Origin of the sequence: Streptomyces mangrovi, from assembly GCF_900114215.1 — a bacterium.
GTDB classification, from domain to species: Bacteria; Actinomycetota; Actinomycetes; order Streptomycetales; family Streptomycetaceae; genus Streptomyces; species Streptomyces barkulensis.
In genome coordinates, this window is record NZ_FOSG01000002.1 from 340,089 (window position 1) to 397,759 (window position 57,671).

The window sequence follows — 57,671 nt, forward strand, 5'->3', positions numbered from 1 at the left end:
GGCGGCGCAGGATGGTCAGCCAGGACAGCCCGGACTGGAACGCCTCCAGGGACAGCCGCTCGAACAGCGCGTCGTCGCCGTGCACCGGGCGGCCCCACTCGGTGTCGTGGTAGGCGGTGTAGTCCTCGGTGGACAGGCCCCACGGGCAGCGCAGCCGCCCGTCCGGCCCGGGGAGCGCCGTGCCCTCGGCGGTCACCGCGCCTCCCCCGGGCCGCCGGGCTCTTCGCCGAAAGCCGTGCCGGTGCCGGGACGGTCCCCGGGGCCGCCGCCGGGCTCGCCGAACATGTCGGGCCCGCCCAGCGCGGTCGCCTGCGCGCCCGCCAGCGACGCCTCCAGCTCGGCGATCCGGGCGTCGCGCTCGGCCAGTTCGGCGCCGAGCCGGTCCAGCACGTCGTCGACCTCCTCCATCCGGTAGCCCCGTACGGCCTGCGGCAGCCGCAGCGCGTCCAGGTCGGAGCGGTTCAGGGGACGGTCGGGCGGCAGCCAGGCCTCCGTCCGGTCCGGCAGGGCGTCGGCGAGTCCGCCCGTCGCGGTGCGGCCCGGCCCGTCGCCGCCCCCCGCCACGGCCAGCGCGACCGCGGCGACCACCACGACCAACGCGATCAGCAGAAACCAGAACACGCCATCTCCCCGGGTCCGACACGCCAAACGGCAGGTACAGGTCTGCCGTGATCGTGCCACGACGGGGCGGCTAGTGTCGGCTGCGGGGCACTGTGCGGTGCCGGGGACCGCGGGAGGAGAGGACAGCGGATGCTGCGGCTGGGACGGCGTGAGTTCGGCGAGCACGAGACGGTGGTCATGGCCATCGTGAACCGGACTCCGGACTCCTTCTACGACCGGGGCGCCACCTTCCGCGACGAACCGGCCCTGGACCGGGTCGAGCAGGCGGTCGCCGAGGGCGCCGCCATCATCGACATAGGGGGTGTGAAGGCCGGCCCCGGCGAGGAGGTCTCCGCCGAGGAGGAGGTGCGGCGCACCGCGGGTTTCGTCGCCGAGGTGCGGCGGCGCTGGCCGGACGTGGTGATCAGCGTGGACACCTGGCGGCACGAGGTGGGCGAGGCGGTCTGCGAGGCGGGCGCGGACCTGCTCAACGACGCCTGGGGCGGCGTGGATCCGAAGCTGGCCGAAGTGGCGGCGCGGTACGGCGCCGGGCTGGTGTGCACCCACACCGGCGGCGCCGCGCCGCGCACCCGCCCGCACCGGGTGGCGTACGACGACGTCATGGCCGACGTGCTGCGCCGCACGGTCGCGCTCGCCGAACGCGCGGTCGCGGCCGGAGTGCGGCGGGACGCGGTGCTGATCGACCCCGGCCACGACTTCGGCAAGAACACCCGCCACTCGCTGGAGGTGACCCGGCGGCTGGAGGAGATGGTGGCCACCGGGTGGCCGGTGCTGGTGTCGCTGTCCAACAAGGACTTCGTCGGGGAGACCCTGGACCGGCCCGTCAAGGAGCGGCTGACCGGGACCCTGGCCACGACCGCGGTCTCCGCCTGGCTGGGAGCGCGGGTCTACCGCGTCCACGAGGTGGCCGAGACCCGGCAGGTGCTCGACATGGTGGCCTCCATCGCGGGTCTGCGCCCTCCGGCCGTGGCCCGCCGCGGCCTGGCCTGAGCCCTTCTCCGGGCGGGGCGGGCCCGGGCGGGCGGACCGGTCAGTCCGGGTCCTCCGCCCTGAACCCCTCCCCCGGCGCGCCCTTGCCGGAGGTCTCCTTGGTGACCAGCGCGATCGCCTCGTCCACGTCGTCGGTGAGGTGGAAGAGCTCCATGTCGTGCGCGCCGATCTTCCCGCTGGGCACGACGGTGGCACGCAGCCAGTCCACCAGCCCCCGCCAGTAGTCCGTGCCGAACAGCACGATCGGGAAGCGGGTGACCTTCCGCGTCTGGACCAGGGTGATCGCCTCGAACAGCTCGTCCATCGTGCCCATGCCGCCCGGCAGGACGACGAAGCCGCTGGCGTACTTCACGAACATCGTCTTGCGCACGAAGAAGTAGCGGAAGTTGACGCCGATGTCGACGTACCGGTTCATCCCCTGCTCGAAGGGCAGCTCGATGCCCAGGCCGACCGAGGTGCCGCCCGCCTCCCTGGCGCCCTTGTTGGCCGCCTCCATCGCGCCCGGGCCGCCGCCGGTGATCACCGCGAAGCCGGCTTCCACCAGCGCCCGTCCGATCCGCACCCCGGCCTCGTACTCGGGCGATCCCCCGGGCGTGCGCGCCGAGCCGAAGACGCTGATGGCGGGGCCGATCTCGGTCAGGGTGCCGAAGCCCTCGACGAACTCCGACTGGATGCGCATGACCCGCCACGGGTCCTGGTGCAGCCAGTCCGAGGGGCCGGCGGTGTCCAGCAGACGCTGGTCGGTGGTGCTGTGCTGCATCTGGCCGTGGCGGCGCAACACCGGTCCGAAACGCTGCTCCCGCGGCGCGTCCCCCTGCTCGAACTCCTCCGCACTGGCCATGCCGTACTCCCTATGTCTACGCCGACGTACAGGCCGCCAGGGTACGCAGGCCCGGATCACGTGGAGCGGAACTTCCCCGGACGCACCGGCGGCCACCGGATGTCGCGGGGCCCGCACCGGCGTGCGGGCCCCGCGGATCAGCCGATACCCGGCGGGTCAGGCGGTAAGCCAGGCGCGCAGCCGCTCCTCGCAGTGGCCGATCAGGTCCGTGTCGACCCTCTCGTCCCGCTTGTGCGCCAGATTCGGGTCCCCGGGGCCGTAGTTGACGGCGGGCACGCCCAGCGCGCTGAACCGGGAGACGTCGGTCCAGCCGTACTTCGGCCGCGCCTCGCCGCCGACCGCCTCGACGAAGGCCGCCGCGGCGGGGTGCGTCAGACCGGGCCGCGCCGGGCCGGAACTGTCCTCCACCTCGAACCGCGCCACACCGCAGTCGGCGAACACCTCCCGCACATGGGCGAGCGCCTCCTGTTCGGTGAGGTCGGGCGCGTAGCGGTAGTTGACGGTCACGGTGCACTCGTCGGGGATGACGTTGCCCGCGACGCCGCCGGTGATCCCCACGGCGTTGAGGCCCTCGCGGAACTCCAGCCCGTCGACCACCGGCCGCCTGGGCTCGTACGCGGCCAGCCGGGCCAGGACCGGCGCGGCGGCGTGGATGGCGTTGGCGCCCTTCCAGCTCCGCGCCGAGTGGGCGCGCTGACCGGCCATGCGCAGCCCGACCCGCAGCGTGCCCTGGCAGCCGCCCTCGACCTGCCCCTCGGAGGGCTCCAGCAGCACCGCGAAGTCCCCGGCCAGCCAGTCGGGACGGTCGTCGGCCAGGTGGCCCAGACCGTTGAGGTGGGCCGCGACCTCCTCGTTGTCGTAGAAGACGAAGGTCAGGTCGCGGTTGGGCTCGGGCACGGTGGCGGCGATCCTGAGCTGAACGGCGACCCCGGCCTTCATGTCGGAGGTGCCGCAGCCCCACAGCACGCCGTCCTCCAGCCGCGAGGGCACGTTGTCCGCGATCGGCACGGTGTCGATGTGCCCGGCGAGGACGACCCGTTCGGCCCGGCCGAGTGCGGTACGGGCGACGACGTTGTTGCCGTACCGGTCCACGCGCAGGTGCGGCAGGGCGCGCAGCGCGGTCTCGATCGCGTCCGCGAGCGGTTTCTCGTCTCCGCTGACCGAGGGGATGTCGACCAGGCGCGCGGTCAGCGACGCCCCGTCCAGGCTCAGGTCCAGGACCGGGACCGGGTCCGGGTCCGGGTCCGGGACCGGGTCCTCCCGGGGGGCGGTTCCTGGGATTTCGGGAGCACTCTCCATGCGGCCGACCCTACCTGGCGTCCTTCCGTGGGATCCGCGTCACGTCCGGGTCCCGGACCCGGCGGGGCCGGTACCTTTGTCGCGTGTCCGAGCGAGCTTCAACTCCGCGCCGCGGCAGGCTGCTGCGCCTGGCCGCCGCGTGCGTCGTACTGCTCGGACTCGCCGGGTACCTCCTCGTGCGCCACGACCCCGGCGGGTCCGGACCGGCACGCTGCACCGTGACCGCGGCCGGCGGCGAGCCGTACGTCATCGAACCGCAGCAGGCCGCCAACGCCTCGACCATCCAGGCCGTCGCCTCCGCCCGCGGGCTGCCCGAGCGGGCCGTCACCATCGCCCTGGCCACGGCCATGCAGGAGTCGGCGCTGCGCAACATCGACTACGGCGACCGCGACTCCGTCGGCCTCTTCCAGCAGCGGCCCTCCCAGGGCTGGGGGACCGCGGAGCAGATCATGGACCCGGTGTACTCGGCCGGGAAGTTCTACGAGCACCTGGTGGAGATCCCGGGCTACTCCCGGCTGCCCCTGACCGTCGCCGCCCAGCGGGTGCAGCGCAGCGGCTTCCCCGACGCCTACGCCAAGCACGAGCCCCGGGCGGCGCTTCTGGCGGCCGCGCTGACCGGCCGCCGGGCCGCGGCCCTGAGCTGCGTGCCCGCGAAGGCCGCTCCGAAGGAGACGGCCGCCGGCGACCCGGTGCGGGTGCGCGAGCGGCTGGTCCGCGAGTTCGGCGCGGACGTCCTGCCGGACGCCCCCGGCATCGACGGCGGCGGCGCCGGGCGCAGCGCGCCCGGCCCGGTGGTCTCCGTCCCCGTCCACACCCCGGCGCGCACCGGCGAGGCGGACGCCGACCGCCGCGGCTGGGAACTGGCGCACTGGGCCGTGGCCCACTCCCAGGAGCTCGGGATCGAGCGCGTCTCCTACGGGAAGCGGGTCTGGGAGGCCGGCCGGGCCGCCGAGGGCTGGCGCACGGCCGGGGACGGCACGGGCACCGAGGTCGTCATAGCCACCTCGCGCTGACCTCCGTCTCCGTCCCGGCGTCGCGTCACCGCACGGCGCCGGGGCGGGGCCGGGGGCGTCCGCCGCGTCACCGCACTGCGTCTCGCCCCATCACCCGAACGGGGGATCGTGCGCCACGGCGGCCAAGCCCTCGGAAGCCATCGGCGCGGCCGCCGGCCCGGCCCGGCGAGATCACGGAAAACCCATGGCCGCACCGGGGTCCGGTGCTCCCCCGGAGCTCCTCGGAGCGGCCCCGCCCTCCGCCTCACCCACCGCCGGAGCGACCCGCTCATTGCCAATCCTTTACCCGGACGGCCGCAACCTCCGGGCCCCCCGGCCCGATAGGCACAGCGTCCGGGGGGCGCCGCCCCGGCCGGATGCGCAACGACGCCCTCCGGGCCCGACGGCCCGCGGGAAACCTCAGCAAGCCTCTTCTCCGTCGAAGGAGCAACATGTCCCTCCCCCTCTCGCGCCGGATCGCACGGACCGCGCTGCTGGTCGCAGCGGGTGCCGCCTCCGCAGTCGGTGCGGCCGGTTCCGCGAACGCCGCCGAACTCCTGCCGTCCGCCAAGAACCTGGGCGGAGTGAGCAACCTGGACGGCGCGAACCTGGGCGACACCATCGACGACACCTCGCGCAAGGCGGGCAGCCAGGTGGCCGACACCGGCAGCAAGGCCGTGCAGAAGACCGTGCCGGCCGCGGGCAGGACCGTCGGAGCCGCGGGCAAGGCCGCCGTCCCCGCCGTGCGGAAGACCGCCGACGACACGGTGGAGACCGCCGGCTCCCTCCTCGGTGAGGCCACCGGGCCCGCCACCGGCGGCAAGGGGAAGGCCACCGGGGCGGGCAAGGCCGTCAAGTCCGCCAAGGGCAAGGTGCCCGCCGTCGGCAAGCAGGTGAAGGCCGACTCGCTGACCGACGGCCTGCCGGCGGTCGGCAAGCTGCCGCCGGTCGGCAAGAACCTGCCGCTGCTCTGACACCGCTCCGGCGTCGGCGCCGGACGGCGCAGGCGCCGCGGACGGGTGGGGCCCGGGGATCGAGCGATCCCCGGGCCCCACCCGCTCCTCCCCGCGCACCTCACGCGGTCAGGCGCCGCACCGCCTCCCCGACACGCTCGTCGGTGGCGGTGAAGGCGACCCGTACGAACCGCTCGCCCGCGGAGCCGTAGAAGTCGCCGGGCGCCACCAGCACACCGCGCCGGGCCAGTTCCCCGACCGTGTCCCAGCAGGGCTCGTCGCGCGTCGCCCACAGGTACAGAGACGCCTCGCTGTGCTCGATCCGGAAACCGCTCGCCCGAAGCGCCGTGCGCAGCGCCGCGCGCCGTGCCGCGTAGCGCTCGCGCTGTTCGGCCACGTGCGCGTCGTCGCCGAGCGCCGCCACCGTGGCGGCCTGCACCGGGGCGGGCACCATCATCCCGCCGTGCTTGCGCACCCGCAGCAGCTCCTCCAGGATCGCCTCGTCCCCGACCAGGAACGCCGCCCGGTAGCCGGCCAGGTTGGAGCGCTTGGACAGCGAGTGGACGGCGACGATGCCCTCGTGGCTGCCGCCGCAGACGTCCGGGTGGAGGACGGAGACCGGTTCGGCCTCCCAGCCCAGCTCCAGGTAGCACTCGTCGCTGAAGACCAGCACCCCGTGCTCGCGCGCCCAGGCGACGGTGGCCCTCAGCTCCTCCTTGGGCAGCACCCGGCCGGTGGGGTTGGAGGGGGAGTTCAGCCACAGCAGCCGCAGGCCCTCGGGGTCCAGCTCGCGCGGCGATTCGTCGTAGGCGACCGGCTCGGCGCCCGCCAGCCGCGCCCCCACCTCGTACGTCGGGTACGCCAGCCGCGGGTACGCCACCCTGTCCCCGCCCGCTTCCCCGCCGGCGCCGCCCTTGAGGCCGAGCTGGACCGGCAGCCAGGCCACCAGTTCCTTGGAACCGACGACCGGCAGGACGTGGGTGTGCGCCAGCCCCCGGGCGCCCAGCCGCCGCTCGCTCCAGCCGACGATCGCGTCCCGCAGCTCGGCCGTGCCCCAGACCGTCGGGTAGCCGGGGCTGTCGGCGGCCCCGGCCAGCGCCCGGCGGACCACTCCGGGCACCGGGTCGACGGGGGTGCCCACGGACAGGTCCACGATGCCGTCGGGGTGTTCGGCCGCGGTCTTCTTGTACGGCTCCAGCCGGTCCCACGGGAAGACCGGCAGGCGTGAGGACAGGGGTGGCACTTGACTTCGCTCTCTTTCCTGGAAAAGCCCCGGTCCCGCACGGCTGCGGGGCCGTACGGGACCGGGGTCAGTGCTGCGGGTGGCGCGGGGTCACTCGTCGTGGCTCTGCGGCGGCAGCGCGGCGACGAAGGGGTGGTCGCGCTCGATCAGCCCGAGCTTGCTGGCGCCGCCGGGCGAGCCCAGCTCGTCGAAGAACTCGACGTTGGCCTTGTAGTAGTCCTTCCACTCCTCCGGGACGTCGTCCTCGTAGAAGATCGCCTCCACCGGGCAGACCGGCTCACAGGCCCCGCAGTCGACGCATTCGTCCGGGTGGATGTACAAGGACCGCTGGCCCTCGTAGATGCAGTCGACGGGGCACTCCTCGATGCATGCCTTGTCCTTCAGGTCCACACAAGGCTCCGCGATGACGTAGGTCACGCTGTCGTTCCTCCTCGGTAGGGCGCGGGCAGCCGGTCCGGTTGTGGCTGAGCCGCGTGGCGCGCGGGAGCGCGGCGTCGTCGATGCCCGCCTCTAGTATCTCCGTTCCCGGGCAGGAGACGAACAGGAGGGGTGACAACGATCGTGGAGTTCACCGTGGGCGGACGACTCGAGCTTCGCATCAGCGCCGATGACGTGGGGAAACGTGTCTCGGTGCGCAGTCTGACCGGTTCCGCGGACACCGGTGCCGCCTTCACCGACACGGTCGGCGTTCTCACATCCTGGAAAGACGGTGTGCTCTCCGTCACACGGCGTGGCGGGCAGAGCGTGGTGATCGAGGAGTCGGCCCTGGTCGCGGGGAAGACCGTGCCCGCCGAGCCCGCCCGCCGCCGCGGCCCGGCGGCGGGGGTGCGGGAGCTGGCGAAGGCGGCGGCACGCGGCTGGCCCGCGGTGGAGACCGCCCGCCTGGGCGAGTGGCTGCTGCGGGCCTCCGGCGGCTTCACCGGCCGTGCCAACTCCGTCCTCCCCCTGGGCGACCCCGGCACGGACCTGGACGCCGCCCTGGCCGAGGCCGTGCGCTGGTACGGCGAGCGCGGGCTGCCCGCGCTGATCCAGGTCGCCACGGGCGCCGCCGGGGCCGACGAACTGCTGGCCGCCGAGCTGGAGCGGCGCGGCTGGACGGCCGAACGGTTCGCGGTCTTCTGCACCGGGGCGCTCGCGCCGCTGGCCGACCGCGAGCCGGACGGCCGGGTGAGGCTGTCGCGGCAGCCGGACGCGGCCTGGCTGTCCGCCTACGGCCGCGGCGCCCGGGCAGCGGCCCGCGACGCGCTGAAGGTGCTGGCCGGCGGCCCGTCGGTGTGGTTCGCCACCGTGCCGGGAGACGGTCCGCGGGACGCCCCGGCGGCCATCGGGCGGTGCGTGGTGGACGGCCGGTGGGCGGGGTTCGCCGCCGTCGAGACCGCCCCGGAGCGGCGGCGCGAGGGGCTGGCCACGGCGGTGATGGCCGAGCTGGCCCGCACGGCGCTGGCGGAGGGCGCCTCGGCCGCGTACCTCCAGGTTGAGCCGGACAACACCATCGCACGGGCGATGTACGCCAGGATGGGCTTCACCGACCATCACTCCTACCACTACCGCCGGGCGCCGCGCGGCTGAGCCGGGCAGGGAGGGCCTGTGGACAGTCCGGACATCGCGGGAGCCGACTCGGTGCGGGAGCGCTTCGCACGGGCGGCGCGGGCCGAGCGGCCCGATCTGGCGCTGCTGTGCCTGCTGATCGGCGCCGAGGCCGATCCCGCCGTACGTGCGGAGGGCGGCAAGGGCGTGGACGGCCTCGTCGACGCCGCCCAGATCGAACTGGACCGGCTGACGGGCCTGCTGCCGTACGCGCCCTCGCACACCCCCGCGCAGTGGGCGCACGCCCTGGCCGAACTGCTCGGCGGGCGCCACGGCTTCCACGGCACGCCCGCCGACTACCGCCGGCTGGAGTCCTCGCTCCTGAACGAGGTCCTCAGGCGGCGGCGCGGACTGCCGATCCTGCTGTCGGTGGTGTGGCTGGAGGTCGCGCGCCGGGCGGGCGCGCCGGTGTACGGGGTCGCCCTGCCCGGGCACTTCGTGGTCGGCTTCGGCGATCCCCGCGGCGAGCACGTCCTCGCCGACCCCTTCGCGGGCGGTCTGCCGCTGACCGGGCAGGACGTCGAACTGCTGGTGGCGGGCACGGCGGGAACGCCGCTGTCGGAGGCGATGCTCCAGCCGGCCGGCCCCGTGGAGATCGTGCTGCGGGTGCTGAACAACATCCGCGCGTGGGCGGCGGCCCGCCCCGAGCACACCGACGTCCAGCTGTGGGCGGTGGAGCTGTCCCTGCTGCTGCCGCACCACCCGGCCCGGCTGCGCTACGAGCGGGCACGACTGCTGGTGGAGCGGGGCGACTTCACCGGCGGCGCGCGGGAGCTGGAGGAGTACGCCGACATGGTCGCCGCGATGGAGCCCAACGCCGCGACCGTCGTGCGCCGCGAGGCGCGGGCGGCCCGTTCCCGGCTCAACTAGTGCCACGCCGACCGGGATCCGCCCCGGCCGGCGCGACTGTGGCGCCGGCCGGGGCGGGCCCGCCCGCTACCGCGGGTCGAGCTCGATGACGCCGACCCGCTTGGCCGGGTCCGTCTGGCGGAGCGCCTCGCGCAGCGCGCCGGCGACGTCCTGGGGGGTGACCGGCGTCTTGGTCCCGTTGCCGCGGGTGATCAGGATGCCGTCGAAGGTGCTGCCGTACAGCTCCTTGAGCACCTTGAGGTCGTAGGTGTCCACGAGCTTGCCGTTCACCGGCTTCATCGACAGGAACTTCGGCAGCGACCCGGTGGGGCTGAACGGGATCGACCTGTCGCCCGCCCTCACCGTGACCAGCCCGGACATCGCCGGATCGCCGAACTCCCGGATCGCCCTGTCGATCTCCTCCTGGTCGACCGAGGGCTGTGCGAGGGCGACCGGCAGCTCGACCGCCTCGCTCCTCCCGGTGGCCACCTGCGTCCGGTAGGCGTCCTCCAGCACACCGGCGCCCTTGTCGGCGTCGACCTGCTTGGACGGCTTGCCGGGGACGCCGACGGCCTTGCCTCCGGCGAACTTCACCATTCCGTCCCGCGGCGCGCCGCCGGACGATCCGGCGAGGTCCTTCAGCGCCGCCGTGAGCTTCTCCTCGTCGACCTTGAAGACCGGCTCGGCCTGCCGGGCGCCGCCGAGGAGGGATCCGATCACGGAGACGGGGTTGTAGTCCCGCCCCGAGGCGCCCCGCACGGTGTTCTCGGTGTCCAGCGACAGGCCCGCGACGCTCGGCTTGAGCGTCTTCTGCTCGCCCTCCACCTCCAGGACCAGGGGCATACGGGCCCGCTCGCCGAGAACGGCGTCGAGCTTGTTCATCGCCTCGTCCTTGGCCGTGCCGCCGATGTCCACACCGAGCACGGTGGTGCCGTTGGGGACGTCGGCGTGGTCCAGCAGCAGGCCCGCGCCGTAGGCGACGCCGAGCACGCCGAAGGTGGCGACGCCGAGCAGGACCAGCTTGGAGCGGCCCCGCTTGGCGGGGGCCGGCGCGGGCGGCCGGGAGTCGTGGTCGTCCGCCGAGGGGGCGGGCCGGCCGTCGTCGTCGGCCGCGGGCACCCGCGGGATGCCGCTGACCAGGGTGTCGCCGAAGGCCCTGTCGCCGGCGGGGCCGGGGCCCGGGGCCGCGGAGGGGCCGGGGGCCGCCGCCGGGTCCGCCGGGAAGCCGGGCCCGTCGGCGGGGCCGCCGAGGTCGAGCGCCGGTCCGCCGGTGCGCGGCGGCTCGGGCGCGGTGGCGGGGCCGGGGGCCGGAGCCATGTCGGGACCGGGGGCCGCGGACACGGTGGGCTGCGGCCCGGTGTCGCCCGGACCGGGCGGCGGCACGGCGCCGCCCTGCTGCCGGAATCCCGGCGGCAGCAACGGCATTCCGCCGGTGGCCGGTCCGGTGGTCGGCCCGCTGGGGCCCTCGCCCCGGGCCGGCGGCGGCGCGGCGGGGAAGCCGTGCGGCCCGGTGCCCTCCGGTCCGGACGGCGGTGTGCCGACCGGGCGGACGCCGATCGGTCCGGTGTCCGCCAGGTCGGCCGAGAAGCCGTGGGGCGGGGTGTCGGTGCGCTGCCGCGGCGGTCCCGCGGGGGCCGCGGCCCCCGGGGCGGGCGCGCCGCCGGGTCCGCCGGCGGGGTCGCCCTGCGCGCCGCCGGACGGGGACTTGCGCGGGGCGAACCACGAACTGGTCGGCTTTCCGCCGCCGTTGGCCGAGGGGCCCCCCGGTCCGGGCGAACCCGGCCTTCCGGGCGCCCCGTTCGGCCCCGGCGTACCCGCCGTGAACGGCGCCCCACCGCCCGGGGCGCCCGACGGACCGCCCGGCCCCGCCGTGCTCCCGTCGGCGCCGGACGTCTCACCGCCGGTCTCCTCGCCGCTCTCACCACCGGCCTCGCCGACGGGCTTGCGCACGACGACGGGCGGGATGGGGCGGGAACCCGGGATGTTGATCCGGATACGGGTGGTCAGCGTGGTCTCGGTCTTCGGCTCGCCCGGCTGCGCGGTGGGCTCGCCCGCCGGTGCGGGGTACGGCTCGCTCCCCGGCGGGTGGGCGGCACCGCCCCGCGCCTGGGGCCCGGAGGACGAACTGTCAGTTTCACGGCTCAATGCAGGATCTCCCGGTTGGATTCGCCGCCCGTCATGGTTCCGATCGGCTCGCACGAGCGGCTCGCCGGCGCGCACCACCTTACTGGGAGGCCGCCGCCCGGGGCCCCGGGAGTGCCGAATCACCGCCCCGGCGGACCGTGTGTGCGGATGCCGCGCCGGTGTGTCGCCGCGCGGATTCCCCTCCGAGCGGGGGCCGGTTGTCGACCGGAGGCCGGTCGACAACCGGCCGTTTCACCGTCCTTTCACGAGATCCGCGGGGCCCGTGGTCCCCGCGGGCGGAAACTGCCCGGAGGGCGTGACCGTGGCGCAGATCACGGCGGCGAGCATCCCGCCCAGCAGGAAGAAGTAGGTGCCTGTCCCGGTGCCGAACAGGAAGTCGCCCTCGGGGCGCGACGCGGTCAGCAGCAGCACCACCAGCGTCCAGCCGGCCGCCGGAGCCGCCGCTCCGACCCTCGTGCCCGTCAGCCGCGCGCCGCCGTGGAACAGCGCGACGGACCCGCCGAGCGCCAGCAGCAGCCCCAGCGGGAACCAGCCGGCCTGGACGAGGGAGCCCGCGACGGCCACCGCGCCGCCCAGCACGGCCAGTACGGCGTACGCGGCGATCCGCGCCCCGCGTGCCCTCACCGCGCCCCCTCCGCGCCCCCGGCCGTCCCCACCAGCCCTTCGAAGAGGTCGCGCAGCGGCCCGCCGGGAGTCTCCGCGCCGTCGGCCAGCCTGAAGTGCTCGGTGTGCAGCAGCGGCTGGCCGAGCCGGTTGGACAGGGCGAAGGACTCGGGCGGCCCGGACGGGGAGTCGGCCACCACGATCTGGGTGGCGTGGGCTCGCATCGCCGCGGCCTTGGCAGCGGCCTCGGCCGCACCGCCCTCGACGACGGCGTCCACCTCGGCGTCGTCCACCACGCCGGGGACGTCCCCGGCCGAGGCGAGTTCGGGGAAGGGGCCGCCGCCCGCGGCGCGCAGACGGGCGAAGCCCTCCTCGACCACCGAGCGTGCCGCGCAGCTCCAGTAGACGCGCCCGACCCGGTGCGGTGTCCCGTCCCGCTCCGTGCGGTACGCGGGGTCGGCCGCCAGCTCCACCGCGCGCGTCGCGACCCGGTGGGCCTGGATGTGGTCGGGGTGGCCGTATCCGCCGTTCGGGTCGTAGGTGACCAGCACCTGGGGGCGCACCTGGCGGATCTCCTCGACGAGGTGGGAGGCCGCCTCGTCGACGTCCGCCCGCCAGAAGCAGTCGGGGCGCTCGTTGGCCGGGGTGCCGAACATCCCCGAGTCCCGGTAGCGGCCGGGGCCGCCCAGGAAGCGGTGGTCGGCCACACCCAGCTCCCGCATGGCGTGCCGCAGCTCGCCGATCCGGTGCGGCCCCAGCCCGTCCTCGCGGTCGGCCGCGAGATGTGCCAGGGCGGGCGGGATGACCTCGCCCTCCTCCCCCAGCGTGCAGGTCACCAGGGTGACCAGCGCACCCTCGGCGGCGTATCGGGCCATGGTGACGCCGTTGGTGATCGACTCGTCGTCGGGGTGCGCGTGGACCAGCATCAGGCGGCGCGCGGGAAGCTCGGTCATGAGGGCGAGCCTACGCCGCCGGTGTCAGAACTTGATGCTGCCGATCATGCCCGCGACGTTCGAGGTCAGTTCGCTGATGGTGGGAGCGATCGACGAGCTGGCCATGTAGAAGCCCAGGAGCATGCAGACCAGTGCGTGTCCGGTCTTCAGCCCTGATTTCTTGATCAGCAGGAAGACGATGATCGCCAGCAGCACCACCGCCGAAATCGAGAGTGCCACGGCGGTTCACCTCCAAGAGCGCGCGGTCGACACAGAATCAGGATGCTTGTACGACAGGGCAGTCCTGAAGCTACATACCCCGCCGCGAACCATGCGCAACGGATCATAACTTTCCGTGAGTCGGCACGGATCGGTGCACGGGTGCAGAAGAGGGGCGCACACCTGTGTGACCTTGGACACGTCCCCTTCTCCCAACCGGCCGCAGGGCCCCTCGAAAGGATTCCGAAGGGGCCCCGAAGAGGGCTCCGAAGAGGGCCCGAAGAGGGCTCCGAAGGCCCTCGGAGGACGCGTGGAGGATGCACGGGGACCGGCGGCGGGCGCACCGCGGGCGCACCCCGGGAGCACGGCCCCGCGACGCCGTACGCTCACCCCATGGTCATGTCGTTTCCACGCCAGTACGCCAGAACGCAGCGCTTCACCCTGGGGGCGCCGCGCGCCTTCACCGTGGCCCCGGACGGCTCCCGGATCGTCTTCCTCCGCTCCCGCGGCGGCACCGACCGGGCGAACCTGCTGTGGGTGAGGGATCTCGGCGGCCCCGGCCCGGACGGCAACGGGGAGGGGGACGGGGAGCGCGCGGTGGCCGATCCGGCGGAGCTGCTCGGCGGGGCGGACGAGGAGCTGTCGCCCGAGGAGCGCGCCCGGCGCGAGCGGAGCCGCGAGGGGTCGGCCGGGGTGGTCGGCTACGCGACCGACTCCGCGGTGGAGACGGCGGCCTTCGCCCTGTCCGGGCGGCTGTTCACCGCCGACCTGCGCACGGCCGCCGTACGCGAGCTGCCCACCCCGACCCCGGTGGTGGACCCCCGCCCCTGTCCGGACGGCCGGCGCGTCGCCTATGTGGCGGACGGCGCCCTGCGCGTGGCGGACCGCGACGGCGGGAGCGACCGGGCGGTGGCCGGGCCGGAGGAGACCCGCGGCGGCGGCCGTACGACCTGGGGTCTGGCGGAGTTCGCCGCGGCCGAGGAGATGGACCGCTCCCGGGGCTTTTGGTGGTCCCCGGACGGCACCCGGATGCTGGCCGCCCGGGTGGACGACTCGCCCGTGCGCCGCTGGTGGATCGCCGATCCGGCCAATCCCGAGAGCGAGCCGGCCGAGGTGGCCTACCCGGCCGCCGGCACGGACAACGCCGAGGTGACGCTCCACCTGCTCGACGTCGGGGACGGGGAGGACACCGAAGAGGTGGCCGGGGAGGCGGGCCGCACCGAGGTGGTCTGGGACCGCGTCCGCTACCCCTACCTGGCGCGCGTCCACTGGTCGGCCGCCGGGCCGCCCCTGCTGCTCGTCCAGTCGCGCGACCAGCGCAGCCACCTCTACCTGACCGTCGACACCGCCACCGGCCGCACCGCGCCGCTGCACGCGGACGAGGACCCTGCATGGCTGGAACTCTTCCCCGGCGTGCCCGTCTGGACGCCCGACGGGCGCCTGGTGCGGATCGCCGACGAGGGCGGGGCGCGCGTCCTGGTGGTCGGGGACCGGCCGCTGACCTCGGCCGCCCTGCACGTACGGGCGGTGCTGGACGTCGGCGACGAGGACGTGCTGTTCTCCGCCTCGGCCGGACCGGACGCGCCGAAGGACTCCCCCGTGGGCGAGATCGCCGTCTACCGGGCCTGGTTCCGCGGCAGTGGCGACCAGGGCGGCTGGGAGCGGGTCTCCCCCGAGGGCGGCGCGCACCTCGCCTCCGCCGTCCGCGGCGGGGACACCGTGGTGCTGTCCAGCGCGGCCCCGGACCGCCCCGGCGCCCGCGCCGAGGCGCTGCGCCTGCCCGAGACCGGCAAGGGCGCCCCGACGCCGCTGGCCGTCATCGCCTCCCACGCCGAGACGCCCGTGCTGACCGCCCGCCCCCGGCTGCTGCGCGCGGGCGCGCGGCGGATCCCGGCCGCCGTGCTGCTGCCCACCGGATATCGCGACGGCGACGGGGTGCTGCCGGTCCTGATGGACCCCTACGGCGGCCCGCACGGCCAGCGCGTGGTGGCCGCGCACAACGCGCACCTGACCTCGCAGTGGTTCGCCGACCAGGGGTTCGCCGTGGTGGTCGCGGACGGCCGCGGCACCCCCGGCAACTCCCCCGCCTGGGAGAAGGCGGTCGCGGGCGATCTGGCGGGCACCACCCTGGACGACCAGGTCGAGGCCCTGCACGCACTGGCCGAAAGCCACCCCCTGGACCTGGGCCGGGTCGGCATCCGCGGCTGGTCCTACGGCGGCTACCTGGCCGCGCTGGCCGTGCTGCGCCGCCCGGACGTCTTCCACGCGGCGGTGGCCGGCGCGCCCGTCACCGACTGGCGGCTGTACGACACCCACTACACCGAGCGCTACCTCGGCCTGCCCCAGGAGCGGCCAGAGGTGTACGCGGCCAACTCCCTGGTCACCGACGAGGGGCTGTCGGCGCCGGCCGATCCGCACCGGCCGCTGATGATCGTCCACGGTCTGGCCGACGACAACGTGGTGGCCGCCCACACCCTGCGGCTGTCCTCGGCGCTGCTGGCCGCGGGCCGTATGCACGAGGTGCTGCCGCTGTCCGGGGTGACGCACATGACCCCGCAGGAGCAGGTGGCCGAGAACCTGCTGCTGCTCCAGGTGGCCTTCCTCAAGAGGTCGCTGGGCGTGGCGTGACCGCACCGGGCCGCGCCCGGGCCGCACGCCGACACGACGCGGACGCCGCCGCGCCCCCGAAAGGGGCGCGGCGGCGTCCGCGTCGTGTCGGCGTGGTGCTCAGGACTCCTTGCCGGACCCGGCGGCCCCCGCGGACCCGGTGTCCCTGTGCTCCATGGCGACCAGGCCCGGGTCGAGGACGACCTCCCTGCCGCCCCCGGTGGTCCCCTCCTCCGGGAAGTGGCACGCCGTCAGGTGGCCCGGTGTGTTGCCCTCGATCTGCACCAGCGGCGGAGCCTCCGTGGCGCACTTGTCCTGCGCCTTCCAGCAGCGGGTGCGGAAGCGGCAGCCGGACGGCGGCGAGATGGGCGACGGCACGTCGCCGGCGAGGCGGATGCGCTCGCGCCCCTCGGTCTCGTCCTCGTCGCGCAGCACCGCCTCGGGGACGGCGGACAGCAGCGCGTGGGTGTAGGGGTGCCGCGGCCGGTTGTAGATCGACTCGCGGTCCCCGACCTCCACGATCTTGCCGAGGTACATCACCGCGACACGCTGCGAGAAGTGCCTCACGACCGCCAGGTCGTGCGCGATGAAGACGAAGGCGATGCCCATGTCCCGCTGCACCTGCTGGAGCAGGTTGACGACCTGCGCCTGGATGGAGACGTCCAGCGCGGAGACCGGCTCGTCGGCGACGATCAGCTTCGGCTCCAGGGCCAGTGCGCGGGCCACTCCGATGCGCTGGCGCTGACCGCCGGAGAACTCGTGCGGGAAGCGGTTGTAGTGCTCGGGGTTGAGCCCGACGATCTCCAGCAGCTCCTGGACCCGCTTCTCGCGGCCCCCGGGCGGGTTGATGCCGTTGATCTCCATCGGCCCGCTGATGATCTTGCCGACCGTCTGGCGCGGGTTCAGCGAGGAGTACGGGTCCTGGAAGATCATCTGGATCTCGGACCGGATCGGCGCCAGCTGCTTGCGCTTGGCGTGGGTGATGTCCTGGCCCCGGTAGTTGATCGTGCCGCCCGTCGGCTCCAGCAGCCGGGTCAGCAGCCGGCCGGTGGTCGACTTGCCGCAGCCGGACTCGCCGACGAGGCCGAAGCTCTCGCCCGCGAGCACGCTCATGTCGACCCCGTCCACGGCCTGGACCGCGCCGACGGTCCGCTTGATCGGGAAGCCGCCCTTGATCGGGAAGTGCTTGGTCAGCCCCTTGACCTCAAGCAGGGGCTCGCCTGTACCCGCGGCCGGGGCCGCCGGCCTGGTCAGGGTGAGTTCGTCGCTCATGTCTCGTTGCTCCCTAGCCCAGCCGGGGCTTGATCTGCTCGATGAAGTAGGTCCGCTTCTGCTCCGGCGTCAGGTGGCAGGCGGCTCCGCGGCCCTCGGGCAGCAGAGGCCTGTCGCCGGCGCAGGACACACCGCCGGGGACCTTGTCCTTGAACTCGCAGCGCGGGTGGAAGGGGCAGCCCGACGGCGGGTTGAGCAGGCTGGGCGGAGTGCCCTCGATCGGCCGGAGCTTCTGGCTCACGTCCCCGCCGAGCCGGGGCATCGAGCTGAGCAGACCCCAGGTGTACGGGTGCTGGGGGGCCCGCAGCACCTCGCCGGTGGTGCCCCGCTCCACGGCCCGGCCGCCGTACATCACCATGATGTCGTCGGCCACGTCCGCGATCACGCCGAGGTCGTGGGTGATGAAGATGATCGCCGACCCGAACTCCTGCTGGAGGTCCTTGAGCAGGTCGAGGATCTGGGCCTGGACGGTGACGTCCAGGGCGGTGGTCGGCTCGTCCGCGATCAGCAGGTCGGGGTCGCACACCAGCGCCATGGCGATCATCGCGCGCTGCCGCATACCGCCCGAGAACTGGTGCGGGTAGTCGTCGACGCGGGTCTTGGGGTGGGGGATGCCCACCTTCTCCAGCATCTCGATGGCGCGCTCGCGCGCCTCGCGCTTGGAGGCGCCCGTGTGCTTGCGGAAGGGCTCCCCGATCTGGCGGCCGATGGTGTAGTACGGCGACAGCGCGGTCAGCGGATCCTGGAAGATCATCGCCATCTTGTTGCCGCGCAGACCCTCCATCGTCTTCTCGGAGGCGCCGGTCAGCTCCTGGCCGTCCAGGACGATCTCGCCGGTGATCTCCGTGGACCGCGGGTTGTGCAGGCCCAGGATGGCGAGGTTGGTGACCGACTTGCCGGAGCCGGACTCGCCCACGATGCCGAGCGTCTTGCCGCGCTCGACCTCGAAGGAGAGGTTGTTCACGGCCTTGACGATGCCGTCCTCGGTGGAGAACCGGACGTGGAGGTCGCGAACCGAGAGGAAGGAACCCGCCCCGGTCGGGGACGGCGCGCCCTCGGTCTTGGTGAGTGTGGTCACGGTCGTTCTCCTAGGACAGGCGCACACGCGGGTCGATGAACCCGTACACGGCGTCCACGACGAGGTTGCAGAGCAGGATGAAGGCGGCGCTGACCAGCATGACGCCCATGGTCAGGGGCAGGTCCTTGTAGAGGACCGACTCGACGGCCAGGCGTCCGACGCCGGCGAGGCTGAAGGTCAGCTCGGTCACGATGGCGCCGCCGAGCAGCGCGCCCAGGTCGATGCCCAGGATCGTGACGATCGGGGTCAGCGAGCCGCGCCAGGCGTAGCGGAAGAAGACGTACTTCTCGGACATGCCCTTGGCCTTCGCCGTGCGGACGTGGTCCTCCTGCAACTGTTCGATCAGGGTGGACCGCGACATACGGGTGTAGTTCGCGGTGAAGATCAGCGACATCACGAACCACGGGATCAGCAGGCCGACGAACCAGGCCGCCGGGTTCTCCGTTATCGGCACGTACTTCGGTGAGGACAGCCAACCGGTGCTGTAGACCAGCAGGCCCAGCACGATCGGGCCCAGGAAGTAGATCTGCATCGAGCTGAGGACCAGCGAGGCGGAGCTGAAGGCCTTGTCGATGAAGGTGCCCTTGTTGCGGGCGGCGATCATGCCGGCGCCGAGACCGAGGGTGAGGAAGATGACCAGGCCGCCGACGGTCAGGGAGAGCGTCAGGGGCAGCCGGTCGATGATCGTGTCCCACACGAACCGGTCGTCGTTGAACGACACACCGAAGCAGGGGGCGTCGCAGTGGCCGACGGCGAAGTCCCGCCCCGCCACGATGCCCTTCATGAACTCCCAGTACTGCGCCGTGATCGGCTTGTCCAGTCCGAGGTTCTCGTGAATGATCGCCAGGTTCTGCGGGGTGCAGTTCTTGCCGCACGCCAGCAGGGCCGGGTCCTGCGGGATGGCGAAGAACATGGCGAAGGTGAAGGCACTGATCAGGATCAGGATGACGAAGGCGCCGACCGACCGGCGAATGAGGAATTTAAACATGGTGGTGGTTCGCAGCTCTCAGCACGGCGACAACGACGACGGGGGTGGGACGTGCGAAGCGAAAGCCCGTGGGCGGGCCCCCGGGGGGTTCTCCCCCGGGGACCCACCTCATGAGCCGGTTACTTCTTCAGGTACAGCTGGGTGAGGTCGATGTAGCTCTTGACCGTGCTGTACCGGGCACCACCGATGTTGGAGCCGTAGATCTGCAGCTGCTTGGTGTAGTACAGCGGAGCGGCCGGGTTGACCTCTTCCACGATGTACTTGTGCAGCTCGACCCACTCCTTGGTGGCCTCTTCCGGGTCCTGGATCTTGGAGATCCGGTCGATCTCGCCGTTGACGTGCTTGTCGTTGATGTGCGAGTAGTTCGACGCGCCGTCGGCGATCTGGTCACCGTCGTAGACCGGCGGGATGACGGTGGAGATGGACGGCCAGTCCTGGCCCCAGCCGGTCATGTAGATGTCCAGCTTGTTGTCGACCTTGCCGACCTGCTCGTACCAGGTGGAGGGGTCGATGTCCTTCTTCTGGACGTCGAAGCCGGCCTTCTCCAGGGCGGTCTCGATGATGACGGCCTGCTTCTGGCGGTGCGGGGCGTTGGCGTAGGCGTAGGTGAGCTTCATGCCCTCCTTGCCGGCTTCCTTCAGAAGCTGCTTCGCCTTCTCGATGTCGCCGTTGGGCTTGTCGAGCTTGCCGTACGGGTCGTAGCCGTCCTCGTAGCCCGGCAGGGTCGGGGCGAGCAGACCGCCGGCCGGCTCACCGGCGTAGGAGCCGCCGTCGGGGCGCAGGATCTGGCCGTTGGGCAGCGCGTGGGTGATCGCGTCGCGGACCTTCTTGTCCTTGAGGCGGTCCATGTTCATGTTCAGCTGCCACACGTAGGGCTGGTAGCCCTTGATCGTGCGCTTGTCGGCCTCTTCGATGACCTGCTTGATCTTGGTGGAGTCCACCGAGCCGCTCATCTGGATGGCGTTGGCGGACTCACCGCGGTCGGCCAGGATGCGCTCGGTCTGGTCCGCGCGGTCGTGGTTGAACGTGATGTTCCAGGCGTCCACGTACTGGTGGCGGGAGGGGTCCGTCTTCGGGTCCCACTCGGTGTTCTTGACCAGCTTCATGGACTTGCCGGGCTTGAAATCGGCGATCTTGTACGGGCCGAGCGCCACGGGCTTCTGGTCGTACTTCGCCTTGGTGTCGTCCTCTTCGGGGACGATGGAGTAGCCCGGCATCGCGAGCGCCTGCGGCAGGTCGGGCTGCGCGGTCTCGAAGTGGAAGACGATCGTCTTCTCGTCCGGGGTCTCCAGGACGGAGTCGGGCAGGTGGTCGCCCTCGTACGGACCGTCGGGCAGCTCGTCGCGGTAGCCGGGACCGCCGGACAGCCACTGCTGGATGTAGGTCGGGCCGTCGGTGATGTGCTTGGAGTACAGGCGCTCGATGGTGTGGCGGATGTCCTTGGAGGTGATCGGGTCACCTTCCTGGTCCTTGATGCCGTCCTTGAGCGTGTACGTCCAGGTCTTGCCGTCGTCGGACTGCTTGCCCGAGTCGGTGGCGAGGTCGCCCACGACGGTCAGGCTGCCGTCCTCGGCCTGGGTGTAGGTGGTCAGACCGCGGTGGATGAGACCGGAGAGCTGGCCGGCGTCGCTGACGTAGATCTGGCCCGGGTCCAGGTGGGAGAAGTCGTCCTCCTGGTAGACCCGGATGGTGCCCCCCTCCTGGGCGCCCTCGACCGGCTTGGCCGGGCCCTTGGAGGCGGCGGCGTCGCCGTACTCGACCGCCGCGGACTGGGCCTTGGCGGCCTCCTTGTCCTTGGCGCTCTCCTCGCTCTTGTTGCCGCCGTTGTCGCTGCCGCCGCCGCAGCCGGTCAGCACCAGCGAGCCTGCCGCGAGGGCGATGAGCGCGCCCCTCAGTGTGCGCGATCGGATGGGATTCATGATGCTTGTGCACCTGCCTGTCAGTTGGGATCCGTCTGCTGCCCTGTCGCCTCCGGTCGCCCGGGTGCGGGGGTGGCAGCCCCCCTCAGATGGACGTGATCAGCGTCCGGACTTGGGGTCGAAGGCGTCCCGCACGGAGTCGCCGAGAAGGTTGAAGGCCACCACGAAGATCACCATGGCGATACCGGGGAAGAACATGTACGTCGGGTCGTCCTGGTAGATCTTGGCGGCGGTCCTGAACATGCGCCCCCAGTCCGGCGTCGGCTCCACGTAGCCCACGCCCACGAAGGACAGGAAGGCCACGGAGAGGATCGTCGCGGGAAGCATGTAGGTGGCCTGCACCAGGATCGGGGTGACCAGGTTCGGCAGCAGCTCCTTGCGGATGATCCGCCAGGGCGACGCCCCCGAGACCTTGGCGGCCTCCACGAACTCGCGTTCGCGCAGGGTGAGGGCCTGGCTGCGCACCAGGCGCGCCATGCCCATCCAGCCCAGGAGCCACAGGACGACGATGATCGCGGACGCCCGGACGTAGACCGGGGTCTCGTCGACGGGCGACACGAAGACGGCCACCACCACGGGCATCGCCGCGATCAGGGTGAGCTGGCTGGGGAGGGCCATCATGAAGTCGGTGACCCGGCCGATCCAGTAGTCGACCTTGCCGCCGAAGTAGCCGCCGACCAGACCGATCAGCACACCGGTGGCCACCATCAGGATCGTCACCGGCAGAGCGGTGTACAGCGAGGTCCGCATGCCGTACAGCAGCTGCATGAAGACATCGCGGCCGAGCTCCGGCTCGATACCGAACCAGAACTCGGAGGAGATGCCTCCGTTGGGGCCGGCCGGGAAGCCGAACTCGTCCAGCAGTTCGTACTGGTCCTGGCCGTACAGCGTGTACGGGTCCTTGCCGTAGAGCCAGGAGACGACCGGTGCGAGGGAGGCGATCAGGAAGAAGAAGATCACCACGAATGCACTGATCACACCGACGCGGTCGCGCTTGAAGCGCAGCCACATCAGCTGGCCGGGTGAACGGCCGGCGAGCTGGCCGCCACTGCCGGCGGTCTGCTCTTTGCTCAGGCTCTCGGCGTCCGGGCCAGGGTTGTCGGCCTGGGCTGTCGCAGCCTGGGTTGGACTCGTCATCGCGTTGCGCCCCCGCGCTGTGGGTGTTGGCGGAACCCGCTCTTTCTTCGGCACTGGGAAATGCCATGGGCTGAGCGGACTTTTGCAATCGGTTCCCAGCTCAGTCAAGAGGTCTTGGCCCTCGGTTGGCCACTCTCCGCACATCTTGAGCGAAGGTTTTGCAGATTGAGGTCCCAGCGTGCTTGACAAGCTCCAGAAGAGTCGGACATATAGCAACTTTGGACTCATAAAGAGTTAATGAATCCGCAACCTAGCCGTCGCTGCGCCGATATACGAACGCGCCGTTCTGAACTGCGTACGGACCTCTCGTGACACGCCCGCAACCCGGAAGATGTCCCCCGAAAGAGTGGACGCGCGTAGATCCACCTCGCACGGACGCCTGCCAAAGCCGTTGCGATGGCAAACGATGGCATGTTCGCGCGGCCTGTTCCGCGCCATGGCGCCGACGGGGGCGGAGCTCTGCGGAACCGTCCGTTCCACCCGCCCGCCGCGCACCCCCCGCAGGTGTCCGCCGGGGCCGCTCCCGGGCGCGGCGGCGCCGCGCGGACACGGCGGGCCGCCGCCGCCAAGGCGGTGGGAACAGCTCCTCGCACGAGCGCCTCCTTCGGAGCCTGGACATCCTCTCCCCGGAGCCATATCACCTCATAAGAGACTTTTCCCGCCGCTACGCCGAACGGGCTCGCGGAGTGCTCCGGCGGCCGCCCGGATGCCGCACGGCCACCGCACGCCGCCGGCCCCGGACGGTCCCGGAGGGTCCCGGACGGTCCCGGACGGTCCCGGGCAGCGCGAAGGGGCGCCGCGGACCGGTGCGGTCCGCGGCGCCCCTTCGGACGGATCGCCGGGCGCGTCAGGCGTGCTTGGCCCGGGAAGCGGCGCGGGCGCGCTCCTTCTGGTCGAGGACGACCTTGCGGATGCGCACGGCTTCCGGGGTCACCTCCACGCACTCGTCGTCACGGCAGAACTCCAGGGACTGCTCCAGCGACAGCTTGCGCGGCGGGACGATCGACTCGGCCACGTCGGCGGTCGAGGACCGCATGTTGGTGAGCTTCTTCTCCTTGGTGATGTTGACGTCCATGTCGTCGGAGCGGGAGTTCTCACCGACGATCATGCCCTCGTACACCTCGGTGCCCGGCTCGACGAAGAGCACGCCGCGCTCCTGGAGGTTGGTCATCGCGAAGGCGGTGACGGCCCCGGCGCGGTCCGCGACGAGCGAGCCGTTGTTGCGGGTCTTCAGCTCGCCGAACCAGGGCTCGTGGCCCTCGTGGATGGAATGCGCGATACCGGTGCCGCGGGTCTGGGTCAAAAACTCCGTGCGGAAGCCGATCAGACCGCGGGAGGGCACGACGAACTCCAGGCGGACCCAGCCCGAGCCGTGGTTGGACATGTTGTCCATCCGGCCCTTGCGGACGCCCATGAGCTGCGTGACGGCGCCCATGTGCTCCTCGGGCACGTCGATGGTCAGGCGCTCGACCGGCTCGTGGACCTTGCCGTCGACCTCCTTGGTCACCACCTGCGGCTTGCCGACGGTCAGCTCGTAGCCCTCCCGGCGCATGGTCTCCACCAGGATGGCCAGCGCCAGCTCGCCGCGGCCCTGCACCTCCCAGGCGTCGGGGCGCTCGGTGTCCAGCACGCGCAGTGAGACGTTGCCGATCAGCTCGCGGTCGAGGCGGTCCCTGACCTGGCGGGCGGTGACCTTGCGGTCCTTGACGGCCGCCTTGGCGTCCGCGCCCTTGCCGGTGCCGCCCCGGCCGACCAGCGGCGAGGTGTTGGTGCCGATGGTCATGGAGATCGCCGGCTCGTCGACGGTGATCAGCGGCAGCGCGACCGGGTTCTCCGGGTCGGCCAGCGTCTCGCCGATGGTGATGTCCGGGATGCCGGCGACGGCGCAGATGTCACCCGGGCCCGCCACCTCGGCCGGCTTGCGGGTGAGCGCCTCCGTCATCAGCAGTTCGGTGATGCGCACGCTCTGCACCGAGCCGTCGCGCTTCATCCAGGCCACCGTCTGGCCCTTGCGCAGCTCGCCCTGGGCCACGCGCAGCAGCGCGATGCGGCCGAGGAAGTTGTCGGCGTCCAGGTTGGTGACATGGGCCTGGAGCGGGGCGCCCTCCTCGTAGGAGGGGGCGGGGACGTGCTCCAGCAGCGTGGAGAAGAACGGCTCCAGGCTGTCGCTGTCGGCCGGGACGGTGCCGTCGGCCGGCTTGGTCAGCGAGGCCACGCCGTCACGGGCGCAGGCGTAGACGATGGGGAACTCGATCTGCTCCTCGTCCGCGTCCAGGTCCAGGAAGAGGTCGTAGGCCTCGTCGACGACCTCGTCGATACGGGAGTCGGGCCGGTCGGTCTTGTTGATGCACAGGATGACCGGCAGCCGGGCCTGGAGCGCCTTGCGCAGCACGAAGCGGGTCTGCGGCAGCGGGCCCTCGGAGGCGTCCACCAGCAGCACCACCGCGTCCACCATGGACAGGCCGCGCTCGACCTCGCCGCCGAAGTCGGCGTGGCCGGGGGTGTCGATGATGTTGATGGTGACGGGGGCGCCGCCGTCCTTGGGGTGGTACTTGACCGCGGTGTTCTTGGCGAGAATGGTGATGCCCTTCTCGCGTTCCAGGTCGCCTGTGTCCATCACGCGGTCGTCCACCTGGTCGAGCTGGTGGGCGGCGAAGGCGCCGGCCTGCTTGAGCATGGCGTCGACCAGGGTCGTCTTGCCGTGGTCTACGTGGGCGACGATGGCGACGTTACGGATGTCGTGGCGCGTGGGCATACTGGGGGCGCTTCTCCCGGAATCGTGGATGGCGGCGCGACCGGTGCGTCGCGCGCCCGCCGGGCTGATCATCGCCACGGCCTGTCATCCCTCCATGTTACGGGCCCGGCGCCGGTGGAGGGGGCCCGGCGGCTCCCCGCGGCCCCGGACCGCGTTCGCCGCGACCGTAGGCCGCGCCCGTGTCCCACCGGTGACACCGGGGTGACCGCCCGCCGACCGGGAGCTTCGCCCCGCGCCGGGACGCGGGCGCGGCTCCTCCGCGAAGGCGGTGTGACGTGCGGCACTCCCGCCCGCGGCCCCGCGCATGGCGGGAGCGGGGACGGAGCCGGCGGCCCCTTCAGAACAGGCTCAGCAGGGCCTCGGCCGAGTCCGGCGGTTTGGGCTCACCCTCCCGGGGGAGCGCGAGTTCGAACCAGACCGTCTTCCCCCGCGGAGTGCGGCGGCTGCCCCAGCCCGAGGAGAGCAGGTCGACCAGTTGCAGACCGCGGCCGCCCTCGTCGGTGTCGCGGGCACGGCGGCGGCGGGGCTGGACGAGTCCGGAGTCCCAGACCTCGCACACCAGAGTGCGGTCCAGCAGCAGGCGCAGCCGTATCTCTCCCCCTGGCTCCGCCGGGGGGACCCCCACCCCTGGCGCCTCCGCCGGGGGGACCCCCACCCCTGGCGCCTCCGCCGGGGGGACCCCCACCCCTGGCGCCTCCGCCGGGGGGACCCCCACCCCCGGTTGCGCCGGAAGGGCTCCCGTCCCCGGCTGCGCGGAGGAGACCCCCATGCCGTGGCGCAGAGCGTTGGTGACCAGCTCGCTGACGAGCAGTTCGGCGGTGTCGGCGAGGTCCTCCAGATCCCACGCGGCCAGCAGGCGGCGGGTCAGATCACGGGCGCGGGCGACCGAACGGGGCTCGGCCGGCAGCCGCCAGTCGCCCACCGAATCGGCGGGCAGCCCCTGGATCCGGGCCAGCAGCAGGGCGATGTCGTCCTCGCCGTGATGGGTCTCCAGAGCGCCCAGCACCTCGTCGCAGACGTCCTCCAGCGGGCGGTCGGGGCCCGACAGGGTGGTGCGCAGCGCCTGGAGCCCCTCGTCCAGGGACTGGTGGCGGGACTCGACCAGGCCGTCGGTGTAGAGGGCGAGCAGGGCGCCGTCCGGCAGCTCGACCTCGGTCTCCTCGAACGGCTCGCCGCCCACCCCCAGCGGCACGCCCTTGGGGACCTCCAGCAGCAGCGCGGACCGCTCGCCGCCGTCGTCGCGCGGCTCGACCAGCACGGGCGGCAGATGCCCGGCGTTGGCGAAGGTGCAGCGGCGGGTGACGGGGTCGTAGACGGCGTAGACGCAGGTGGCCAGATAGACCTCGGAGAGGTCCGCGGCCGGGCCGCAGTGACCGTCGCGGCCACCGCGGCCGTCGCGTGAGGCGCCCAGGCCCTGGGCGATCTCGTCCAACGCGCCCAGCACCTCGGCGGGTTCCAGGTCCAGCAGGGCCAGGGTGCGCACCGCGGTGCGCAGTTCGCCCATGGCCACGGCCGCGCGCAGGCCGCGGCCCATCACATCGCCGACCACCAGAGCGGTGCGGTGTCCGGGCAGTTCGATGACGTCGAACCAGTCGCCGCCCACCTCGCTGGCCGTACTGCCCGGCAGGTAGCGGCAGGCGATGTCGAGCCCGGCGGCCTCGGGGTCGTCCGGGGGCAGCAGGCTGCGCTGGAGTATGAGCGCGCGCTCGTGCTCCCTGCGGTACAGCCGCGCGTTGTCGACGCACACGGCCGCGCGGGCGGCCAGTTCCGCGCCGAGGGCGGCGTCCCGCTCGCCGAAGGGCTCGCTGCCCTTGGTGCGGGAGAACTGCACCAGCCCGAGCACCCGGCCGCGCGCGACCATCGGCACGGCGAGGGTGGACCGCACCAGGGTGCCCGTGACGCGCTGGACGCGGGCGGTGCGCAGCGCGTCGGCGTACGGGGAGCCGGCGGGGTAGCGGTGGATGCCGCCGGGTTCGACGTGGTCCGGGTCGGGGGCGCCGCCCGTGTGGTGGCCGAGGGTGATCGGGCCGTCGGAGACGGCGCTGGCGAAGGCCACACGCCGCAGCGGACGGGTGCCGTCCAGGCCGTCCGCCACCCGGGGGTCCTCCCCGGAGAACACCTCCGGATACAGGTCCACGGAGGCCAGGTCGCAGAACTGGGGCACGGCCACGTCGAGGAGTTCGCGGGCGGTGGTGTCCAGATCCAGGGAGTTGCCTATCCGGGCCCCCGCGGCGTTCAGCAGCGCCAGGGCCCGGCGTACGTCGTCGGGCTTTCCCGCCTCGGCCGGAATGTCGCTCAACGCCGCCCCTTCCTGTTCCGGTCCAGCATCCTTCCGGGCGCGCTCCGCCCGGAACCCGCTGGTCCCGTCCGCCGCACGGTTTCCGCCACGTCCGGCGGGACCGGGCCGCTCCCGTCCCCTCTCTCCTAACCAGGCGGAGTCCGCTCGAACCACGCGCCGTGGCGGCGTGGCCGTCCCCGACCGGGCCCGGCGGCGGCACCGCGGCCGGAAGCGCAGGACGCACGATGTGGCGTGGCGCAATTTTTCCGGTGTGTTGGACACAGCGTCAAGGCGCAGGTGGGACCGCTGTTCCGGGGTACGGGAGTGGAACCGAGCCCATCGCCGTCACGGCAGGCTCAGTTCGAACCACACGGTCTTGCCGATCGGGCCGTGGCGGGTCCCCCAGCGGCGCGCCCCGCGGGCGACGAGCTGGATGCCGCGCCCGCCCTCGTCGTCCACGGCGGCGTTGCGTTCGCGGGGCGGGGCGGGCAGCGGGTCGGAGACCTCCACCAGCAGGGAGGCGCCGCGCACCATCCGTACGCCGATGGGCCCGTGGGCGTGGCGCATGGAGTTGGTGACCAGTTCGCTGACGAGCAGCACGGTGTCGTCGGTCAGCGGCTCCAGTCCCCAGCCGCGCAGGACGCCGCGGACGGCGTCACGGGCCCGGCGCACGGCGTAGGTCTCGGCGGGGAAGGTCCAGGCGGCGGCGCTGTCCTCGGGCAGGCCGCCGAGCCGGGCCAGCAGCAGCGCCACGTCGTCCACCGAGCCCACCGGGCCGGCGGGCTCGGTGGGCCCGGTGGAGGCGGAGGGCGCGGTGCCCGGGTCCAGGTCGCCGAGCACCCGGTCGCAGACGTCCTCCAGGAACGGCTGGGCGGGCAGGCCGCCGAGCAGGGACACCAGGCGGTCCAGCCCCTCGGTGATGTCCTCGCCGCGGTGCTCGATCAGTCCGTCGGTGTAGAGCACGAGGACCGACCCGTCCTCCACCTCCAGGGTCAGGGACTCGAACTCCACCCCGCCGACGCCCAGCGGGGCGCCCGACGGGGCCTCGATCTGGCTGACCTCCCAGCCGTCGCCCCGGCCGGTCAGCAGCAGCGGCGGCATATGCCCGGCGGTGGCCAGGACGCACTGGCGGGTGGAGGGGTCGTAGACGGCGTAGACGCAGGTGGCCATCAGGGGCTCGTCGGGCCCCTGTGCGAGGTCGTCGGCCAGGTCGTTGACGCGTCGCAGCAGTTCGTCGGGCGGCAGGTCGAGGGCGGCCAGGGTGCGCACCGCCGTGCGCAGCTGCCCCATGGTGGCCGCGGCGCGCAACCCGTGGCCCATCACGTCGCCGACCACCAGGGCGACCCGGCCGCCCGCCAGGGGGATCACGTCGAACCAGTCGCCGCCCGCCTCGGCCTCGGCCTCGGCGTGGCTGCCCCCGGGGACGTAGCGGTAGGCGATCTGCACTCCGGGCGGCGAGGGCACCTGCTGGGGCATCAGGCTGCGCTGGAGCATCAGGGCGCTCTCGCGCTCGCGGGCGTAGAGGCGGGCGTTGTCCAGGCTGATGCCGGCGCGCCCGGCCAGTTCCATGGCGAGCGCGAGGTCGTCGCGGTCGAAGGCGGCGCGGCCGTCGGCCCGGTTGAGCAGCAGCAGTCCCAGGACGGTGCCCCGGGCGCGCAGCGGGACGACCATCAGGGAGTGGATGTCCAGGTCGAGGGCGGCCTGGACCTTGGGATCGCCCGGGTAGGAGGCGGAGACCAGCTCCTCGCGGGACATCACCAGATGGGGGGCGGCGGAGGTGAGCACGCTCTCGAAGATCGACCCCCTCTCCAGGGCGATGTCCTGGCCTACCCTCAGCATCCGCTCCACGACCGGGCCGCGGTCCTTGGCCGCGGCGCCGAGCTGGAGCAGCGGGGCGCCGGACGGCCGGGCGGCGCGGGGCAGTTCGCCGCCGTGGGCGACGGCGCCGTAGAGCATCACGCTCGAGTAGTCGGCGAAGCGCGGGACGAGGGCACCGGCGAGCGTCCTGGCGATTTTGGGGACGTCGAGCAGGTCGCCGAGGGCCACGCCGACGTCGTCCAGGAGTTTCAGCCGCTGCCGGGCGCGCTCGATCTTCTCCATCGCGTCGCGCCGCTCGGTGACGTCCATCACCGTGGAGCTGACGCCGAGGACGCGTCCGTCGGGGCTGGTGAGCCTGCCGTACGACACCGAGCGCCAGCCGTGCCCGTCGGGCGCGGCCAGGACGGTGTCCACCACGGGGCGGCCGGTCTCCAGCACGAGGGACTGGATATGGGCGAGGGTGTCGGCCATGTTCTGCGGCAGGACCTCGTGGACGGTCCTGCCGAGTGTCTCGTGGACCGGCCTCCCGTTGAGCCGGGCGAGTGCCTCGTTGGCGCGGACGTAGCGGCGCTCGGTGTCGAAGACGGCGATGCCGAGCGGGGAGGTGGCGAAGAGGGCGTCGAGGGCTGCGAGGTCCTGTTCGACGGCGCGCAGCCGGGAGGTCTCGACGATGTTGGCCAGAACGAACGGTTTGCAGTCGGGGGGCGTGAGCAGGGAGGCTCGGCCCTCGACCTCCACGGTGTAGCCGTCGCGATGGCGGACGCGCATGCTGCCGCGCCAGTACCCGTTCTCCCGGAGTGCCCGGTAGATCTCGCCGTGCGGGACGGGGGCTCCCGAGGCCGACTCGACGGGGGCCTCGGTGAGGTAGCCGCCGTAGTAGTGGCCGACCATGGCCTGGGCGGGCCACCCGAGGATCTCCTCGATCGTGGGGCTCCACAGCATGATGTAGCCGTCGGTGTCGAACATGACGACACCGACGCGCAGGGTGTCGAGCAGCGAGGTGGTCACGCCCTCGACCGCGCCGTGGAATGCCTTGGGTGGGTCGTTCACGCCGTCCTCGTCCACGCTCGGGCTCTCGCCCGGGCGCGCACCCGGGCCTTTTGGGACTGTTTGTCCGTATACCCGATTGTGCAATGGGTCAGGCGTGATCACCGCCCCCACGGCGCAGGCGCTCGACCAGGTAGCGCCGCTCCTGCGCCCTTCCGTCCACTTCTTCCGCCCCGGCGCCGCCCGCCCGGCCCCCGCCCAGCCGCTCGGCCATGCTCTGGGCCTCGGCCCGGGTGGCGTAACGGCCGACGCGGTAGCGGTTGCCGTTCGGATCCTGCCGTATGACCATCCAGGGGAGCACGGTCCTGCTCTCGCTCATCGTGCGCCCCTCCCGTCCGGCGCCCCGCGCCGTACGACTTCCCCCAACGATCCACCGGTCTGCATATGCCCGAGCCTACGCCCGGACTTCACTCAGCGCATTCGCGTTGGCACAATGCGGCATGATTTCGGCCATGTGTGCGACCGGAGACGGCATCCGCAAGGGGCGCGCGGGAGTGATTCAGCGCACCGGGAGGTGGTACACCGCGCGGTGGCGGTCCGCGGGCACGATCACGTCCGCGGTCTCCACCGGGCGCCCGCCGGCGCGGTACGTCCGCTCGATCACCAGCACGGTGTGCCCCGGCACCCCGCCCAGCACCAGCATCTCCTCCGCCAGCCCGGGCCGGGCCTTGACCTCCTCCACCACGTTGTCCACGACGATGTCGATGGCAGCCATCCGCTCCACCACCCCCCGCCCACCGAGCGGCCCCTCCTCCGGCAGCATCACAGGAGTGCGCCCGGTGACGGCCAGCGGCTCCCACGAGGTGGAGAGCATCGAGGGCTCCCCGCCGACACGGAACAGGTAGCGGGTGCGCATCACCCGCTCCCCCTCCTTGATCCGCAGCCGCTCTGCGACCGCCGGGCCCGCCTCCTCCTGCTCGCTGTGCGACTCCCAGGTGCCCGACACCCGTTCGTCTGCCTGCTCCTGACGGAACGGACCGACCTCGCCGGCCGGCCGGTAGCCGGTACGGATCACCCTGCGCGGCACGGGCCGCTCGCGCACGTACGTCCCCGACCCGGAGCGGCCCTCGACCAGCCCCTCGGCCATCAGCACCTTGCGGGCCTCCAGCGCGACGGTGTCCGAGACGCCGTACTCCGCGCGGATGCGGGCCTGCGACGGCAGCCGGGTGCGCGGCGGAAGCGTGCCGTCGGCGATCTTCCGGCGGAGATCCCCGGCCACACGCAGATATGCGGGCTGCTCACCGAAAGGCACATGTCCTCCCAACGGCTTGACGGTGTGCAACAGCTTGGCAACGGAAGGTTGTACGCCGCAATAATCGGCCAGGGTTTCACCCGATGTGATGAAGTGCTGCTCAGGGCAGGTTTCAAGCACGGAACCGGCCCCCACGGCAGAGCCGTGGGGGCCGGGGCGGTGCGAAGCGGTCAGAGCCGCCGAAGGCCGGTCCGAAGATCGCTCCGGACGCCGGTCCGGAGGCCGGACCGCGAAGTGGGAACCGCGGGGCTCAGAACTGCAGCGCCCAGGAGTTGATCGTGCCGGTGTCCCACCAGGCGTTGTCGCTGACCCGCAGCTTCCAGGTCCCGTTCGCGGTCTCCGAGGAGGCGTCGACGGTGTAGGTGCCGATCACGTTGTCGGCGCTGCCGCCCGTCCCGTAGTCCTTGAGGCGGTAGGCGCTGCCGTCGGGGGCGACCAGGTCGACCCGGAGGTCGCCGCTGTAGGTGTGCCGGATGTCGACCTCGACCTTCAGGTCGGAGGGGGCGTTGCCGCTGACACCCGAGACGGTGATCGGGGACTCCACGGTGGAATTGTCGCGGACCGGGTAGTCGGCGGTGTTCTCGAAGCGGTCACCCGGGTCGCCCGGGTCACCGGGGTCGCCCGGGTCGCCCGGGTCGCCCTCGCCCACGTTCAGCAGCTTGTTCGGGGAGCCGCTGCCGGGGCCGGAGATCGCGCCGGTGACGGCGGCGGAGTCCAGCCCGGACGCGACCTGGGACGGGGTGGCGCCGGGGTTGTCCCCCAGGTACAGCGCGGCGGCGCCGGCGACGTGCGGCGCGGCCATCGACGTACCGGAGATGGTGTTGGTGGCGCTGTCCGAGGTGTGCCAGGTGGAGGTGATGGACGAGCCCGGCGCGAAGATGTCCAGGATGCTGCCGTAGTTGGAGAACGACGAGCGCGCGTCGGAGCTGGTGGTGGATCCGACGGTGATGGCCTCGGCGACCCGGGCGGGCGAGGAGGTGGACGCGTTGGTGTTGGAGTTGCCCGCGGCCACGGCGTAGGTGACGCCGGAGGCGATGGAGTTGCGCACGGCGGTGTCGAGGGTCGAGTTGGCGCCGCCGCCCAGGCTCATGTTGGCCACCGCGGGCTTGACCGCGTTCCGCGTCACCCAGTCGACGCCCGCGACCACGCCGGAGATGGTGCCGGAGCCGTTGTTGTCCAGCACGCGCACGGCCACGATCTTCGCCTTCTTGGCGACGCCGTGGGAGGTGCCCGCGACGGTGCCGGCGACGTGGGTGCCGTGCCCGTTGCCGTCCTGCGCGACGTTGTCGCCGTCCACGGCGTCGTAGCCGTTCACGGCCCGGCCGCCGAAGTCGCTGTGGCTGATCCGCACGCCGGTGTCGATGATGTAGGCGTTCACGCCCTGGCCGGCGGAGTCCGGGTAGGTGTAGCTGTTGTCGAGCGGCAGGGACTGCTGGTCGATGCGGTCCAGGCCCCAGGACGGGGGGTTGGTCTGGGTGCCGGCGATGGAGACCTTCTGGTCCTGCGCCACCGCGTCCACGGCCGGGTCGGCGGCGAGCCTCTTCGCCTCGGCCTCGGTCAGCTGGACCGCGTAGCCGTTGAGCGCCTCGCGGTAGGTGCGCTTGATGCTGGCACCGTACTTCTTCACCAGCGACTTGCCCTTCGAGGAGCCGGCGTCGGCCGCGTCCTCGTCGAGGGTCACGATGTAGCTGTTCTTGATCGCTCCGGGGGCGCCGGCGTTCTGGATCACGCCTTCGGCGGGCGGCGCGGCCACGGCGGTCACCGCGGGCACGAAGCCGATGGCCAGGGCCGCGGCGGTCACCGTGGCCGCACGGGCACGTCTGCGTCGGGTGGGACGCATCGCTGCCATGTGGGGGTCCTCCTCCTGTGGGGTGCGCTACTGAGGGAATGCGCATGGGCATGACAAACCAAGCACCGGGAGGTGCGCGGTGCCCGAACGGTTCGCCGCTCGAAAGATTCGCCGATCCATAGGAAAGACACAAGGGTGCGTGCATGAAGACACGTACATGTCACATGCCGTCAACACACTTCCGGCCACGGGACGCCGGCTTCCGGAACCGGTGCGGCCGGTCCGGCGGCCCGGCCGCCGGACCGGGCCCGGCGGTTGTATCCGCTTTGTATGAGCGCCCCCTTCAATCGCCCCCGTCACCGACCACAAGGGGAAGCCCATGCAGAGACGTTCCCGTCGGATACTCGCGGCCGCGAGCGCGGTCGCCGCCCTCGCGGCCACGGCCCCCAGCGCCGTCGCGACACCGCAGGAGAGCTCACCGGACGCCGTACAGGCCCTGGCCCGGCCCAACTTCAAGATGCCGTTCCTCTGCGGTCAGGTCTGGCGAGGCAGCAACTGGAACGGACACAGCCCGGCCCGCTCGATCGACTGGAACCACTACGACGCGAACGGCAACCCGGACGACTTCAAGCGCCGGGTGTTCGCCAGCGCCGGCGGCACCGTCCTCTCCTCCCACTACTCCACCACCACCGGCTACGGCCACACCATCGTGATCGGCCACGGGAACGGCTGGCGGACGCGCTACGCGCACCTGTACAGCCGGGGGGTCAACAAGGGCGACAAGGTCACGGCCGGCCAGCGGATCGGCCGGGTCGGCAAGTCGTCCGCCAAGTACAGCCTCTCCCCCCACCTGCACTACGAGCAGATCCACAACGGGTCGGTCGTCACCGCGGTCGTGCAGGGGGTCAGCTACCCCGACTACACGACGCGCTACCAGAAGAGCACCAACAGGTGCTGAGGTGACGCCCGCGCCGTGACGGGCGACCGGGTCCGCCGCACCCGACGTCCGCCCCCGCGGGGCGTGCCGCCTCCGGCGCCGCAGGCGGCACGCCCCGCGAACGCGTCAGCACGGCGAACGCAGCTTCGCGTCCACGAGTTCGGCCTGATCGCACACCTGGAGCCGGCGCCACGTCGACAGGGAACGGTGGAAGTAGCGTCTGGCGGTCTGCTCCCGGCCGGTAGCCCGGTGCAGTTCGCCCAGCAGACACGCGACGCGCGCCTCGGCCCGGCGGTCGCCGAGCTGCCGCTGCACGGCGAGCGCGTCCGCCAGCAGCGCCGACGCCCGGCCCGCGTCGCCCTGCCGCAGGCACAGCTCCCCGACGCTCTGCTGCACATAGGCCGCGCAGTGCGTGTCGGCCAGCTCGTCGAAGATGCCGAGCGCCCGCTCCAGTTCGGCCCGCGCGGCGTGCGGTTCGCCGCGCAGTTCGTGCAGCACCGCGATCCGGCGGCGCACCTGCGCCTCCCGGTGCCGGTCGCCGACGGCACGGGACAGCTCCAGGGCGCCGTCGAGCCACGGCGCCGCGGCGTCCGGGTCCCGGCGCTCCAGCCACACCGAGGCGATGGCGTTGTGCGCGACCGCCTCGCCGTGCGGGTCGCCCGCACCGCCGAACCCGCGCAGCGCGTCGGTGAACGCCTTCAGGGCGGCGTCGAGATCGCCCACCACCCGGTGCACGGAACCGGCCCCCACCGCGGCGACCGCCTCGCCCGACGGATGCCCCAGCCGGGCGAAGAGGGCCCGTGAGGTGACGAACGACTCCAGCGCGTCCGTGTACCGGTCCTGGTAGAGGTGGAGTTGGCCCAGGTTGCGCAGCAGCGCCGCGGCCCGGGCACCGGCCGGCTCCGGCATCGCGTCGAGTACGAGCCGGTGCGTTCTCAGCCAGTCGCCGTAGTGGCCGCGCATATCGAAGAAGCCCGCCAGCTCGATGGCGAGATCGGCGGCCCGGGAGACATCACCCAGCCGCAGCGCGGACTCCACCGACCGGACCAGCAGCCGGCGCTCGGTCTCGAACCACTCGACGGCCCGGGCGCGCACCGCGCCCGCGACCGCGGCGGCCGGCCCGGTCGGCCGGGCCGGTTCCCCGAGCACCCCCAGAAAGCGGGTGGGCATCGCCGAGTTCGCGCAGCGGGCGAGCGCGATCAGGGCGTCGACGACCTGCAGTCGGCGCCGCGGGAGCACCCCCGTGCCGTCCGCCTCGGCCAGCTCCCGGGCGTAGCAGCGCAGCAGGTCGTGCATCCGGTAGCGCTGCAGCCCCAGCCGGTCGGTGCCCACCACCTCGACCAGATGCTCGTCGGCCAGCGCCTCCAGCTCCCCGGCGGCCCCGTCGGGGCGGCCCATCGCCACCGCGACGAGCCAGCCGGGCACCGCATCGCCGGTCAGGTGCCCGAAGGCCCGGAAGGCCGCCGCCGCCTGCTCGGGCAGATGGCGGTAGCTCAGCTCCGCGCTCGCCCGCACCTCCATCTCGCCCGTCTGGAGCTGGTCCAGCCGTCCGCGCTCGTCGTGGAGGAAGTCGGCCAGCGTGCCGACGCTCCAGCCCGGCCGGTTGGCCAGCCTGGAGCCGGCGATCCGTACGGCCAGCGGCAGCGAGCCGCAGCCGGCGAGCACCCGGTCGGCGTCGGCGCCCTCCCGGCGCAGCCGTTCCTCCCCCACGATCGCGCCGAGGAGCGCGCGGGCCTCGTCGTGTCTCATCACGCCGATGGGGAAGTGGTGCGCCGGCAGCCCCGGCATCCGGCGGCGCGAGCTGACGAGCACCGCCGATCCGCCGGTCCCCGGGAGCAGGAGGCGAACCTGCGCGGCGCCCGCCGCGTCGTCGAGGACGACGAGGAACCGGCGCTGCGCCATACGCGAGCGCAGCAGCGCGGCCCGCTCGCCCGGTTCACCGGGAACGGCGCTGTCGATGACGCCGAGCCCCCGCAGCATCTCGGCCAGGACATCGGCCGGCTCGCGCGGGCGGTCGCTCATCCCGCCCAGGTCCACGAAGAGCTGGCCGTCGGGGAAGGCGTGGCACACCCGGTGCGCCACATGGACCGCCAGGGTCGTCTTGCCCGAGCCCGGCGGACCCGACAGGACGGCGACGACCGGCTGCCGGCCGGCCGCCGACAGCAACCGCTCCAGCGCGCCGACCTCCTCCGACCGGCCGGTGAAGTCCGGTACGTCCATCGGCAGCTGGCGCACCGGCTCGGCCGGCACCGGCCGGCGCCGGCCGGTGTAGCCGTTGACCTCCTCCCCGGTGCGGCGCAGGGAGGCGCCCGGTTCGACACCGAGCTCGGCCGCCAGGACCCGCTCGGCCTCGGCGTAGGCGGCACGGGCCTGCGCGGTACGGCCCGCCCCGTGCAGCGCCCGCACCAGCATCTGCCACAGGTCCTCGCGCAACGGGTCCTCGGCGAGGCGGGAGCGCAGCTCCGCGACCAGCGGCGCGTACTCCCCCATGCGCAGCCGCACTTCGAGGCACTCGCCGACCGCGGCCGACCGCGCCTCCTCGGCCCTGGCCACCACCGGATCCCACACCACGCTGGACGGCACGTCCTGCAGCACGCTGCCGCGCCACAGGCCGAGGGCCGACTCGTAGCGGCGCAGCGCCGCCTCGTCGTCGCCGCGGTCGCGCTCCGCGCGGGCTCGCTCCAGCCGCTGCTCGAAGAGCGACATGTCGATGTCGCCGGGCGCGGCGTCGAGCGCGTACCCCGACGGCCGGGTGCTCAGCCCGCCGGTGGCGACCCCCGCCTCCTCCAGGGCGCGGCGCAGTGCGCGCACATAGGTGCGGACGTTGGCGACGGCGGACCGGGGGGCGCCGCCGGGCCACAGGACCTCGATCAGCATGTCGAGCGAGACGAAGGCCCCGGGCTGCAGCAGCAGCGTGGCGAGGACCGCCCTCGGCTTGGGACCGCCGATGCGGACCTCGGCACCGCGCCCCCTCACCCTCAGCGGCCCCAGCACCCCGAAAGTCGGATCCCCCATCCACGCGCCCTCCGCGACGGTCCGTGGCTCGGGGGCACAGCGTACTGGCGTACGAGGGACTCGGACAGGTGCGCGCGGAACGCCGCTCTCCGCGGCGGACGCCGGCCGTCCCCGAGGTGTCGTACGGATGCCGCGCGGGTGTCCTCGGACAGTCCCGCGGGCCGTCGGCGACGGCCGGGACGTCCACGCTCCCCGGCCTCCACACCCCCTCCGCCGCCGGGCGGGCACGGCGGGACTCCTGCCGCCGGGTCGGGCCCGGCAGCGTACGCGGGCCGCGGATGTCTCCGTTCCTCCTTCCGGCGCCGGGCGGTACGGCCCGGGAAGGACCGGTGCGCCGCGCGGGCTCCGCGCCGGTTCGCCGGACGCCACTCACCGATGCCCCGTCCCACTTCGGTCACCCGGCTGAAAGACGGCACCCGCTGAACTACTCTGTGTGCCCTGCCGAGCACCATGGGGGGACCGTGGGGTTATTCGGAGAGAATCAGGTTTTCCTGAGCAGACTGGCCCACGCCGACCGGCAGTCGCTGCTGGCTCTCGGACACCGGCGGGTCTACCGGTCGCAGGAGGAACTCGTCGGTGAGGGCTCCTCGACCACCTTCGTCCTGCTGATCCTCACCGGCTGGTGCACGGTGTGGCGGGCCACCGAGCGGGGGCGCCTCATCCTGGCGCTGCGTCAGGCCGGGGAGATCGTCGGCGAGATGGCCGCCCTGGACGGGCGCCCGCGCAGCGCCACGGTGAGTGCGCTGGGCACCGTGGAGGCCCTCGTGGTGCCGGGCGACCGCTTCCGGCACTTCATGTCGGCCCGCCCCTTCGTGACCGGCCTCGTGATGGCGCAGCTCACCGAGCGGCTGCGCAGCGCCGACGACCAGCGCCGTTCCCTGGCCTCGGCCACCGTCCTGGAACGGCTCGCCGCCTGCCTCGTCGAACTCGCCGACCGTACCGGCCGCCCCGAGAGCGGCTCGACGGTGATCCGGCTCCCCCTGTCGCAGCACGAGATCGCCGCGGCGGTGGGCGCGACCCGTGAGGCGGTGGCGAAGGCGCTGCGGCTGCTCCGCGAGGAGGGGCTGGTACGCACCGGGCCGAAGGTCATCACGGTCACCGACCCGGAACCGCTGCGGCTGCTGGGCCGTTCGGCGACGCCGACGTGACGGGCGGGGTGTGTAAACGGCTACAGCGCGGCCCCACCCGCTGCGGGACAGTGACGACGAGGCCAAGGCGGACACCGGGGAACCCGGGGCGAGAGGCAGTGAGGCCATGCACGGCGAGACGCGGTACGGATTCATCATCAGCCTGGACGCCCAGGGGTCGGGCACGACCCCCGACCCGGACCGTCCCGGGTTGCGCGCGCGGATCTACCAGGTGGCGGAGGACGCCTTCGACAGGGCGGGCATCAGCGACGCCAGGCTGGCCCAGGAGGACCGCGGCGACGGCATTCTCGCCGTGGTGGAGCCACGTCGCACCGAAGCACTCGCGGGCGAGTGGGTGGAGTACCTCCACCAGAACCTGCGCCAGGTCAACAGGGAGCTGAACCGGCCGCTGCGGTTGCGCGCCGGGCTCAACGTCGGCCCTTTCACCCCGGACGGACAGGGCTTCTCCGGGGCCGCGGTCGACCTCGCCTGCCGGATCGGCAACTGCCCCGAGGCCAAGGCCGTACTGGCCGCCGCACCGCACTCGCCGCTGCTGGTGGCCGTCACCGAGCAGCTCTACCGGGACGTCGTCCGGCACGGCGGCCGGTGGATCGAGCCGGACCACTACCGCCAGTACCACGTCCCGCTCCGGGAGGGGGACCAGCGGCCCTGGTTCACGGTGCCGGGCCGCACCGCACCGCCGCCGCTCCCCGGCCGGGAGGAGAACGCCGAACCACCCGAGGAGGACGGGCCGCCGGAGGAGGACACCGGACGGCGGGACGGCGCCGGGGACGACTTCCGGTTCGGCACCGTGACCCACTACGGCTCCGGGCAGGTGCTGCAGGGCAAGTTCGGTGACCTCACCTTCGACCGGCGTCGCGGCGGTGCCGACGGCTCCAAGGGACGCGCATGAGCGCCGGTGACACGGACGCCCCCGAGGCCCGGGCGGACAGCGAGCCCGGAACGGACGGAAGAAGCGGCGGAAGCGGCGGAGGTGGCGGCCGACCGCAGCCGGACCGGCCCGGAGGGCAGGACCGCGGGCCACGGCAGGACGACGGCCCCGCCGCGCCCGGCGGGCCCCCGGAGGACGAACTCTTCGGCGACTCGGAGACCGACCCGTCGGCCAAGGAGGGGCGGGCAGCGGCCGGAGGGGCCGCCGCCCGCATCGCGCGCGAGTCCCGGGCGTTCTTCCTGCGCGACTCCAGCACCTACGTCGGCGGCACCATCGGGGCGGTCAACTTCCGCTTCGGTGACACCGCCCGGGCGTCCCTGCTCGCCGGACCGCTGCCCGAGGACGAACTGCGGCGGCTGCGGCGGCGGTTCACCCGGCCGCCGGACTACGAGGACTTCAAACGGCAACTGCGTGACGACCGCCTGCTGGTGCTCTGCGGTCAGCCCGGCAGCGGGCGGACGTACACCGCCCTGTCGCTCCTCGACGACCTCACCCGCGGGAAGGTGTCCCGGCTGGACCCCGGATCCGACCTCGCCGGTCTGGACTCGGACGACGAGGGCGGTCGCATAGCCGAGGGCCACGGCTACACCCTGGAGCCGGCCGACGGCCGGCTGCCCGGGGAACTGCACCTGGACCGGCTGTGCCGCCTGCTGGCCGACCGCGGCGCCTACGCCGTGCTGCTGTCCGTACCCGCCGCCGGCGTCCCCGGCGCACCGCAGGCCCGCTACCGCCGCGCGCACACACCCGCCGCCGAGGACGCCGTACTCGACGGCCACCTGACCGCCGAACTCGACAGCGCGCCCGCCGAGGCGAGGGAGGCGGCCCGGCTGCTGGCCCGCCGGGACACCGTACGGGCCGCGCTCGGACTGGAGGCGCTGCTGCCCGCCGAGGCCGCCAGACTCGCCGGTCTCGTGGCGCGGCAGGTCACCGGCGAGCTGACCGAGGAGGAACTGCTGACCGCGTGCCGCGGATTCGCCGCCGAGCAGGTCCGCGAGTGGTTCGCGGGCGGCACGGCGGCCGAGACCCTGCCCGCGCTGCGGGACGCGGCATACCGGATCGCACTCGCGGTGTTCGGCAACAGCTCCTTCAACGTCGCCGCCGAGGCCGCGGAACTCCTCACCTGGGAACTGGCGGTGACCGCCGATCCCGAACGGGTGCCCGGACGGCCGCTGCTCGGCGACGGCCTGGAGACCAGGCTCACCTCGGCCCGCGCCACCACCCGGATCAGCCTCCAGCCGGTGGTGGCGGGCGAGGACATCCCGGTCCGCACCGTACGGTTCCTCGGCCCCGCCCTCGCTCCGGCCCTGCTCGCCCATCTGTGGGAGCACCACCACAACATGCGCGGCCCGGTGCTGCGCTGGCTGGACTCGCTCTGCGGAGACCCGCGCGAGGACGTGTGGACCAGGGCCGCCGTGGCGGCGGGCGAACTGTGCCGCCTCGACTGCGCCCACACACTCGGGGAACTGCTCATCCCGATGGCCGAGTCCGACCAGGCCCGTCGCGGCCTGTTCGTCGCCACCGCCCTGCAGGACGTGCTCGACGACCCGGCGGTCGGCGAGGCCCTGCGGTCGCTGGTGAAGAACTGGGGTGCCCGCGGAGACGGCAATCTCCGGTGGACGGCCGCCGCGGTGCTCAGCCGGGGTACCGCGACCCGGACCATGGGAGAGGCGCTGGGCAGGCTCGGCCGGATCGGCACCTGGGAGGACGGCCGACTGCGGTCCGTCGCGGCGCAGAGCGTCGCACACCTGGCGGGCTCCGCCTCCGGCCGGGAACCGCTGGCCAGGATCCGGGCGTGGCTCGGCGACAGCAGACGGCAGCATCAGAACCTCGGCCTGGTCAGCACGCTGTTCCTGGCCGAGACGCTGGTGGAGAACGTGTGGAACCCGGCCGCGGAGCTCGCCGGTCACGGGAAGTGGCCGCTGGCGCTGGCGATCTGCGCGACACGTCCGGACCAGGCGTCCGAGGTCGCCGGGCTGCTGTGGACCGCCCTCAACACCAGCCGCTCCTACCGGGCGGCGCTGGATGCCGTGGCCACCTGGCTGCGCACATGCCCCGGCAAGCCGTGGGAGGCGGCCGTCCTCGGCTTCCTGCCCCTGCTGGTGCTGACCGACGACGACCGGCAGCGGATGCTCTCGCTGATCGGAAAACTCTCCCAGGACCCCGACGACCCGCTGGCCCAGGAATACGCCCACCGCCTCCTGCAGACGGTCCGGACAGGAAGAACCCGATGAACCAGAACATCCACCACCAGGTACCGTCAGGCAGGCCCTTCGACAACAGTGTGATGTTGCCGGGCGACCTGCGGGGGCCGTTCCTGTTCGAGGTCACGCCGGACGGCCCCTACCGGCACGTCGGGCTGCAGCAGGCGGCCGTCGTGCACTACCGCAACGGCGGCCACAGCGTCATCACCGTACGCGGCGCGCGGCACCACGGCAGGCCCCGGTTCGGAAGGCGGCCGGTGTCGGTCTGCATGATCGCCCAGGGCCGGCACCAGACATCCTTCGAGATGCGGTTGCCCACCCGGGGCGACGAGGGCAACTTCACCTGCGCGGTGGACATCCACTGGGAGGTCCAGGACTTCCTGCTGGCCGCGGAGAAGCGGGTGGTGGACGTCGAGAAGATGCTGCGCGCTCCCCTGCTGGCCCGGCTGCGGACCTTCACCAGGCGCTACGGACTCGACGGCGCCCAGCAGGCCGACGAGGCGATCCAGACCGAGCTGGCCACCGGAAGCCAGGCCTCCCTCGGTGCCGACATCGGCCTGACCACCACGGTGTACGTGCGCATCGACCTGGGCCGGGCCGCCGCCGACCACAAGCAGGCCCTGCTGGACGTGCAGCACACCGCGATCGTGCAGTCGGCGAGGGACCAGGCGGACGCCGCCCGGGTGCAGTCCAACCTGGCCGCCGCGCAGGAGCTCATCGCCGCGGGCGAGGCCGGGCAGTACGCCCACATGCTCGCGCAGGACCCGGCCCGGGCCCAGGAGATCCTGCACGAACTGCAGGGCCAGGCGCGGCAGCAGCGGCAGGGGGCCCTGGAGTACCTCACGCGGCTGATCGACCAGGGCGTCGTACAGCGCCATCAGGTGGAGGGGCAGGTGCAGCAGCTCATCGACTACGCCCGGGCCACCGGCAGAGCGCTGTTCGACAGCGGTCTGCCGCAGCCCCCGACGGCACTGCCGGTGCCGCCGGCCGACCAGGTGACCGGGCAGTGGATCACCACGGTCCGGGAGCCGGCCGCGCCGGTCGCGGACACGCCGCCCGCTCCGCTCGCGCCGGGCGCTCCCCCCATGCCGCCCGTTCCGCCCGCCATGCCGCCGGAGACCCCCGCCGCCGTACCGCCGGGCACGGCACAGACGCAGGACGAGCCGCCGGCGGGGTCCGACGGCGGGAGGGTGGACTACATCAGGCAGGAGCCGCACCGGCCGGAGCGGGAGGGCACCGATGAGCACAACGGGTGAGGCCGCCACCGGCGTGCCCCCGGCCGGCCAGGAGTCGGCCGTCTACGTGACCGAACGGCTTCTGGCCACCGCCCGGGAGGATCTCGCCCGGGCCGACAGCAAGGCGGCCGTGCTGCTCTCGGGCGCCTTCGCGGTGCCCGTGCTGCTCCTGGGCGGAGAAGTGTGGGCCCCGTCCTCGGTGACCGGCGCCATGAAGGTCCTGTTCGCCGCCGGGGGAGCCTTGTGGGCCGTCGGCACGGCGCTGCTGGCCTGGGTCGTCATGCCCCGCACCGGCACCGCCCGGCCGGGGCCCGGGATGACGTTCTTCAAGGACATCGTCGTGGCGCCGCCGGACACCGAGCGGCTCGTCCAGGCGATCACCGCGGCGGCCCGCGACCGGGTGTCGTGGCTGACGGTTCAACTGGTGGACGTCAGCCTCATCCTCGCCTCCAAGTACCGCTGGCTGCGATGGGGCACCTGCTGCCTGGCCACCGGCCTCATGCTGTGCGGAGCGGCCCTGGCGGGCTCGGGATAGCGAGAGCTCCTCCTCCCGGAGTCCGGCACACCCTCCGACTCACCCCTGGGATACTAACAACGCTGTTACTTACATAGATGTAAGTAACAGGCGAGGAGACACCGGCACACCAGGTGCCGTCCCGGCACGGGAAACAGCCCGGGGCCCCCGGGGAGGGCGGGCCTCTTCCGGCCCGGACGTTCTCCGGCCGGCAGCGTGGTGACGACTCGCCCGCTACACGTTGAAGCGGGTGTCCGCGGACTGGTTGCGGAACGGATGGCCCCTCACCCGGGTGCCGTCGGCCTCCTTCTCGTCATGCCCAGGCGTGCCTGTTCCTCCTCGACTATCCGGCGGGCCAGCTCGGTGTCCGACACGTCGACCGCGTCCGGGGTGGATTCGGCCACGGCGCTACGGCGGGCGTAGGCATCGAACAGGCGGGTCTTCTCCTCCAGCATCTTCACCATGCGTTCGTCCACTCCCCCAGTGGCGAGCAGGCGGTGCACGCGAACCGGCCTGACCTGGCCCATGCGGTGGGCCCGGGCAACTGCCTGGTGCTCGATGGTCGGCTTGATCTGCGGTTCGCAGATGATGACGACGGAGGCAGCCTGCATGTTGAGGCCGACGCCGGCCGCCTGTATCTGTGCCAGGAGCACCGCTGGTCCCGAGACACCGGCGAAGTCGTCGACGATCTGCTGCCTCCGCCCCGCCGCAACGCTTCCGATGAGCGGACCGAACACCGCGGCGCCGGCAGCGGGGCCCGCGGCGAGTGCTGCCTTCACCACTCCCAGCACATCCTTGAAGTAGGAGAAGACCACCGTCTTCTGCCCGTTCTCGCCGGCCTCCTGAACGATCTCGCGGAGGCGGTCCAGCTTGGCCGACTTCTCGGGGTGCATGTACGCAGCCCTGCGCATCGCCATGAAGTTGCCGGCGCGCACGGCTTCGCGGTAGGCCCCCTCGTCCGATGCGCTCAGCTCCTCCCACTCGTCGGTCTGCTGAAGACTGGGAAGCTCCGTCAGTACGTCCTCCTGGTTACGCCTCAGGTAGACCGGAGCGACGGCCCTGCGAAAGGCGACCGATCCCACCAGGGCGTCTCGCTCGCCCAGGGAGTCCGCGACCCCTCCATCGAGCATCCGGACCAAGTTGCGGAATTCCACGACCCGGTTCTCCATCGGGGTCCCGGTCATGAAGAGACTGCGCTCACAACGATCCGTCCACAACGCGACCGACTGAGACCGCTTGGCCTTCGGGTTCTTCACGGAGTGCGCTTCGTCGACGACGAGCAGTCCGACCTCCCCACCACCAGGTGCAGGAAAGCCGCGCAGTGCGTCGAACGTGGTCACCCCCACCCCGCCCCGCTCTTTCCAGTCGGCGAACGCACAGTGCCGGTCGGGGCCGTGGAGCACCGTGACGCGAAGGGCACTGCGGGCCTCGATCTCCCGAGTCCAGTTCACGAGAACGCTCGCCGGGCAGACGACCATGAAGTGGCTCTGCCCCTCGGCGGCCAGGTGTGCCAGCACGGCGATCGCCTGGATGGTCTTCCCGAGACCCATCTCGTCGCCGAGTACGACCTTGCGCTGCGCAAGGACGAAGCGCGCGCCGAACGCCTGGTAGCCGCGCAGGGAGACCCGCCGATACGAGTCGTCGAGGTACTGGGTCCGTACCCGCTCGGCGATCTCCTCCGGCAGGAAGCCCTCGGCTGCGGCCGTGTCAGGCGGCCGACCGGAGATCTCGGCGAGCAGGCTGTAGTACTCGGCGGAACGGAGTTCGAAGTCCACCCAGGCCGCGATGTCGGACGAGGATCCGCGCAACAGGTCCACCGATGTCTGGGCGAACAGCTCAAGCAGACCCGCCTGCTCTGCCTCGTCCATCAGCGAGCGGATCTCGTTGACCGCCGCCAGGACGCGCGCCCTCTTCTCCCGGCCGGTCAGAAGCATCCTGAAGCGCCCAGCGGCGGGCCTCGCGTCGGCCAGCAGCGGGCCGAGCCGCTCCGACAAGGCTGTGGCTCGGTCCACCGCGCGCCGGGCGTCCGGTCCCGCTTCCACCAGAACCTGCAAGGTCATGACGAGTGCGGTGGTGCTCGGCTCCGGCCGGTCCACATCAATGTGGACGGCCACCGTCTCGTGCACGGCCTCGGAAAGCCGGCGAGCTGCGGCGAGCATCTGGTCGACGGTGCGCTGCCCCACCCCGGGAATCCGGCGCAACCTGTAGGGGCCCGCTTCGAGAACACGGCCCACCGTGCGCAGGCCGCTCTTCTCCACGTTCCCCAGCCGCAGGCGTCCTTCGGTGACATCTTGCAGCCGGGCGACGGGGATGGTGTCAAGCTCCCGCTTGACCGCCGCGTCGTGGATCGGCTCAAGCGCCGCCCGCACCGCGCCGACCGCCTTGCCGTGGTCACCGACAACGGCCTGCGCCGCTTCGTGCAGTCGCGCTCCCCTCGTGACTGTGTCCCGCTCGCCCCGCCCCACCCGCCCCGCCCCTCTCCCACACTTCCCACATCCTCCCACCACCCGCGCCGACCGTGGTGCGCCGCCCGGTACGGCCTTGAAACGCTGGCGGATCGCCGAACCACCTCGCTGCGTCAGCCCCTCGGCCGGGCCCGGAAGGACGTCCCCGCCGCCAAAAACCCACCCACTCCCGCCATACCGCGCTATGGTGCTGGTATGGCCACCAAGAAGGTAACGATTACTCTCGATGACTCCCTGGTCGAGGCCCTGGCCGGTGCTGCCGAGGAGGAGGGCATCCCGCTCTCCCGGCTCGTCGCCGGAGCAGCCGAACGAGAGTTGCGGCTGCGGGCCGGGCGGGCCGTGATCCAGCAGTGGCAGGCGGAGCACGGTGCCTTCACACCGCAAGAGCTCGCTGCTGCCCACGCCGAGATGGCCGACGCCGACGCCGAGTACCTCAGCGGCACGGGGGCATCGGCCGCGTGAACATCCCCTACCTGTACGACGCCGGTGCGCTGATCGCCATCGACAACGACGACCGGCGCATGTGGGCCCGGCACAGCCTGGCTCTCGAAGACGGCAGGGACATCCACGTGCCCTCCGTGGTCGTCAGCCAGGCATGGCGGGACTCCCGCCGCCAGGTCAGGCTCGGCAAGTTCCTCGCCGGGTGCCGTGTCGTACCCGTGGGCCTCGAAACCGCCAAGGCCGCTGGCGTTCTCTGCGGGAAGGCAGGCACGGCAGACAGCGTCGACGCCACCGTCGTCGTCATGGCTGCCGGTATCGGGGCGATCATCTGGACCTCCGACCCGTACGACATCCGCGCCCTCATCGACGCCCAGGACATCAAGCCCGCTCCCGTCATCCGCACTGTCTGACCTCCGAGGGTCTGCGGCCTCCTTCGGACAGCAAGACGGCCTGACCAACGTTCTCGCAGGTCAGGCCGCCTCTGGCGATACGGTCACACGTTAAAGCGGAACTCCACCACGTCGCCGTCGCGCATCACGTAGTCCTTGCCCTCCATGCGGGCCTTGCCCTTGGCGCGGGCCTCGGCCACCGAGCCCGTCTCGACCAGGTCCTCGAAGGAGATGACCTCGGCCTTGATGAAGCCCTTCTGGAAGTCGGTGTGGATCACGCCGGCCGCCTCGGGGGCCGTGGCGCCCTTCTTGATCGTCCAGGCGCGGGCCTCCTTCGGGCCCGCCGTCAGGTACGTCTGGAGGCCGAGGGTGTCGAAGCCGACGCGGGCGAGGGTGGCCAGGCCCGGCTCCTCCTGGCCGACCGACTGGAGCAGTTCCAGGGCCTCGTCCTCCTCCAGCTCGGCGAGGTCGGACTCCAGCTTGGCGTTGAGGAAGATCGCCTCGGCCGGGGCGACCAGCTTGCGCTGCTCCTCCTTGAACGCCTCGTCGGTCAGCTCGTCCTCGTCCACGTTGAAGACGTAGAGGAAGGGCTTGGTGGTGAGCAGGTGCAGGTCGTGCAGGAGCTCGGCCCGCTCGGAGCCCTGGACGATGCCGGCCGAGAACAGCGTGCGGCCCTCGTCCAGGATGGCCTTGGCCTCCTCGACCGCCTTGACCTTGGGCTGGACGTCCTTCTTGATCCGGGACTCCTTCTGGAGCCGGGGCAGGACCTTCTCGATGGTCTGGATGTCGGCGAGGATCAGCTCGGTGTCGATCGTCTCGATGTCGTCCTTCGGCGAGACCCTGCCGTCGACGTGGACCACGTTCTCGTCGTCGAAGGCGCGGATGACCTGGCAGATCGCGTCCGACTCGCGGATGTTCGCCAGGAACTTGTTGCCCAGCCCCTCCCCCTCGCTCGCGCCGCGCACGATGCCGGCGATGTCGACGAAGTCGACGGTCGCGGGCAGGACGCGCTGGGAGCCGAAGATCTCCGCGAGCCGGGCGAGCCGGGAGTCGGGGACGCCGACGACACCGACGTTCGGCTCGATGGTGGCGAACGGGTAGTTGGCCGCCAGGACGTCGTTCTTGGTCAGGGCGTTGAACAGGGTCGACTTGCCGACATTGGGCAGGCCGACGATTCCGATCGTGAGCGACACGTGGCGACTTCCCGTAGCGAGAGGATCTTGGTGGACCGGCCCGGATGGGGGCCGATCCACCAGTCTACGGGCACTCCAAAGGGCGGCCCTGGCGTGTCCGTCCCGGGCTCCGGGCCGGTGCCCGGCCTACGTTGGTGCGGTGGAGCAACACAGTGCGCGCATCCCCCGTCTCCGTCCGCGGCGCCGGACGGCTCAGTCCTCGTCCTCGTCCCCCGAAACCGGCTCGTCCCCCGAAACCGGGGAGAGCACGCGCCGGAGCGCCCCGGAGCGGCCCGCTCCGGGCCCGCTCCGCACGGACGCCCGGGCCGCACGGGCCGCACAGGACGCCCGGCGCGAGTGGCCGCCGGGCGCGCGCCTGACCGGGCTGGGCTGCGGGCTGCTGGCCACGGGCGCGATGCTGCTGGCCGGCGGGCTGGACGCGCTGCTGCTGGACGGCCGGCCGGCGGTCTACGGGATCTCCTTCGTGCTGGTCAGTGCCGTGTGCGCGCTGTGGGTGCGCCCGGCCGACCTGGCCGCCGCGCCGATCGCCGTACCGATCGCGTTCACCGCCGGGCTGGTCTTCGTCAGCGCGGGCTCGGGCGGGCCGGCGGACCGGCTGGTGGAGCTGGTGACCGCGCTGGCCGTACACGCCGGATGGCTCTACGGGGGCACCCTGACCGCCGTGGCCGTCGCGGTCGCCCGCGGGCGGGCCGGCCGCAGGCCCGGCACCAGGCGTGCCGGGCCCCGCGGGGTGGGAAGGGCCGCGGCCGGGAGGAGGAAAGCCGGAGCGCGGCCCCGGCCCCCGGCCCCGGCCGCCTCCGCCGGCGCGGGGGCCGGGGCCGGGGAGGGCGGAGAGGCCAGGGATGCCAGGGATGTCGGGGATGCCGGGGATCGGCCCGCGCAGCAGCCCGCCGGTTAGCCGGCGGCCTTGCGCCCGGCCTCGGTCCGCAGATCCCGGCGCAGCTCCTTGGGCAGGGAGAAGGTCAGCTTCTCCTCCATCGGCTGGACGACCTCCACATCGCCGTAGCCGCGCTCGGCCAGCCACTCCAGGACGCCCTCGACCAGCACGTCCGGCACCGAGGCGCCCGAGGTGACGCCGACGGTGGCGACCCCCTCCAGCCATGCCTCGTCGATCTCGGAGGCGTTGTCGACCAGGTGGCCGGCCTTCGCGCCCGCGCCGAGGGCGACCTCGACCAGGCGGACGGAGTTGGAGGAGTTCTTCGAGCCGACGACGATGACCAGGTCGGATTCGGCGGCGACCTGCTTGATCGCGGTCTGGCGGTTCTGGGTGGCGTAGCAGATGTCGTCGCTCGGTGGGCTGACCAGCGCCGGGAACCGCTCCTTGAGCGCGTCGACCGTCTCCATCGTCTCGTCGACCGACAGCGTGGTCTGGGAGAGCCAGACGACCCTTTCCGGGTCGCGCACCTCGACGTTCTCCACGTCCCCGGGGCCGTCGACCAGCGTGATGTGGTCGGGCGCCTCACCGCTGGTGCCGATGACCTCCTCGTGGCCCTCGTGGCCGATCAGGAGGATGTCGTAGTCGTCCTTGGCGAAGCGGACGGCCTCCTTGTGGACCTTGGTCACCAGGGGGCAGGTGGCGTCGATGGTCGCCAGCTTCCGCCGCTCGGCCTCCTCGTGGACGACCGGGGCGACCCCGTGGGCGGAGAAGATCACGATGGAGCCCTCGGGCACCTCCTCCGTCTCGTCGACGAAGATCGCGCCCTTCTTCCGCAGGGTCTCCACGACGTACTTGTTGTGGACGATCTCCTTGCGCACGTAGATCGGCGCGCCGTACTGCTCCAGCGCCTTCTCGACGGCGATCACGGCGCGGTCGACGCCCGCGCAGTAGCCGCGGGGCGCGGCGAGGAGGACCCGGCGTGCGGTCGTAGCAGTCATGGGGCCATCGTACGGGCCCGGGCCGCGGGCGCCCGGCGGGGCGGGACGGGCGGGCGGGCCCCGGCTGTCGGGGGGTGCCGCTAGCCTCCTTCCATGGCTCTCAACACGTCGCCCGAGGCGCCGGTCCCCGTCGGCGAGGTGTCGCGGCTGATCGGCGGATGGATCGACCGGCTGGGCGCGGTGTGGGTCGAGGGGCAGATCACCCAGCTCTCCCGGCGCCCCGGCGCGGGGATGGTGTTCCTGACCCTGCGCGACCCCTCCTACGACGTCTCGCTGACGGTGACCTGCTACCGCGCCGTCTTCGACAAGGTGGCGGACGTGGTGGGCGAGGGCGCCCGGATCGTGGCGCTGGGCAAGCCGGAGTGGTACGCGCCGCGCGGTCAGCTCTCCCTGCGGGTGAGCGAGATCCGGCCGGTGGGGATGGGCGAGCTGCTGGCGCGGCTGGAGCAGCTGAAGAGGTCGCTGGCCGCAGAGGGCCTGTTCGCGGCCGAGCGGAAGAAGCCGCTGCCGTTCCTGCCCGGTCTGGTCGGCCTGGTCACCGGCCGCGCCTCCGCCGCCGAGCGGGACGTGCTGGAGACGGCGCGGCAGCGCTGGCCCGCGGTGCGCTTCGCCGTGCGCAACGTGGCCGTGCAGGGCGTGCACGCGGTGCCGCAGGTGATCGACGCGGTGCGGGAGCTGGACGCCGACCCGGCCGTGGACGTGATCATCGTGGCCCGGGGCGGCGGCAGCGTGGAGGATCTGCTGCCCTTCTCCGACGAGCGGCTGGTGCGGGCGGTGGCCGGCTGCGTCACCCCGGTGGTCTCGGCCATCGGGCACGAGCCGGACACCCCCCTGCTGGATCTGGTCGCCGACCTGCGCTCCCGTACGCCCACCCATGCCGCCAAGGACGTCGTGCCGGACGTGCGCGAGGAGCTGGAGCGGGTGCGGCAGCTGCGCGAGCGGGCGCTGCGGGCGGTTCGGGGGATGCTGGAGCGGCAGGAGCGCGGGCTGGCGGACACCATGAGCCGCCCGGTGATGGCCCGGCCGCACGCGATGGTGGCCGAGCGCGAGGAGCAGGTCGCGGCGGTGCTCGACCGCGCCCGCCGGACGTTCGGGCATCTGCTGGCGCGGGCCGAGGCGGAGCTGGAGCACACCGCCGCCCGGGTCGTCGCCCTCTCCCCCGCCGCGACGCTCGCACGCGGCTACGCGGTGCTGCAGCGGGCCGACGGGAGCGCGGTGCGGGCGGCGGGGGAGGTGGCCGACGGCGAGCGGCTGCGCGCCCGGGTGGCCGACGGCGAGCTGACGGTGGTCGCGCGGCGCGGCGAGGAGGAGTGAGCAAGCCGCGCTGTCGGGCCCCGACACTAGGCTGAGCGGCATGACAGACACGAGTACGGACGCCCCGCCGGCCGGGGAGATGGGCTACGAGCAGGCGCGCGACGAGCTGGTCGCCGTGGTCCGCCGTCTGGAGGCGGGCGGCTCCACGCTGGAGGAGTCCCTGGCGCTGTGGGAGCGGGGCGAGGAGCTGGCCGCGGTCTGCCGCCGCCGGCTGGAGGGCGCCCGTGCGCGGCTGGACGCGGTGCTGGCCGAGGACGGGGAGGGGACCGCTGACGGCACCGCCGACGGGGTCGCCGGCGATGAGGGGGCGGCGGACGGCGCGGGAGCCGCGAACGGGCGGGAGTGACGGGGGCGGGTCCAGGCGGTCCCGGCGCCGCCGCGCACGGCGGGCGGGGACGCCGCCCGCCGCCGGCCGGTGCTTTTGCTCAGTCCTTCCCGGACGCCCCGGTGGTCTCCGGGGGCCTGCCGGACTCGCCGCCCGCCCCGGTCTCTCCGCTCTCCTCCGGGGCGCCGGCCCGCTCCGACTCCAGCGCGGCGGCCAGCCGCGTGAGGCTCTCGAAGGACGCGGTGCCCGTCACCACCGTGGTCACCCCGGAATCCCGCCGGACCAGCGCGTCGTACTTGGCGCCCTCGTAGCGCTCCCACTCCTCGCCGCCGACCGCCTGGGTCCGGTCGGCCGGTTTTGCCCCGTGGGTGACGCTCCTGATGAACTTCTCCGGCTCGCCGTCGCTCTGCTCCACGGCCGCGTACTGGTCGTCGGGGTCCATGAAGCCCAGGTGCCACACGGCCCCGAGGTCGCTCTGCCGCTTGTAGCCCACCGAGGTCGCGCGCCAGGTGTCCGGCAGCCCCGCGGGCGCCGCCACCGGGTACGGCGCCGCGCGCCGCGCCGTGACCAGCTCCACGTCGTAGCTGATCGGACGCACCGGGTCCAGTGAGTCGTCGTGCGGGACGAGCAGGTACACGAACCCCGCACCCAGAAGGATCACCAGCAACGACAGCACCATGTCCCGGGCCGTCTGCCTACCGCGCTTGTTCTCCGTGCTTGCTGCCACGCCTCCATCGTCCCCCATGCCCGTTTCCGCCCGGACCACCACCCCCGTTGCGCTCATCCGTGGGGCAGCCTGCTCACTTTGCCACTGCTCCGGATAGGGTCGAAGGCACCCTCAACACTTCGGCCGTCGCGTTCGGACGCCGTACAGACGTGCAGAAAGGTGCGTCACGATGACCGATCACCACCACCTTCCCTCCCAGCTCGAAGTAAGCCCCGAGGCACCCGACCGCAACCTCGCCCTCGAACTCGTCCGCGTGACCGAGGCGGGCGCCATGGCATCGGGCCGCTGGGTCGGCCGCGGCGACAAGAACGGCGCGGACGCGGCGGCCGTCCGCGCGATGCGCACCCTGGTCTCCACCGTCTCGATGAACGGCGTCGTCGTCATCGGCGAAGGGGAGAAGGACGAGGCCCCGATGCTCTACAACGGTGAGCGCGTGGGCGACGGGACCGGCCCGGAGTGCGACGTGGCCGTGGACCCGGTGGACGGCACGACACTGACCGCCAAGGGCATGGGCAACGCGGTGTCGGTGCTGGCCGTGGCCGAGCGCGGTTCGATGTTCGACCCGTCGGCCGTGTTCTACATGGACAAGCTCGCCACCGGCCCGGAGGCGGCCGAGTTCGTCGACATCACCGCCCCGCCGGCGGTCAACATCCGCCGGGTCGCCAAGGCCAAGGGCGGCACTCCGGAGGACGTCACCGTCGTCATCCTCGACCGGCCGCGCCACGACGGCATCGTCAAGGAGGTCCGGGAGTCCGGCGCCCGGATCAAGTTCATCTCCGACGGCGACGTGGCGGGCGCGATCATGGCCGTCCGCGAGGGCACGGGCGTCGACCTGCTGCTGGGCATCGGCGGCACGCCGGAGGGCATCATCGCCGCCTGCGCGATCAAGTGCCTGGGCGGTGTGATCCAGGGCCGGCTGTGGCCCAAGGACGACGAGGAGCGGCACAAGGCGATCGACGCGGGCCACGATCTGGACCGCGTCCTGACCACCGACGACCTGGTCAGCGGCGACAACGTGTTCTTCGTCGCCACCGGCATCACCGACGGCGACCTGCTGCGGGGGGTGCGCTACCGCGCGGAGACGGCCACCACCCAGTCCCTGGTGATGCGGTCGAGGTCCGGCACCATCCGCCAGATCGACTCCACCCACAAGCTGTCGAAACTGCGCGCCTACAGCGCGGTCGACTTCGACCGGGCCCGCTGACACGCCCGGCGGCGGGCCGCCGGGCCCGCCGCCGCGGGGGCGGAGCCGGTCCCGAGGGCGGTTCCGGGCGGGCTGCCGGGTGAGCTGCCAGGCGGGGGCCGGGGTACGGCGGGAACCGTCAGGCGATACGGGACACCTGGGCCGGCTGCCCCAGCTCGGCGTCGTGGCGACGGCGGCGGGCGAGCATCACTCTGCGCTCGGCCGCGGTCAACCCGCCCCACACTCCGTACGGTTCGGGCTGGAGCAGCGCGTGCTCACGGCATTCGACGAGCACCGGGCAGCGGGCGCAGACCCGCTTGGCCGCCTGCTCGCGCGAAAGGCGGGCCGCCGTGGGCTCCTTGGAGGGCGCGAAGAACAGGCCGGCCTCGTCCCTGCGGCAGACCGCCTCGGAGTGCCACGGTCCGGTTTGCTCGCGCGAGGAGGTGCGCTGGACGGGGACGACGGTGGCCTGCGGAGACTGATGCGGCGTTTGCAGCACGGTCCACTCCTGACGACGGCTACGGCTGTTCGATCTTTCGATTGAGTCACCCTGACCCGCCTTGCTGCGCACGGCAGTTCGCGCTGCGGCCGTACGAGAGACGATGCATCGGCTCTACCCACTGTGCGCACGCTTATGCATACGGTGGCGTACGGCCGGACGGCCCGCCGCGCACCCGTCCCGAGGTGCCCGGCAGGGCGTACGGCGGCCGTGTGCACAGCGTGACGTGCGGCGGGCCGGGCCGGCGTGCGAATCCGGCGCACCGTCAGTCCACGAGGCGCACCGGAAGCGGACGCATTGCCTCCCGCAAATCCTTGGCGAGCACCGCGAACTCGTCCCGCCGGGCCGTTCCCGCCCGCATCGCCAGGCCGATCCGCCGCGAGGGCGCGGGGTCGGCGAAGCACGCGGTCGCCAGCAGTTCGTTGCGCTCCGTCTCCACGTGCAGCGAGGTGCGCGGCAGCAGCGTCACGCCCAGGCCGCCGGCGACGAGCTGGACCAGGGTGGACAGCCCCGCCGCGCTCGTGGTGGCCGGCACCCCCTCGGTCCGCCCGGCCTCCCGGCACACGTCCAGGGCCTGCTGGCGCAGGCAGTGCCCCTCGTCCAGAAGCAGCAGCTCCAGACCGCGCAGCGTCTCGCGGGGCAGGCGGCCCCGGCCGGCCAGTTCGTGGCCGCTCGGGGTCACCAGCACGAAGTCCTCGTCGAACAAGGGCACCGTCTCCACCCCGCCGGCGCCCGCGGTCTGCGGCGCGCCGGGCGGCACCGCGAGCAGCAGCAGGTCGAGCCGCCCGGCCACCAGGCCGTCGAGCAGCGAGGCGGTCTGCTCCTCGTGCACCTGCAGATCCAGTGCCGGATAGCGATCGTGAACGAGCCTCAGGATCGTCGGCAGCAGATAGGGGGCGCAGGTCGGGATCACTCCCAGTCGCAGCGCGCCCGTGAAGGGGGCACGCGCCGCCTCCGCCTCCTCCAGCAGGTCCTCCACCGCGTCCAGCACCGTCCGGGCTCTGGACGCCAGACGCTCACCCGCCGGTGAGAGCAGTACTCTTCGGGTCGTACGCTCCAGCAGCTTCACGCCCAGCGACTCCTCCAGCGCCGCGACGGCGCCCGAGAGAGCCGGCTGGCTCATCCCGATCTCCGCGGCGGCCTCCCGGAAGTGAAGGTTGTCCGCCACGGCCGCGAACGCCCGCAGCTGGGACAGCGTGGGCCGGCGGGTCCGCCGGCCATGCGGCGCCATCCCCTGCTGGGGCCGCCCGCGGGACTCCTGGCGCGGCCTGTGTGCCGACAGAGTCACTGATAACCACCTCCGATCAACGCCAGTGAGTCTAGCTATTTCTGTGATCAATGTGGGCTATGGCAGTGTGGATCACGTCCAACCCTCAGGAAAGCCCCGTTACGGGCTTTTCCACGCAACAAGGAGCGAGCGTGCTCACTGTCGGTGACAAGTTCCCCGAGTTCGATCTGACCGCCTGTGTGGACCTCGACGCCGACAAGGCGTTCGAGCAGATCAACCACAAGACCTACGAGGGCAAGTGGAAGGTCGTCTTCTTCTGGCCGAAGGACTTCACCTTCGTCTGCCCGACCGAGATCGCCGCCTTCGGCAAGCTGAACGACGAGTTCGCCGACCGCGACGCCCAGATCCTCGGTGTCTCGGGCGACTCGGAGTTCGTGCACCACGCCTGGCGCAAGGACCACGCCGACCTGCGCGACCTGCCCTTCCCGATGCTGGCCGACCCCAAGCACGAGCTGATGCGGGACTGCGGCGTCGAGGGCGAGGACGGCTACGCCCAGCGCGCCGTCTTCATCGTCGACCAGAACAACGAGATCCAGTTCACCATGGTGACCGCCGGCTCCGTCGGCCGTAACCCCAAGGAGGTCCTGCGGGTCCTGGACGCCCTGCAGACCGACGAGCTGTGCCCCTGCAACTGGTCCAAGGGCGAGGAGACCCTCGACCCGGTCAAGCTGCTCTCGGGCGAGTGAGGGACTGGGACGACGACATGGCTCTCGACGACCTGAAGTCGGCCCTGCCGGCTTACGCCAAGGACCTCAAGCTCAACCTCGGCTCCGTGATAGGGAACTCCGACCTGCCCCGGCAGCAGCTGTGGGGCACGGTGCTGGCCTGCGCGATCGCCTCGCGCTCGCCGAAGGTGCTCACCGAGCTGGAGCCGGAGGCGAAGGCCAACCTCTCCCCCGAGGCGTACACCGCCGCCAAGGCCGCCGCGGCCGTCATGGCGATGAACAACGTCTTCTACCGCACCCGGCACCTGCTGTCGGACCCGGAGTACGGCACCCTGCGCGCGGGCCTGCGGATGAACGTCATCGGCAACCCGGGCGTGGACAAGACCGACTTCGAGCTGTGGTCGCTGGCCGTCTCCGCGGTCAACGGCTGCGGACAGTGCCTGGACTCCCACGAGCAGGTACTCCGCAAGGCCGGTGTGGACCGTGAGACGGTCCAGGAGGCCTTCAAGATCGCCTCCGTCGTCCAGGCCGTCGGCACGGTGCTGGACGCCGAGGCCACGCTGGCCGGAGCGCAGGCGGACGCCCCGGCGGCCGCGGCGGTCTGACGGGCCGCCACAACCTGACGGGCCACCGGGAATTCTCCGCGTGAACGGAGCGGACCCCGCACCACCACCAGTGGTGCGGGGTCCGCTCCGTTCGCCTTGCGGCCGCGCTACGGCATGGGCAGCTCGAACCAGACCACCTTGCCGGTGCTCAGCCGGGTCGCGCCCCAGCGCCGGGCCAGCCGGTTGACCAGATACAGGCCCCGGCCGCCCTCGTCCGTCGCCCTGGCCTGCCGCAGCCTGGGCAGCTGCGGCACGTCGTCACCGACCTCGCAGCGCAGCGTGTCGGTGCGCAGCAGCCGCAACGTGATGGGCCGCTCGGCGTAGCGGACGGCGTTGGTCACCACCTCGCTGACCAGCAGCTCCACGGAGTCCGACAGATCCGTCAGGTCCCAGCGCTCCAGCGCCCGCCGCGCCAGCCGGCGGGCCTGCCGCGCGGTCTGGGCGCGCGGATCGAGGTACCAGTAGGCCACGTCGCTGGGCGGGATGCCGTCGAAGCGGGCCGCCAGCAGCGCGATGTCGTCGTCCCGGTCGCCGGGGCCGAGGATGTCCAGCACCTCGTCGCACAGAGGCTCCAGCGGCGGCGGGGTGTCGGGGCGGGTCAGCCCCGCGGTGTCGGTCAGCTTCTCGCGCAGCTGCTCGATACCGGTCCACACGTCCCGGTGGCGGGACTCCACCAGGCCGTCGGTGTAGAGCAGCAGCGTGGCGCCGGCCGGGGCGTCCAGCTCCACCGCCTCGAAGTCCACGCCCCCCACCCCGATGGGCGCCCCGGCCGGGACGCGCAGCACCTCGGCGTGGCCGTCGCGGTGCAGCATCACCGGCGGCGGGTGCCCGGCGTTGGCCACCACGATCCGGTGGGCGACCGGGTCGTAGACGGCGTACAGGCAGGTCGCCATCCGGTCGCTGCCCAGCCGCTGGGCCTGCTCGTCGAGGTGGTGCAGCACCTCCTGCGGCGGCAGGTCGAGCCCGGCCAGGGTCTGGGCGGTGGTGCGCAGCTGGCCCATGATCGCCGCGGAGGTCATGGAGTGGCCCATGACGTCCCCGACGACCAGGGCCACCCGGCCGCCGGGCAGCGGTATCGCGTCGTACCAGTCGCCTCCCACCCGGGCGGTCTCGGCCGCCGGCAGGTAGCGGCTGGCCAGCGTCACCCCGGTGGGCTGGGGCAGCTCGTCGGGGAGCATGGTGCGCTGGAGCTCGTCGGCGATGTACGCCTCGCGTCCGTAGAGCACCGCCTTGTCCACGCCCAGCGCGGTGTGCGTGGCCAGCTGCGCGGCCACCAGCAGGTCGTCGCCCTCGAAGGCGGCCCGGTCGGCGCGGCGCAGGAACACGGCCGCGCCGATCACCCGGCGGCGCCCCCGCAGCGGGGCGAGGATCGACCGGCGCCCGGCCGGGATCTCGCGGGCGGGGCCGAGCAGCTCGGGCAGCGCCTCGCGGACGGTGGGCGCGTCGCCGAAGACCGGGCGCACCCCGCGCAGCACCTCGGCCAGCGGGCCGCCGACGCGCACCTCGA

Annotated in this window: 48 protein-coding genes and 1 pseudogene (2 of these 49 cut by a window edge); 20 read left to right on the plus strand and 29 right to left on the minus strand. The window is 72.8% G+C overall.

Annotation, left to right across the window (positions count from 1 at the left end; genetic code table 11):
• Positions 1–196, minus strand: partial view of a DNA-3-methyladenine glycosylase I gene (locus BM237_RS04255; protein ID WP_093847917.1) — the 5' end (the start) only. It extends 404 nt beyond the left edge of the window; only the first 196 of its 600 coding nucleotides appear in the window; it begins with the start codon at positions 194–196; its stop codon lies off the left edge, out of view.
• Positions 193–621, minus strand: coding sequence for a DivIVA domain-containing protein (locus tag BM237_RS04260; RefSeq protein ID WP_093847919.1), 429 nt, complete (start codon positions 619–621; stop codon positions 193–195). The genes BM237_RS04255 and BM237_RS04260 overlap by 4 nt, the downstream gene beginning before the upstream one ends.
• Positions 622–750: 129 nt before the next feature.
• Between BM237_RS04260 and folP the strand changes: the two genes are divergently transcribed.
• Positions 751–1,611, plus strand: a complete 861-nt coding sequence (gene folP / locus BM237_RS04265) for a dihydropteroate synthase (RefSeq protein ID WP_093847921.1) — start codon at positions 751–753, stop codon at positions 1,609–1,611.
• 40 nt (positions 1,612–1,651) lie between these two features.
• On the opposite strand, the gene BM237_RS04270 is transcribed toward folP, so the two are convergent.
• Together BM237_RS04270 and dapE are read right to left on the minus strand one after the other, a co-directional pair.
• Positions 1,652–2,452 carry an LOG family protein gene (locus BM237_RS04270; RefSeq protein WP_093847923.1) on the minus strand — a complete coding sequence of 267 codons (801 nt, stop codon included), beginning with the start codon at positions 2,450–2,452 and terminating at the stop codon, positions 1,652–1,654.
• Between the two features lie 156 nt (positions 2,453–2,608).
• A complete protein-coding gene (dapE, locus tag BM237_RS04275; protein WP_093847925.1) occupies positions 2,609–3,751 on the minus strand; it encodes a succinyl-diaminopimelate desuccinylase in 1,143 nt (380 codons plus the stop codon).
• Positions 3,752–3,834: 83 nt separating this feature from the next.
• Between dapE and BM237_RS04280 the strand changes: the two genes are divergently transcribed.
• Both BM237_RS04280 and BM237_RS04285 read left to right on the plus strand, forming a co-directional pair.
• The gene (locus BM237_RS04280) at positions 3,835–4,764 is read left to right on the plus strand and encodes a VldE C-terminal domain-containing protein (RefSeq protein WP_175540878.1); all 930 of its coding nucleotides are present in this window, start codon (positions 3,835–3,837) and stop codon (positions 4,762–4,764) included.
• 431 nt (positions 4,765–5,195) lie between these two features.
• Positions 5,196–5,717 carry a hypothetical protein gene (locus tag BM237_RS04285; protein ID WP_093847929.1) on the plus strand — a complete coding sequence of 174 codons (522 nt, stop codon included), beginning with the start codon at positions 5,196–5,198 and terminating at the stop codon, positions 5,715–5,717.
• Between the two features lie 100 nt (positions 5,718–5,817).
• Here the strand turns inward: BM237_RS04285 and dapC are convergent, their stop codons facing one another.
• On the minus strand, positions 5,818–6,939 hold the full coding sequence (gene dapC, locus BM237_RS04290; protein ID WP_093847931.1) for a succinyldiaminopimelate transaminase: 1,122 nt from the start codon (positions 6,937–6,939) through the stop codon (positions 5,818–5,820).
• A gap of 90 nt (positions 6,940–7,029) precedes the next feature.
• The gene (gene fdxA, locus BM237_RS04295; RefSeq protein WP_071372957.1) at positions 7,030–7,356 is read right to left on the minus strand and encodes a ferredoxin; all 327 of its coding nucleotides are present in this window, start codon (positions 7,354–7,356) and stop codon (positions 7,030–7,032) included.
• A 144-nt stretch (positions 7,357–7,500) separates the two neighbouring features.
• Here fdxA and BM237_RS04300 point away from each other — a divergent pair, with 144 nt between their 5' ends.
• Entirely contained in the window at positions 7,501–8,508 is a 1,008-nt protein-coding gene (locus tag BM237_RS04300) for a GNAT family N-acetyltransferase (RefSeq protein ID WP_093847933.1), read from the plus strand.
• A gap of 18 nt (positions 8,509–8,526) precedes the next feature.
• Positions 8,527–9,396 (plus strand): transglutaminase family protein, encoded by an 870-nt coding sequence (locus BM237_RS04305; protein WP_175540879.1) that lies wholly within the window; start codon positions 8,527–8,529, stop codon positions 9,394–9,396.
• A gap of 66 nt (positions 9,397–9,462) precedes the next feature.
• Here BM237_RS04305 and BM237_RS04310 read toward each other — a convergent pair whose 3' ends face one another.
• The 4 genes from BM237_RS04310 to BM237_RS04325 form a co-directional block, all read right to left on the minus strand.
• The gene (locus tag BM237_RS04310) at positions 9,463–11,520 is read right to left on the minus strand and encodes a peptidoglycan binding domain-containing protein (protein WP_093847935.1); all 2,058 of its coding nucleotides are present in this window, start codon (positions 11,518–11,520) and stop codon (positions 9,463–9,465) included.
• A 231-nt stretch (positions 11,521–11,751) separates the two neighbouring features.
• Positions 11,752–12,144 carry a DUF6113 family protein gene (locus BM237_RS04315; protein WP_093847937.1) on the minus strand — a complete coding sequence of 131 codons (393 nt, stop codon included), beginning with the start codon at positions 12,142–12,144 and terminating at the stop codon, positions 11,752–11,754.
• Positions 12,141–13,076, minus strand: a complete 936-nt coding sequence (gene mshB / locus BM237_RS04320) for an N-acetyl-1-D-myo-inositol-2-amino-2-deoxy-alpha-D-glucopyranoside deacetylase (protein ID WP_093847939.1) — start codon at positions 13,074–13,076, stop codon at positions 12,141–12,143. Before mshB ends, BM237_RS04315 begins: the two co-directional genes overlap by 4 nt.
• Positions 13,077–13,100: 24 nt before the next feature.
• Positions 13,101–13,295: a hypothetical protein gene (locus BM237_RS04325; protein WP_093661216.1), complete on the minus strand. Its 195-nt coding sequence runs from the start codon at positions 13,293–13,295 to the stop codon at positions 13,101–13,103.
• A gap of 378 nt (positions 13,296–13,673) precedes the next feature.
• Between BM237_RS04325 and BM237_RS04330 the strand changes: the two genes are divergently transcribed.
• On the plus strand, positions 13,674–15,902 hold the full coding sequence (locus BM237_RS04330; RefSeq protein WP_245793392.1) for a S9 family peptidase: 2,229 nt from the start codon (positions 13,674–13,676) through the stop codon (positions 15,900–15,902).
• A gap of 99 nt (positions 15,903–16,001) precedes the next feature.
• Here the strand turns inward: BM237_RS04330 and BM237_RS04335 are convergent, their stop codons facing one another.
• From BM237_RS04335 to BM237_RS04385, 11 genes and pseudogenes are all read right to left on the minus strand, one after another.
• A complete protein-coding gene (locus tag BM237_RS04335) occupies positions 16,002–17,153 on the minus strand; it encodes an ABC transporter ATP-binding protein (RefSeq protein WP_093847943.1) in 1,152 nt (383 codons plus the stop codon).
• A gap of 13 nt (positions 17,154–17,166) precedes the next feature.
• Positions 17,167–18,231, minus strand: coding sequence for an ABC transporter ATP-binding protein (locus BM237_RS04340; RefSeq protein ID WP_093847945.1), 1,065 nt, complete (start codon positions 18,229–18,231; stop codon positions 17,167–17,169).
• A gap of 10 nt (positions 18,232–18,241) precedes the next feature.
• A complete protein-coding gene (locus tag BM237_RS04345; RefSeq protein WP_093847947.1) occupies positions 18,242–19,219 on the minus strand; it encodes an ABC transporter permease in 978 nt (325 codons plus the stop codon).
• A gap of 119 nt (positions 19,220–19,338) precedes the next feature.
• Positions 19,339–21,138 carry an ABC transporter substrate-binding protein gene (locus BM237_RS04350; RefSeq protein ID WP_093847949.1) on the minus strand — a complete coding sequence of 600 codons (1,800 nt, stop codon included), beginning with the start codon at positions 21,136–21,138 and terminating at the stop codon, positions 19,339–19,341.
• Positions 21,139–21,237: 99 nt separating this feature from the next.
• The gene (locus BM237_RS04355; protein WP_093847951.1) at positions 21,238–22,275 is read right to left on the minus strand and encodes an ABC transporter permease; all 1,038 of its coding nucleotides are present in this window, start codon (positions 22,273–22,275) and stop codon (positions 21,238–21,240) included.
• Positions 22,276–23,122: 847 nt separating this feature from the next.
• A complete protein-coding gene (gene typA, locus BM237_RS04360) occupies positions 23,123–25,030 on the minus strand; it encodes a translational GTPase TypA (protein ID WP_093847953.1) in 1,908 nt (635 codons plus the stop codon).
• A gap of 337 nt (positions 25,031–25,367) precedes the next feature.
• A pseudogene (locus tag BM237_RS04365) lies at positions 25,368–27,287 on the minus strand (ATP-binding SpoIIE family protein phosphatase); the annotation flags it as partial.
• A gap of 366 nt (positions 27,288–27,653) precedes the next feature.
• Positions 27,654–30,176, minus strand: coding sequence for a SpoIIE family protein phosphatase (locus BM237_RS04370; RefSeq protein WP_245793393.1), 2,523 nt, complete (start codon positions 30,174–30,176; stop codon positions 27,654–27,656).
• 88 nt (positions 30,177–30,264) lie between these two features.
• Entirely contained in the window at positions 30,265–30,492 is a 228-nt protein-coding gene (locus BM237_RS04375) for a hypothetical protein (protein WP_093847956.1), read from the minus strand.
• A 180-nt stretch (positions 30,493–30,672) separates the two neighbouring features.
• Entirely contained in the window at positions 30,673–31,425 is a 753-nt protein-coding gene (locus BM237_RS04380) for a GntR family transcriptional regulator (protein WP_093847958.1), read from the minus strand.
• Positions 31,426–31,675: 250 nt separating this feature from the next.
• Complete coding sequence (locus tag BM237_RS04385) at positions 31,676–33,274, minus strand: S8 family peptidase (protein ID WP_093847960.1); 1,599 nt, start codon at positions 33,272–33,274, stop codon at positions 31,676–31,678.
• A gap of 319 nt (positions 33,275–33,593) precedes the next feature.
• Here BM237_RS04385 and BM237_RS04390 point away from each other — a divergent pair, with 319 nt between their 5' ends.
• Positions 33,594–34,172, plus strand: a complete 579-nt coding sequence (locus BM237_RS04390) for a M23 family metallopeptidase (protein WP_175540880.1) — start codon at positions 33,594–33,596, stop codon at positions 34,170–34,172.
• Between the two features lie 105 nt (positions 34,173–34,277).
• Here BM237_RS04390 and BM237_RS04395 read toward each other — a convergent pair whose 3' ends face one another.
• Positions 34,278–37,166, minus strand: coding sequence for an AfsR/SARP family transcriptional regulator (locus BM237_RS04395; RefSeq protein ID WP_093847962.1), 2,889 nt, complete (start codon positions 37,164–37,166; stop codon positions 34,278–34,280).
• Positions 37,167–37,627: 461 nt separating this feature from the next.
• On the opposite strand from BM237_RS04395, the gene BM237_RS04400 reads away from it, so the two are divergent.
• From BM237_RS04400 to BM237_RS04420, 5 genes are all read left to right on the plus strand, one after another.
• Complete coding sequence (locus BM237_RS04400; protein WP_093847964.1) at positions 37,628–38,314, plus strand: Crp/Fnr family transcriptional regulator; 687 nt, start codon at positions 37,628–37,630, stop codon at positions 38,312–38,314.
• Between the two features lie 106 nt (positions 38,315–38,420).
• Complete coding sequence (locus BM237_RS04405) at positions 38,421–39,206, plus strand: hypothetical protein (RefSeq protein WP_093847966.1); 786 nt, start codon at positions 38,421–38,423, stop codon at positions 39,204–39,206.
• On the plus strand, positions 39,203–41,476 hold the full coding sequence (locus BM237_RS04410; RefSeq protein WP_093847967.1) for a hypothetical protein: 2,274 nt from the start codon (positions 39,203–39,205) through the stop codon (positions 41,474–41,476). The genes BM237_RS04405 and BM237_RS04410 overlap by 4 nt, the downstream gene beginning before the upstream one ends.
• On the plus strand, positions 41,473–42,702 hold the full coding sequence (locus tag BM237_RS04415; RefSeq protein ID WP_093847969.1) for a hypothetical protein: 1,230 nt from the start codon (positions 41,473–41,475) through the stop codon (positions 42,700–42,702). Before BM237_RS04410 ends, BM237_RS04415 begins: the two co-directional genes overlap by 4 nt.
• On the plus strand, positions 42,686–43,216 hold the full coding sequence (locus BM237_RS04420) for a Pycsar system effector family protein (protein ID WP_245793394.1): 531 nt from the start codon (positions 42,686–42,688) through the stop codon (positions 43,214–43,216). The genes BM237_RS04415 and BM237_RS04420 overlap by 17 nt, the downstream gene beginning before the upstream one ends.
• 263 nt (positions 43,217–43,479) lie before the next feature.
• Here BM237_RS04420 and BM237_RS04425 read toward each other — a convergent pair whose 3' ends face one another.
• Entirely contained in the window at positions 43,480–45,660 is a 2,181-nt protein-coding gene (locus tag BM237_RS04425; protein WP_175540882.1) for a DEAD/DEAH box helicase, read from the minus strand.
• 195 nt (positions 45,661–45,855) lie between these two features.
• Between BM237_RS04425 and BM237_RS04430 the strand changes: the two genes are divergently transcribed.
• Together BM237_RS04430 and BM237_RS04435 are read left to right on the plus strand one after the other, a co-directional pair.
• A complete protein-coding gene (locus tag BM237_RS04430; RefSeq protein ID WP_093848144.1) occupies positions 45,856–46,122 on the plus strand; it encodes a hypothetical protein in 267 nt (88 codons plus the stop codon).
• Complete coding sequence (locus BM237_RS04435) at positions 46,119–46,511, plus strand: PIN domain-containing protein (protein WP_093847971.1); 393 nt, start codon at positions 46,119–46,121, stop codon at positions 46,509–46,511. The genes BM237_RS04430 and BM237_RS04435 overlap by 4 nt, the downstream gene beginning before the upstream one ends.
• 83 nt (positions 46,512–46,594) lie before the next feature.
• Here BM237_RS04435 and ychF read toward each other — a convergent pair whose 3' ends face one another.
• A complete protein-coding gene (gene ychF, locus BM237_RS04440) occupies positions 46,595–47,683 on the minus strand; it encodes a redox-regulated ATPase YchF (protein ID WP_093847973.1) in 1,089 nt (362 codons plus the stop codon).
• 139 nt (positions 47,684–47,822) lie between these two features.
• Here ychF and BM237_RS04445 point away from each other — a divergent pair, with 139 nt between their 5' ends.
• A complete protein-coding gene (locus BM237_RS04445; RefSeq protein ID WP_093847975.1) occupies positions 47,823–48,581 on the plus strand; it encodes a DUF6542 domain-containing protein in 759 nt (252 codons plus the stop codon).
• Here the strand turns inward: BM237_RS04445 and BM237_RS04450 are convergent.
• Positions 48,578–49,558, minus strand: a complete 981-nt coding sequence (locus BM237_RS04450) for a 4-hydroxy-3-methylbut-2-enyl diphosphate reductase (RefSeq protein WP_093847977.1) — start codon at positions 49,556–49,558, stop codon at positions 48,578–48,580. The two genes, BM237_RS04445 and BM237_RS04450, sit on opposite strands and share 4 nt — an antisense overlap.
• 93 nt (positions 49,559–49,651) lie before the next feature.
• Between BM237_RS04450 and xseA the strand changes: the two genes are divergently transcribed.
• Together xseA and BM237_RS04460 are read left to right on the plus strand one after the other, a co-directional pair.
• Positions 49,652–50,872: an exodeoxyribonuclease VII large subunit gene (gene xseA / locus BM237_RS04455; RefSeq protein WP_093847979.1), complete on the plus strand. Its 1,221-nt coding sequence runs from the start codon at positions 49,652–49,654 to the stop codon at positions 50,870–50,872.
• Between the two features lie 40 nt (positions 50,873–50,912).
• Positions 50,913–51,218 (plus strand): exodeoxyribonuclease VII small subunit, encoded by a 306-nt coding sequence (locus BM237_RS04460; RefSeq protein ID WP_093847981.1) that lies wholly within the window; start codon positions 50,913–50,915, stop codon positions 51,216–51,218.
• Between the two features lie 79 nt (positions 51,219–51,297).
• On the opposite strand, the gene BM237_RS04465 is transcribed toward BM237_RS04460, so the two are convergent.
• A complete protein-coding gene (locus BM237_RS04465; protein WP_425443643.1) occupies positions 51,298–51,924 on the minus strand; it encodes a DUF4245 domain-containing protein in 627 nt (208 codons plus the stop codon).
• Between the two features lie 169 nt (positions 51,925–52,093).
• Here BM237_RS04465 and glpX point away from each other — a divergent pair, with 169 nt between their 5' ends.
• A complete protein-coding gene (gene glpX / locus BM237_RS04470) occupies positions 52,094–53,128 on the plus strand; it encodes a class II fructose-bisphosphatase (protein WP_093847985.1) in 1,035 nt (344 codons plus the stop codon).
• Between the two features lie 118 nt (positions 53,129–53,246).
• On the opposite strand, the gene BM237_RS04475 is transcribed toward glpX, so the two are convergent.
• Both BM237_RS04475 and BM237_RS04480 read right to left on the minus strand, forming a co-directional pair.
• Positions 53,247–53,606 (minus strand): WhiB family transcriptional regulator, encoded by a 360-nt coding sequence (locus BM237_RS04475; protein WP_093847987.1) that lies wholly within the window; start codon positions 53,604–53,606, stop codon positions 53,247–53,249.
• A gap of 265 nt (positions 53,607–53,871) precedes the next feature.
• The gene (locus BM237_RS04480; protein WP_093847989.1) at positions 53,872–54,837 is read right to left on the minus strand and encodes a LysR substrate-binding domain-containing protein; all 966 of its coding nucleotides are present in this window, start codon (positions 54,835–54,837) and stop codon (positions 53,872–53,874) included.
• 188 nt (positions 54,838–55,025) lie between these two features.
• Here BM237_RS04480 and BM237_RS04485 point away from each other — a divergent pair, with 188 nt between their 5' ends.
• Entirely contained in the window at positions 55,026–55,580 is a 555-nt protein-coding gene (locus BM237_RS04485; protein WP_093847990.1) for a peroxiredoxin, read from the plus strand.
• 17 nt (positions 55,581–55,597) lie between these two features.
• A complete protein-coding gene (locus BM237_RS04490; protein WP_093848146.1) occupies positions 55,598–56,164 on the plus strand; it encodes an alkyl hydroperoxide reductase in 567 nt (188 codons plus the stop codon).
• Between the two features lie 107 nt (positions 56,165–56,271).
• On the opposite strand, the gene BM237_RS04495 is transcribed toward BM237_RS04490, so the two are convergent.
• Positions 56,272–57,671 carry the 3' portion of a SpoIIE family protein phosphatase gene (locus BM237_RS04495; protein ID WP_093847992.1) on the minus strand. 715 nt of this gene lie beyond the right edge of the window, so the window shows 1,400 of its 2,115 coding nt (coding positions 716–2,115); its start codon lies off the right edge, out of view — the gene reads right to left on this strand; the stop codon is at positions 56,272–56,274.

What these genes read in the sequence shown, in the direction of transcription:
- folP (WP_093847921.1), top strand. Translation starts at nt 751, where the DNA reads ATGCTGCGGCTGGGACGGCGTGAGTTCGGCGAGCACGAGACGGTGGTC.
- BM237_RS04270 (WP_093847923.1), bottom strand. Translation starts at nt 2,452, where the DNA reads ATGGCCAGTGCGGAGGAGTTCGAGCAGGGGGACGCGCCGCGGGAGCAG.
- dapE (WP_093847925.1), bottom strand. Translation starts at nt 3,751, where the DNA reads ATGGAGAGTGCTCCCGAAATCCCAGGAACCGCCCCCCGGGAGGACCCG.
- BM237_RS04285 (WP_093847929.1), top strand. Translation starts at nt 5,196, where the DNA reads ATGTCCCTCCCCCTCTCGCGCCGGATCGCACGGACCGCGCTGCTGGTC.
- mshB (WP_093847939.1), bottom strand. Translation starts at nt 13,076, where the DNA reads ATGACCGAGCTTCCCGCGCGCCGCCTGATGCTGGTCCACGCGCACCCC.
- BM237_RS04330 (WP_245793392.1), top strand. Translation starts at nt 13,674, where the DNA reads ATGTCGTTTCCACGCCAGTACGCCAGAACGCAGCGCTTCACCCTGGGG.
- BM237_RS04335 (WP_093847943.1), bottom strand. Translation starts at nt 17,153, where the DNA reads ATGAGCGACGAACTCACCCTGACCAGGCCGGCGGCCCCGGCCGCGGGT.
- BM237_RS04345 (WP_093847947.1), bottom strand. Translation starts at nt 19,219, where the DNA reads ATGTTTAAATTCCTCATTCGCCGGTCGGTCGGCGCCTTCGTCATCCTG.
- BM237_RS04350 (WP_093847949.1), bottom strand. Translation starts at nt 21,138, where the DNA reads ATGAATCCCATCCGATCGCGCACACTGAGGGGCGCGCTCATCGCCCTC.
- BM237_RS04355 (WP_093847951.1), bottom strand. Translation starts at nt 22,275, where the DNA reads ATGACGAGTCCAACCCAGGCTGCGACAGCCCAGGCCGACAACCCTGGC.
- typA (WP_093847953.1), bottom strand. Translation starts at nt 25,030, where the DNA reads ATGCCCACGCGCCACGACATCCGTAACGTCGCCATCGTCGCCCACGTA.
- BM237_RS04375 (WP_093847956.1), bottom strand. Translation starts at nt 30,492, where the DNA reads ATGAGCGAGAGCAGGACCGTGCTCCCCTGGATGGTCATACGGCAGGAT.
- BM237_RS04385 (WP_093847960.1), bottom strand. Translation starts at nt 33,274, where the DNA reads ATGGCAGCGATGCGTCCCACCCGACGCAGACGTGCCCGTGCGGCCACG.
- BM237_RS04390 (WP_175540880.1), top strand. Translation starts at nt 33,594, where the DNA reads ATGCAGAGACGTTCCCGTCGGATACTCGCGGCCGCGAGCGCGGTCGCC.
- BM237_RS04395 (WP_093847962.1), bottom strand. Translation starts at nt 37,166, where the DNA reads ATGGGGGATCCGACTTTCGGGGTGCTGGGGCCGCTGAGGGTGAGGGGG.
- BM237_RS04405 (WP_093847966.1), top strand. Translation starts at nt 38,421, where the DNA reads ATGCACGGCGAGACGCGGTACGGATTCATCATCAGCCTGGACGCCCAG.
- BM237_RS04410 (WP_093847967.1), top strand. Translation starts at nt 39,203, where the DNA reads ATGAGCGCCGGTGACACGGACGCCCCCGAGGCCCGGGCGGACAGCGAG.
- BM237_RS04415 (WP_093847969.1), top strand. Translation starts at nt 41,473, where the DNA reads ATGAACCAGAACATCCACCACCAGGTACCGTCAGGCAGGCCCTTCGAC.
- BM237_RS04420 (WP_245793394.1), top strand. Translation starts at nt 42,686, where the DNA reads ATGAGCACAACGGGTGAGGCCGCCACCGGCGTGCCCCCGGCCGGCCAG.
- BM237_RS04430 (WP_093848144.1), top strand. Translation starts at nt 45,856, where the DNA reads ATGGCCACCAAGAAGGTAACGATTACTCTCGATGACTCCCTGGTCGAG.
- BM237_RS04450 (WP_093847977.1), bottom strand. Translation starts at nt 49,558, where the DNA reads ATGACTGCTACGACCGCACGCCGGGTCCTCCTCGCCGCGCCCCGCGGC.
- xseA (WP_093847979.1), top strand. Translation starts at nt 49,652, where the DNA reads ATGGCTCTCAACACGTCGCCCGAGGCGCCGGTCCCCGTCGGCGAGGTG.
- BM237_RS04460 (WP_093847981.1), top strand. Translation starts at nt 50,913, where the DNA reads ATGACAGACACGAGTACGGACGCCCCGCCGGCCGGGGAGATGGGCTAC.
- glpX (WP_093847985.1), top strand. Translation starts at nt 52,094, where the DNA reads ATGACCGATCACCACCACCTTCCCTCCCAGCTCGAAGTAAGCCCCGAG.
- BM237_RS04480 (WP_093847989.1), bottom strand. Translation starts at nt 54,837, where the DNA reads ATGGCGCCGCATGGCCGGCGGACCCGCCGGCCCACGCTGTCCCAGCTG.
- BM237_RS04490 (WP_093848146.1), top strand. Translation starts at nt 55,598, where the DNA reads ATGGCTCTCGACGACCTGAAGTCGGCCCTGCCGGCTTACGCCAAGGAC.